This is a genomic window from Pseudomonas baltica (assembly GCF_014235765.1).
GTDB lineage: Bacteria > Pseudomonadota > Gammaproteobacteria > Pseudomonadales > Pseudomonadaceae > Aquipseudomonas > Aquipseudomonas baltica.
In genome coordinates, this window is record NZ_JACMYH010000001.1 from 1,884,198 (window position 1) to 1,941,241 (window position 57,044).

The 57,044-nt window shown below is 62.2% G+C and carries 53 protein-coding genes and 1 pseudogene (1 of these 54 only partly in view); 19 read left to right on the forward strand and 35 right to left on the reverse strand.

Translation table 11 applies throughout. The annotated features are described in order from the left end of the window. Together H7993_RS08440 and H7993_RS08445 are read right to left on the reverse strand one after the other, a co-directional pair. Nucleotides 1-736, reverse strand: partial view of a tryptophan--tRNA ligase gene (locus tag H7993_RS08440; RefSeq protein ID WP_185794039.1) — the 5' portion only. 614 nt of this gene lie to the left of the window's left edge; only the first 736 of its 1,350 coding nucleotides appear in the window; it begins with the start codon at nt 734-736; its stop codon lies beyond the left edge, outside the window. Between the two features lie 34 nt (nt 737-770). Further along, entirely contained in the window at nt 771-1,400 is a 630-nt protein-coding gene (locus tag H7993_RS08445; protein WP_122479486.1) for an alpha/beta hydrolase, read from the reverse strand. A 140-nt stretch (nt 1,401-1,540) separates the two neighbouring features. Here H7993_RS08445 and H7993_RS08450 point away from each other — a divergent pair, with 140 nt between their 5' ends. Continuing rightward, nucleotides 1,541-1,978: a Z-ring associated ZapG family protein gene (locus H7993_RS08450; protein ID WP_049860598.1), complete on the forward strand. Its 438-nt coding sequence runs from the start codon at nt 1,541-1,543 to the stop codon at nt 1,976-1,978. Nucleotides 1,979-2,057: 79 nt separating this feature from the next. On the opposite strand, the gene H7993_RS08455 is transcribed toward H7993_RS08450, so the two are convergent. The 4 genes from H7993_RS08455 to H7993_RS08470 form a co-directional block, all read right to left on the reverse strand. Further along, on the reverse strand, nt 2,058-6,680 hold the full coding sequence (locus H7993_RS08455) for a hypothetical protein (protein ID WP_185794040.1): 4,623 nt from the start codon (nt 6,678-6,680) through the stop codon (nt 2,058-2,060). A gap of 147 nt (nt 6,681-6,827) precedes the next feature. Continuing rightward, nucleotides 6,828-8,726 (reverse strand): sulfate adenylyltransferase subunit CysN, encoded by a 1,899-nt coding sequence (cysN, locus tag H7993_RS08460; protein ID WP_185794041.1) that lies wholly within the window; start codon nt 8,724-8,726, stop codon nt 6,828-6,830. A gap of 14 nt (nt 8,727-8,740) precedes the next feature. Next, nucleotides 8,741-9,658, reverse strand: coding sequence for a sulfate adenylyltransferase subunit CysD (cysD, locus tag H7993_RS08465; protein WP_122479489.1), 918 nt, complete (start codon nt 9,656-9,658; stop codon nt 8,741-8,743). 260 nt (nt 9,659-9,918) lie between these two features. After that, nucleotides 9,919-10,677: a Nif3-like dinuclear metal center hexameric protein gene (locus H7993_RS08470; protein ID WP_122479490.1), complete on the reverse strand. Its 759-nt coding sequence runs from the start codon at nt 10,675-10,677 to the stop codon at nt 9,919-9,921. A gap of 114 nt (nt 10,678-10,791) precedes the next feature. Between H7993_RS08470 and algW the strand changes: the two genes are divergently transcribed. Further along, the gene (algW, locus tag H7993_RS08475) at nt 10,792-11,955 is read left to right on the forward strand and encodes a Do family serine endopeptidase AlgW (RefSeq protein WP_122479491.1); all 1,164 of its coding nucleotides are present in this window, start codon (nt 10,792-10,794) and stop codon (nt 11,953-11,955) included. Nucleotides 11,956-12,388: 433 nt separating this feature from the next. On the opposite strand, the gene H7993_RS08480 is transcribed toward algW, so the two are convergent. Further along, on the reverse strand, nt 12,389-13,582 hold the full coding sequence (locus tag H7993_RS08480; RefSeq protein WP_206682971.1) for an MFS transporter: 1,194 nt from the start codon (nt 13,580-13,582) through the stop codon (nt 12,389-12,391). Between the two features lie 207 nt (nt 13,583-13,789). Continuing rightward, nucleotides 13,790-13,894 (reverse strand): annotated as a pseudogene (locus tag H7993_RS20920) (serine O-acetyltransferase); the annotation flags it as partial. Nucleotides 13,895-14,755: 861 nt separating this feature from the next. On the opposite strand from H7993_RS20920, the gene H7993_RS08485 reads away from it, so the two are divergent. Continuing rightward, nucleotides 14,756-15,580 (forward strand): hypothetical protein, encoded by an 825-nt coding sequence (locus H7993_RS08485; protein ID WP_185794042.1) that lies wholly within the window; start codon nt 14,756-14,758, stop codon nt 15,578-15,580. A gap of 158 nt (nt 15,581-15,738) precedes the next feature. On the opposite strand, the gene hisC is transcribed toward H7993_RS08485, so the two are convergent. From hisC to H7993_RS08535, 10 genes are all read right to left on the reverse strand, one after another. Continuing rightward, on the reverse strand, nt 15,739-16,782 hold the full coding sequence (hisC, locus tag H7993_RS08490; RefSeq protein WP_185794043.1) for a histidinol-phosphate transaminase: 1,044 nt from the start codon (nt 16,780-16,782) through the stop codon (nt 15,739-15,741). A gap of 2 nt (nt 16,783-16,784) precedes the next feature. Further along, a complete protein-coding gene (gene hisD, locus H7993_RS08495; protein ID WP_122479494.1) occupies nt 16,785-18,113 on the reverse strand; it encodes a histidinol dehydrogenase in 1,329 nt (442 codons plus the stop codon). Between the two features lie 125 nt (nt 18,114-18,238). Beyond that, nucleotides 18,239-18,874, reverse strand: a complete 636-nt coding sequence (hisG, locus tag H7993_RS08500; protein ID WP_185794044.1) for an ATP phosphoribosyltransferase — start codon at nt 18,872-18,874, stop codon at nt 18,239-18,241. A gap of 69 nt (nt 18,875-18,943) precedes the next feature. Next, entirely contained in the window at nt 18,944-20,209 is a 1,266-nt protein-coding gene (gene murA / locus H7993_RS08505; protein WP_122479496.1) for a UDP-N-acetylglucosamine 1-carboxyvinyltransferase, read from the reverse strand. A gap of 22 nt (nt 20,210-20,231) precedes the next feature. After that, complete coding sequence (locus tag H7993_RS08510; protein ID WP_043186744.1) at nt 20,232-20,471, reverse strand: BolA family protein; 240 nt, start codon at nt 20,469-20,471, stop codon at nt 20,232-20,234. 113 nt (nt 20,472-20,584) lie between these two features. Then, complete coding sequence (locus H7993_RS08515; protein ID WP_185794045.1) at nt 20,585-20,887, reverse strand: STAS domain-containing protein; 303 nt, start codon at nt 20,885-20,887, stop codon at nt 20,585-20,587. Continuing rightward, a complete protein-coding gene (locus H7993_RS08520) occupies nt 20,887-21,540 on the reverse strand; it encodes an MlaC/ttg2D family ABC transporter substrate-binding protein (protein ID WP_122479497.1) in 654 nt (217 codons plus the stop codon). The genes H7993_RS08515 and H7993_RS08520 overlap by 1 nt, the downstream gene beginning before the upstream one ends. Before the next feature lie 10 nt (nt 21,541-21,550). Next, the gene (gene mlaD, locus H7993_RS08525) at nt 21,551-22,018 is read right to left on the reverse strand and encodes an outer membrane lipid asymmetry maintenance protein MlaD (RefSeq protein WP_043186734.1); all 468 of its coding nucleotides are present in this window, start codon (nt 22,016-22,018) and stop codon (nt 21,551-21,553) included. Further along, nucleotides 22,018-22,815 carry a lipid asymmetry maintenance ABC transporter permease subunit MlaE gene (gene mlaE / locus H7993_RS08530; RefSeq protein WP_043186730.1) on the reverse strand — a complete coding sequence of 266 codons (798 nt, stop codon included), beginning with the start codon at nt 22,813-22,815 and terminating at the stop codon, nt 22,018-22,020. Before mlaE ends, mlaD begins: the two co-directional genes overlap by 1 nt. After that, nucleotides 22,815-23,624 (reverse strand): ATP-binding cassette domain-containing protein, encoded by an 810-nt coding sequence (locus H7993_RS08535; RefSeq protein WP_185794046.1) that lies wholly within the window; start codon nt 23,622-23,624, stop codon nt 22,815-22,817. Before H7993_RS08535 ends, mlaE begins: the two co-directional genes overlap by 1 nt. Nucleotides 23,625-23,858: 234 nt before the next feature. Between H7993_RS08535 and H7993_RS08540 the strand changes: the two genes are divergently transcribed. From H7993_RS08540 to H7993_RS08585, 10 genes are all read left to right on the forward strand, one after another. Further along, nucleotides 23,859-24,833, forward strand: coding sequence for a KpsF/GutQ family sugar-phosphate isomerase (locus H7993_RS08540; RefSeq protein WP_122479499.1), 975 nt, complete (start codon nt 23,859-23,861; stop codon nt 24,831-24,833). Nucleotides 24,834-24,850: 17 nt separating this feature from the next. Next, nucleotides 24,851-25,387 carry a KdsC family phosphatase gene (locus H7993_RS08545; protein ID WP_185794211.1) on the forward strand — a complete coding sequence of 179 codons (537 nt, stop codon included), beginning with the start codon at nt 24,851-24,853 and terminating at the stop codon, nt 25,385-25,387. Nucleotides 25,388-25,395: 8 nt separating this feature from the next. Continuing rightward, the gene (lptC, locus tag H7993_RS08550) at nt 25,396-25,968 is read left to right on the forward strand and encodes an LPS export ABC transporter periplasmic protein LptC (protein WP_185794047.1); all 573 of its coding nucleotides are present in this window, start codon (nt 25,396-25,398) and stop codon (nt 25,966-25,968) included. Continuing rightward, the gene (gene lptA, locus H7993_RS08555; RefSeq protein WP_043186718.1) at nt 25,955-26,500 is read left to right on the forward strand and encodes a lipopolysaccharide transport periplasmic protein LptA; all 546 of its coding nucleotides are present in this window, start codon (nt 25,955-25,957) and stop codon (nt 26,498-26,500) included. Before lptC ends, lptA begins: the two co-directional genes overlap by 14 nt. Then, a complete protein-coding gene (lptB, locus tag H7993_RS08560; protein ID WP_043186715.1) occupies nt 26,500-27,225 on the forward strand; it encodes an LPS export ABC transporter ATP-binding protein in 726 nt (241 codons plus the stop codon). Before lptA ends, lptB begins: the two co-directional genes overlap by 1 nt. A 163-nt stretch (nt 27,226-27,388) precedes the next feature. Then, entirely contained in the window at nt 27,389-28,882 is a 1,494-nt protein-coding gene (locus H7993_RS08565; RefSeq protein ID WP_185794048.1) for an RNA polymerase factor sigma-54, read from the forward strand. A gap of 78 nt (nt 28,883-28,960) precedes the next feature. After that, nucleotides 28,961-29,269 (forward strand): ribosome hibernation-promoting factor, HPF/YfiA family, encoded by a 309-nt coding sequence (hpf, locus tag H7993_RS08570; protein WP_049860579.1) that lies wholly within the window; start codon nt 28,961-28,963, stop codon nt 29,267-29,269. 12 nt (nt 29,270-29,281) lie between these two features. Then, nucleotides 29,282-29,746, forward strand: a complete 465-nt coding sequence (gene ptsN / locus H7993_RS08575; RefSeq protein WP_122479502.1) for a PTS IIA-like nitrogen regulatory protein PtsN — start codon at nt 29,282-29,284, stop codon at nt 29,744-29,746. Between the two features lie 2 nt (nt 29,747-29,748). Then, entirely contained in the window at nt 29,749-30,606 is an 858-nt protein-coding gene (rapZ, locus tag H7993_RS08580) for an RNase adapter RapZ (RefSeq protein ID WP_122479503.1), read from the forward strand. A gap of 16 nt (nt 30,607-30,622) precedes the next feature. Next, entirely contained in the window at nt 30,623-30,895 is a 273-nt protein-coding gene (locus tag H7993_RS08585) for an HPr family phosphocarrier protein (protein ID WP_122479504.1), read from the forward strand. Between the two features lie 91 nt (nt 30,896-30,986). Here the strand turns inward: H7993_RS08585 and H7993_RS08590 are convergent, their stop codons facing one another. From H7993_RS08590 to pmbA, 6 genes are all read right to left on the reverse strand, one after another. After that, a complete protein-coding gene (locus H7993_RS08590; RefSeq protein WP_185794049.1) occupies nt 30,987-31,880 on the reverse strand; it encodes a ZIP family metal transporter in 894 nt (297 codons plus the stop codon). 10 nt (nt 31,881-31,890) lie between these two features. Beyond that, nucleotides 31,891-32,502: a superoxide dismutase gene (locus H7993_RS08595; RefSeq protein ID WP_122713453.1), complete on the reverse strand. Its 612-nt coding sequence runs from the start codon at nt 32,500-32,502 to the stop codon at nt 31,891-31,893. 2 nt (nt 32,503-32,504) lie between these two features. Further along, nucleotides 32,505-32,957: a hypothetical protein gene (locus H7993_RS08600; RefSeq protein ID WP_185794050.1), complete on the reverse strand. Its 453-nt coding sequence runs from the start codon at nt 32,955-32,957 to the stop codon at nt 32,505-32,507. Between the two features lie 30 nt (nt 32,958-32,987). Next, nucleotides 32,988-34,364, reverse strand: a complete 1,377-nt coding sequence (locus H7993_RS08605) for a class II fumarate hydratase (protein WP_122796002.1) — start codon at nt 34,362-34,364, stop codon at nt 32,988-32,990. Next, the gene (locus H7993_RS08610) at nt 34,357-34,752 is read right to left on the reverse strand and encodes a FagA protein (RefSeq protein WP_185794051.1); all 396 of its coding nucleotides are present in this window, start codon (nt 34,750-34,752) and stop codon (nt 34,357-34,359) included. The genes H7993_RS08605 and H7993_RS08610 overlap by 8 nt, the downstream gene beginning before the upstream one ends. Before the next feature lie 105 nt (nt 34,753-34,857). Then, nucleotides 34,858-36,204 carry a metalloprotease PmbA gene (pmbA, locus tag H7993_RS08615; RefSeq protein ID WP_185794052.1) on the reverse strand — a complete coding sequence of 449 codons (1,347 nt, stop codon included), beginning with the start codon at nt 36,202-36,204 and terminating at the stop codon, nt 34,858-34,860. A gap of 107 nt (nt 36,205-36,311) precedes the next feature. Between pmbA and yjgA the strand changes: the two genes are divergently transcribed. Then, entirely contained in the window at nt 36,312-36,833 is a 522-nt protein-coding gene (yjgA, locus tag H7993_RS08620; protein WP_185794053.1) for a ribosome biogenesis factor YjgA, read from the forward strand. Nucleotides 36,834-36,874: 41 nt separating this feature from the next. Here the strand turns inward: yjgA and tldD are convergent, their stop codons facing one another. From tldD to mreB, 7 genes are all read right to left on the reverse strand, one after another. After that, the gene (gene tldD, locus H7993_RS08625) at nt 36,875-38,317 is read right to left on the reverse strand and encodes a metalloprotease TldD (protein ID WP_122479511.1); all 1,443 of its coding nucleotides are present in this window, start codon (nt 38,315-38,317) and stop codon (nt 36,875-36,877) included. Between the two features lie 287 nt (nt 38,318-38,604). Next, nucleotides 38,605-42,420: a YhdP family protein gene (locus H7993_RS08630; RefSeq protein WP_185794054.1), complete on the reverse strand. Its 3,816-nt coding sequence runs from the start codon at nt 42,418-42,420 to the stop codon at nt 38,605-38,607. Nucleotides 42,421-42,514: 94 nt separating this feature from the next. Continuing rightward, nucleotides 42,515-43,972, reverse strand: a complete 1,458-nt coding sequence (gene rng, locus H7993_RS08635) for a ribonuclease G (protein WP_122479513.1) — start codon at nt 43,970-43,972, stop codon at nt 42,515-42,517. Between the two features lie 61 nt (nt 43,973-44,033). After that, nucleotides 44,034-44,621 carry a Maf family protein gene (locus H7993_RS08640; protein WP_185794055.1) on the reverse strand — a complete coding sequence of 196 codons (588 nt, stop codon included), beginning with the start codon at nt 44,619-44,621 and terminating at the stop codon, nt 44,034-44,036. Between the two features lie 34 nt (nt 44,622-44,655). Continuing rightward, entirely contained in the window at nt 44,656-45,144 is a 489-nt protein-coding gene (mreD, locus tag H7993_RS08645) for a rod shape-determining protein MreD (RefSeq protein WP_122479515.1), read from the reverse strand. Beyond that, a complete protein-coding gene (mreC, locus tag H7993_RS08650) occupies nt 45,144-46,217 on the reverse strand; it encodes a rod shape-determining protein MreC (protein WP_206683013.1) in 1,074 nt (357 codons plus the stop codon). The genes mreD and mreC overlap by 1 nt, the downstream gene beginning before the upstream one ends. Before the next feature lie 166 nt (nt 46,218-46,383). Beyond that, on the reverse strand, nt 46,384-47,421 hold the full coding sequence (gene mreB / locus H7993_RS08655; RefSeq protein WP_008371426.1) for a rod shape-determining protein MreB: 1,038 nt from the start codon (nt 47,419-47,421) through the stop codon (nt 46,384-46,386). A gap of 205 nt (nt 47,422-47,626) precedes the next feature. Between mreB and gatC the strand changes: the two genes are divergently transcribed. The 5 genes from gatC (at nt 47,627) to H7993_RS08680 (ending at nt 52,437) form a co-directional block, all read left to right on the forward strand. After that, the gene (gatC, locus tag H7993_RS08660; RefSeq protein WP_122713462.1) at nt 47,627-47,914 is read left to right on the forward strand and encodes an Asp-tRNA(Asn)/Glu-tRNA(Gln) amidotransferase subunit GatC; all 288 of its coding nucleotides are present in this window, start codon (nt 47,627-47,629) and stop codon (nt 47,912-47,914) included. A gap of 16 nt (nt 47,915-47,930) precedes the next feature. After that, nucleotides 47,931-49,382: an Asp-tRNA(Asn)/Glu-tRNA(Gln) amidotransferase subunit GatA gene (gatA, locus tag H7993_RS08665; RefSeq protein WP_185794056.1), complete on the forward strand. Its 1,452-nt coding sequence runs from the start codon at nt 47,931-47,933 to the stop codon at nt 49,380-49,382. 11 nt (nt 49,383-49,393) lie between these two features. Beyond that, entirely contained in the window at nt 49,394-50,839 is a 1,446-nt protein-coding gene (gatB, locus tag H7993_RS08670; protein WP_185794057.1) for an Asp-tRNA(Asn)/Glu-tRNA(Gln) amidotransferase subunit GatB, read from the forward strand. A 149-nt stretch (nt 50,840-50,988) separates the two neighbouring features. Then, nucleotides 50,989-51,354, forward strand: coding sequence for a septal ring lytic transglycosylase RlpA family protein (locus tag H7993_RS08675; RefSeq protein ID WP_240998815.1), 366 nt, complete (start codon nt 50,989-50,991; stop codon nt 51,352-51,354). A 57-nt stretch (nt 51,355-51,411) separates the two neighbouring features. Then, entirely contained in the window at nt 51,412-52,437 is a 1,026-nt protein-coding gene (locus H7993_RS08680) for a calcium/sodium antiporter (protein ID WP_185794213.1), read from the forward strand. Between the two features lie 13 nt (nt 52,438-52,450). Here H7993_RS08680 and H7993_RS08685 read toward each other — a convergent pair whose 3' ends face one another. The 4 genes from H7993_RS08685 to H7993_RS08700 all read right to left on the reverse strand — a co-directional run bounded on the left by H7993_RS08685 (nt 52,451) and on the right by H7993_RS08700 (nt 56,909). Then, complete coding sequence (locus tag H7993_RS08685; RefSeq protein ID WP_185794059.1) at nt 52,451-53,806, reverse strand: amino acid permease; 1,356 nt, start codon at nt 53,804-53,806, stop codon at nt 52,451-52,453. A 45-nt stretch (nt 53,807-53,851) separates the two neighbouring features. Then, complete coding sequence (locus tag H7993_RS08690; RefSeq protein ID WP_185794060.1) at nt 53,852-54,793, reverse strand: AEC family transporter; 942 nt, start codon at nt 54,791-54,793, stop codon at nt 53,852-53,854. A gap of 208 nt (nt 54,794-55,001) precedes the next feature. Continuing rightward, nucleotides 55,002-55,913 (reverse strand): 5-dehydro-4-deoxyglucarate dehydratase, encoded by a 912-nt coding sequence (gene kdgD, locus H7993_RS08695; RefSeq protein WP_122479523.1) that lies wholly within the window; start codon nt 55,911-55,913, stop codon nt 55,002-55,004. A gap of 246 nt (nt 55,914-56,159) precedes the next feature. Next, nucleotides 56,160-56,909: a FadR/GntR family transcriptional regulator gene (locus H7993_RS08700; protein ID WP_185794061.1), complete on the reverse strand. Its 750-nt coding sequence runs from the start codon at nt 56,907-56,909 to the stop codon at nt 56,160-56,162. Between the last annotated feature and the right edge of the window lie 135 nt (nt 56,910-57,044).

Here is a 57,044-nt window from a genome sequence, read left to right on the forward strand (position 1 = left end):
GCGAGTTGTCCGGATCCTTCGCCTCGCCTGGGGCGCGCGAGTCGGTGACGATGCGCGAGATCGCATCCTTCATGTCCTTGGCGCTGGTGAACAACGGAATGGTGTTGTCGTAGCTCTTGGACATCTTGCGCCCGTCCAGGCCTGGCAAGGTAGCGACGCTTTCCTCGATCAAGGCCTGGGGCATGACGAAGAACTCGCGGCCCTTGCCGAACAAATGGTTGAAGCGCTGGCCGATGTCGCGGGCCATTTCCACGTGCTGGATCTGGTCGCGACCGACCGGCACCTTGTGCGCGTTGAACATCAGGATGTCGGCGGCCATCAGCACCGGATAGCTGTACAAACCCATGGAAATGCCGGCATCCGGGTCTTCCCCGGCGGCCACGTTGTGGTCGACCGAGGCCTTGTAGGCGTGGGCACGGTTGAGCAGGCCCTTGGCAGCAACGCAGGTCAACAACCAGGTCAGCTCGGGGATTTCCGGAATATCGGACTGCCGGTAGAAGGTCACTCGTTCCACGTCCAGGCCCGATGCCAGCCAGGTGGCGGCGATTTCCAGACGCGAGCGCTGAATGCGCAGCGGGTCATCGCATTTGATCAGGGCGTGGTAGTCGGCCAGGAAATAGAACGAGTCGGCGTCACTCTGCCGACTGGCGACGATCGCCGGGCGAATGGCCCCGGCGTAGTTGCCCAGGTGAGGCGTGCCAGTGGTGGTGATACCGGTCAGGATACGAGTGGTCATGGGTCGGTTCTTGTTCAGGGGCCGTGGACAGGCATCAGTTCGAAAGGCGCGGCAGCAGCAGATCCTTGAGGTCGGTCAGCTTGCCGTGGAAAAAGTGCCCGCATTCTGCCACTTTCAGCAGCTCATGGGGGCGATCGAGGTTGTCGGACCAGTCGTAGACCAGCTGCGGATCAACCACTTCGTCGGCGTCCGGCTGGATCACGGTCAACGTGGCCTGTTGCGGCAGGCTTTCAGTCATCCGCATCACCGCAGGAGCGACCATGAACAGATGCTTCACCGCCTCGCCCTGGGCTTCCAGACGACCTGCCAGGGTGGCTGCAACGAAACCGCCAAATGAAAAGCCCAGAATCGTCAGCGGCAGCTCGGGGTGTTTCGCTCGCAGCCAGGCAGCCACGGCCTGGGCATCGTCGACCTCCCCCGTGCCCATGTCATGGCTGCCTGCGCTGGCGCCCACGCCCCGGTAGTTGAAGCGCAGGGTCGACAGGCCGACGTCGCGCGCGGTGCGTTGCAAGGTGGACACCACCTTGTTGAGCATGGTCCCGCCCTGTACCGGATTGGGGTGGCAGATCAACGCGATGCCGGTGGCATCGGCGGTGTCGAGGTACAACGCTTCGAGTGAGCCCGAGGGGCCGTCGATGAAAACTGCGGTTTCGCGGATGAGCAAGTGATGAACTCCGTGACCTCAAGAAGGGTCGACTCGTCTAGCTGGAAAGATTGCGTCCTGCGAATTTGCGCAAGCGCGCGGTATACAGCGCAGGTCCGAGCCGTTAACGTAAAGCAAAGCCGTTTATAGAGGAAGGACTCGTGGAACTCTCGCTCTTAGTTTGGTTGTTGCCGACCCTGGCCCTGGTGGTCGGTGTGGTCATCGGTTTTGCCGTCGCACGCCTGGCGCCTCGCGCCGTACCCAATGGCACGCAGCGTCAGCTCGATGACATCCAGGAACGTTTCGACACCTATCAGAACGAAGTGGTCACCCACTTCAACAGCACCGCGATCCTGGTCAAGAAACTGACCCAGAGCTATCAGGAAGTGCAGGATCACCTGGCCGAAGGCGCCGACCGTCTGGCCCTGGACGAGCTGACCCGTCAGCGCCTGCTGGCCGCCCTGCACTCGGACGCCCCGCAGCCTCACCGCGAGCGCCTCACGCCACCACGCGACGCCGAGCCGCCTCGCGACTACGCACCCAAGGCAGCGAACTCGCCTGGCATGCTGGACGAGCAGTATGGGTTGAAGCGTAAGTAGGTTTCACTGGCGCCGATCAAGAAGCGGGCCCTGTTTTCAGGTCCCGCTTTTTTTATGCCCGCTGCAGGGCCTCATGCTCCTACAGGCTCAGGTACACCTCGTCGCAAGGCGCCTTGATCTCCCGACGCAGAATGCCGATCACCTCGCGTCCGGCAGCTTCATCGGCCTTCTGCCGTTCCACGCCATCGAAGCGCTGATCCACGGTTTTCAGATGCGCCGTGGTGTATTGATCGCGGGGCGAGCGAAGCTCTCGGTAGTGAAAATGCGCGTACCACAACGGCGTTCCCGTGGTGTCGGCAATCAGGTATTCCTCGAGGAAACCCGACGAGCGCTTGAGCTTGCTGCGCCCGCCCACGCGGCCGATGCGCACGGCCTGCTCGCGGTAGAGGTAGTCGACCCGCGCAGCCGTGGGCGCCTGGCGCTTGATCATGTGGATACGAATCAGCCTGCCGTCCTTGACGAGTTGCCCGGCCTTGTCGCGGAACAACTGGGCGCGGCCATGGGCCGACGCGTGCTGGCTGGTGGCCTGGTCTACCGCGTTGTGCCGGGTGAGCTGCTGTTCGACGGCGTCGGCGCTGTCGTCTAGCTGGCGAGCGTAGAGGGTGAGTTGATCTTCGACCTCGCCCGGCAGGTAGTCTTTTTCGGCCTGTTTCCAGGCTTGCTTAAGCGCACTGTCAGCGCCCTGCAGCAACCGGTTGCCGCGACGAACCGCGGCATTGACCGACGTCGCCACTGCACGTGGCCGGGGCGCAGGTGCCACATCAAGCTGACGCCAGTTGCCTTCGGCCAGATCCTTGCCGAAGGAGGCGACGACCTTTTTCTCGATTGGATCGATGACATCGATGATGTCGCTGTCCGAGGGTTTGAGCTTGGGCCGTCGCTGGCCGACCACCAAGCCTCGACGGTGGGTCATGTACAGGTTTTTGTGGCGCACCTGCTGGCGCTGCTTGCGGGTCATCCTGAGCTGCTCGCGAACCAGTGGCACCAGCGACGCCTGCGCATCGTCGCGCAGCTCGGCGATCAGCGCGGCCAGGCGGTCGAACGCCGGACGATGCAACTGCTCTCCCAGCAGCTCGCCATGCAGGGTCAGTGCCTGCTGGGCCGCTTCATACTGCAAGTCCAGGCTGTTGAGCACTTCGACGCGGTCATTGAGGTTGTAGCTGGCGCTCTCCTCGAGGGCTGCATGGGTTTGCGCGGCCAACCGCACGGGCCCGGCCACCGACTCCATGATCCGCTCGGCTTCCTGCAACGCGGGGATCTTGCGGATGCAGGTCAGTGCCAGACCGTCGACCAGCAGACCGATCCAGCGCTGTATCGACAACTCTTGTATCCAGTCCACCTTGAGCTTTTTCAGGGCGGCCTCGCCTTCGAGGGGCATACGCTGAAGCTGGCGTTTCCAATCGGCCAGCTCCTTGCTCAGCTGTATCTGTTTATCCATCACCTCGGTGCTGTCGGCCACGAAGTCGAAGAACGCGGCGGACTGTACGGTATCGAGATCCGAGGCGTCGAGTGTCGCCGGCAGCCGGTCGGCCTGGTCCCGATACGCGATGCTCTTGTAGCGCAGATTGACGATCTCCTCCTGGGCCAGTTCGCACAGTTGGAACAGCGCCCCGGCCTGCTCCTTCGAACGATCGGCATAGGGGTCCAGTTCACTGAGTTTCTTGCTGGCACGCAGCACCGTGCGCAAGGCCCCGAGGTAGCTTTCGGTGGCCTCGCTCAGGGCCTCGCGCAGACCGGTCAGACGTTCGCTGTCCCCGGCCTGCATGGCACGTCCAAGCTTGCCGAGCACCCGGTCGACACGTTGGTGCAAGCCTGCACGCTGCTGGTTGAAAGCCACGACTTCAGCGTTGTAGGACACCATCAGCGCCTGGTTGCTGGCACGCAAGGCCGCGATGCGACGCTTGGGCCCGCCGCCGCGCAAACGCAGGCGCAGGTCCAGGCGCCAGCGTCCCACTTCGTCTCGCGCCAGCCAGGGTCCCGGGCGCTGCGGGCGTTTGCCGTCGACTATGCGCAACTGGTCTTCGTCGGCAGCCACCTCATAGAAGTGGCCGTCCAGGGCCAGCAACCAACGCTCGCCGTCCAACTGCAGGCCTTGATAGCGACCGTGCGCCAATGGCGGCGTCATGCTTGGCCCCGGTGTGGTGCGATAGGCCGCCAGAGCCTTGATCTGATCAGTGCCGAGCCGATGTTGCGCACTCGTCCAGGAAAAGCTCAGCGTGCCTTCGGAGTGGGCGATGGCATCCCGCGGTGCCGCCCAGGTACTGCGGACCGGCGCAGTGTTCTGCCGGCCTGCCGCAGGCTGGCCGAAACCTCGACCGGTCGGCGTCTGCCCAGCGTCATGGGCCAGCAGGACCAAGGCGATGTTGAACAGCAGGTCGAACATCTGATCATCGACCGCGGCAGGATCCCCCGCAGCCTGCGCAATCAGCGTGACGTTCGTCGCGGCCATCGCCTGCACCAGCCAGCCTGCCGTGGCCAGCGGTCCGGGGAGGACCGGCAACAAGGCGTTGAACAGCGTCCAGCCGAGCGCCTGAAACCCGATCCAGCGACTTTCCTCGCTGGATACCGATCGACGGTCCGCGACGTTGATCAAGGCCTGTACGTTGCTGCGGTACAGGTGCTCGAGCAACGGTGGGGCGATGTCTGTGAGTTGCAGCGCTGCAGGGGCCGGCGTGCTGATCGGGGCGAAATCCGAACCCTGCGCGAAACGCAGCAGATGCGGCTCGCGAAAGCCGCCGCTGGCATAGCGCGCACGAGCGCCCTCGCCCAACCAGTCCAGTACGCTGCGCTGCAGATCGCCCGGTTCGCTGATCGCGGCCATGAGCGCGGCAGCGCTGGTGTATTGGCTCAAGCAAGGTTTGAACAAGGGTCGGTAGAGCACCTGCACCCCGCTGCCGTCCAATGCGCCGAATACATACATGTTGCACACGACATCGACGTTCATGCCCGGTGCCGGCAGGAAACCCAGGCTGCGAAGGCCGATACGATGCCCGTCGACATCCAGGTCACCCAAGCCATTCATGACCTGTTCGACATACAGCCATCCCCGTTCGGTAAAGCCGTGCTCACCGCGGATGGTGTTCTCCAACGCCAGCAACGGCAACTGATAGGCCAGTTGCCGGGTGAACAGCTCCTGGCGACGTAGGGCCTGCACGGGGTCTTCGAGCAGTTGCCGATTCAGCAGCTTCAGGTAACGCCCGCCTACATCGGCGCGGGTTACCAGGGCTTCGATGGCGGTGGTATCGACCCAGTCCGGCAGCAACGCACCCGCGCGAGGCTTGATCAGCAGGTGCCCGCGGGGGCGGCCCGACAGGTTGAACAGAGCCAGTTCGGCAAGGCTGATCTGTTGATCTTCCAGGGCCATGTCGCCGGCATTGACCAGACTCAATTGCGCATTGGGCACGGTGAGAATGTGCACTTGAACGTCGTCGAGGTCGGCCAGCGGCTGGCCGGGATGGTCGGCTTCTATCTGTTCGACCAGGGTCGTCCGGGCAAAGGATTCAAGCGTGGGTATGGCATCGAGGAACGATGCGCCTTTCTGCTCATCGCGCACCATCGCCAACGCCGCCAGGTACAGGGAGAACGCGCGACGCTGGGTCAGACTGGCAGCTCGGAGCCACTGCGGCAGTGCACTGTGAAGCGCCTGGAGCCGGGCGCGTTCCTGGGCTGTGTCGAGGTCGAACAGGCTGGTGATGCTTTCGCAGCCCTCCGTCAGCGCTCGAGTGCCCAGGCGTTGTTGCTGGCAATAGACGCCCAGGGTCTGCAAGGCATTGAGTTGCTGCTCGAGAATCGCCTGTGCCTGCGCTTCGAAGATATCGCCATCAGGTGTATACAGGGCCAATTCCAAAGCCGAGCCGGTGAATTCGCGGCCCATGTGACCCGCGAAGGCATCCGCCAGCGCCTGCAGGTTGGCAAAGCCCTCCAAGCCGTTGACGGGGGTGTAGAGCAGCACGACCTCGCGCCCCTGCAAACCGAGGCGACGGCGGATGACCAGCGCGTGGGTCAGCTCGGCTTCCCGCTGCAGGCCTGCACCCGTCGCATGCACGCGGATCAGGCTGGCCTGGATCGGGTCACTTTCATGCCTGGCGCGCAGGCTGGCGGTGGGCATCGCCGCCAGCAACGAGGCCGCCGCCAGTTGCTCGCTGTCCAGGCGTCCGGCAGCTTTGTCCCGCTCGATACTGGCCTTCAGACGCGACTGCAGCGCCAAGGCCAGCCAGTGCCAGCGATCGCTGCCGTCTGCCTGGACCTGGTCCCAGTAATCGCACAGTGCCTGGCTGTAGGCGGTAATGATCTGCGGGCCCCACTCGTTGACGATGCCCTGCACCTGCACCAACGCCACCGGCAGGGCCGACGGAGGCGAGCCCAGCGGCTCATGTGCGAGCAGGTGATAGCCTTGAATCAGCCGGAGCTGCTCGGTATGGATGTAACGGTCGATCAGCACATCGATCAGCGCCAGCCGACGGTAGCGCTGGGCCTCATGCACAGCCGGGGCATCGGGCCTGGCCTGGGTGGCCAGCGGTTCGAGCAGCTGCAGGCGGTCGACGTCCAGTGCCAGGTCGGGGTATCGCGCCGACAGCTCGCTGGCGAGGATATTGCTGGCGACCTGGCGCAGGGTCGGCCGAGAGCAGAAATGTTTGCTCACGCTGCTGGCCAGTGGCGCAGCCTTGGCCACTTCGCCACTCAGGGAAAGGAGTTCAAGCATGGGTCGGTCCTTCGAGACAAATGAGCGCCTAGCAGGCGCTACCCTTGGCCTCGAAGGGTGGTAGACAGATAAGGCAGGCTGAAAAGACCGGAACCCGGATGCAGGAGCGGACGCTGTCCGCTCCTGCGGTTCCAGAAGGCCGAGGGCTTAGATCGCGCCGCGGCTGCGCAGCAGATCGAGCACCTGCTTGACGCCTTCATCGACCGACGAGGCCTGGGTGTCGATCACCAGATCGGCATTCAGCGGCACGTCATACGGGAAGGACTCGCCGGGGATGTTGTCCTGGTCGGCGGCGTACAGGCCCTGTGGATCGCGTTCGCGGCAGACCAGAGGCGAGGCCTGGACGTAGACGGTCACCAGCCGATCGGCACCGATCAGGTCGCGTGCCTGCTCGCGGCCGGCGGCGTCCGGCGCAACGAAGGCGGCCAGAGTCACCAGGCCCGCTTCGTTGAACTGCCGCGCCACGTGAGCGGCACGGCGCCAGTTCTCGGTGCGCCCGGCGCGGTCCTGTGGCAGACCCTTGTTCAGGTCATGTCGCAGGTTCTGCCCATCGAGCACGAATACCGCACGGCCCATGTCGAACAGTCTGCGTTCCACGGCGTAGGCCAAGGTGCTCTTGCCCGCACCCGAAAGACCGCTGAACAGCACGGTCGCCGGTTGCTGGCCGAAGCGCTGGGCGCGCTCGTCGGTGGTCACATGGGCGGAGCGACCATGAACCTTGCCACCCTGGCTGACGGCGGCCGGCGCGATGATCATGCCGGCGCCGACGGTGCCGTTGGTGAGACGGTCGATGATGATGAACGCACCGGTGGTGCGGTTGCTGTCGTAACCGTCCAGAGCGATGGCGCTGTCCAGCGACACCTTCACCTTGCCGATCTCGTTGAGCTGCAGCGCACTGCCCGGCCCTTCGGCCAGGGTGTTCACGTCGACCTTGTGGACGATGCTGGCGATCGAGCCCGGCACGTAGCTGGTGGCCCGCTTGATGTCGTATTTCTTGCCGGGCAGCATCGGCTCTTCGGCCATCCACACCAGCATGGCCTCGAAGCTGTCGGAGACGGTCGGCACATTGGCGGCATGCACCAGCAGATCGCCGCGAGAGATGTCGATCTCGTCTTCCATGGTCAGGGTGACCGCCTGGCCAGGGCCGGCGTGTTCCAGCTCACCTTCGAAGGTGACGATGGACTTCACCCGGCTGCTTTTGCCCGACGGCAGGACGACCACTTCATCGCCCTTGTGCACGATACCGCTGGCCAGGGTACCGGCGAAGCCGCGGAAGTTCAGGTTCGGCCGGTTGACGTACTGCACCGGGAAGCGCAGGTCGTCGAAGTTGCGATCGGCCGCGACTTCCACGGTTTCGAGGATTTCCATCAGGGTCTGGCCGGTGTACCACGGCGACTGCTCGCTGCGGTTGACCACGTTGTCGCCCTTGAGCGCCGACATCGGCACGAAGGCCAATGTGGTTGGCTGCAGGCTGATGGCCTCGGCGAACTTCAGGTAGTCGGCCTTGATCTGCTCGAACACGCCCTCATCGAAGCCCTTGAGGTCCATCTTGTTGATGGCCACGACGATGTGCTTGATGCCCAGCAAGGACGCGATGTAGCTGTGTCGACGGGTCTGGGTCTGCACACCGTAACGGGCATCGACCAGGATGATCGCCAGGTCGCAGGTGGACGCGCCGGTGGCCATGTTGCGCGTGTACTGCTCGTGGCCCGGGGTGTCGGCAATGATGAACTTACGCTTGGCCGTGGAAAAGTAACGGTAGGCGACATCGATGGTGATGCCCTGCTCGCGCTCGGCCTGCAGGCCGTCGACCAGCAACGCCAGGTCGACTTCTTCACCCGTGGTGCCGGATTTCTTCGAATCGCGGGTGATGGCTTCCAGATGATCTTCGTAGATCATCTTGGAGTCGTGCAGCAGGCGCCCGATCAGGGTGCTCTTGCCGTCGTCGACGTTGCCGCAGGTGAGGAAGCGCAGCAGTTCCTTGCGTTCGTGCTGAGCAAGGTAGGCGAGGATGTCCTCGCTGATCAATTCGGATTGGTGCGACATGTTCTGACCCTGCTCTAGAAATAGCCCTGACGTTTCTTGTCTTCCATGGAACCGGCGCCATCATGATCGATGACTCGGCCCTGGCGCTCGGACGTTCGCGTCAGGAGCATTTCCTGAATGATGTCGGTGAGGCTCTGCGCCTCGGACTCCACCGCGCCCGTCAACGGGTAGCAGCCAAGGGTACGGAAACGCACTTTCTTCTTGACGATGCTGGCCTTCTCTTCCTCGCTGAGGTGCTCGAGAATGCGCTCGTCGTCGATCATGATCAGCGTGCCGTTCTTCTCGATCACTTCGCGTTCGGCGGCGAAGTACAGCGGCACGATCGGGATGCCTTCCAGGTAGATGTACTGCCAGATGTCGAGCTCGGTCCAGTTCGACAAGGGGAATACGCGGATCGATTCGCCCTTGTTGACCTTGCCGTTGTAGACGTTCCACAACTCCGGACGCTGGTTCTTCGGGTCCCAGCGATGCTTGCTGTCACGGAACGAGTAGACCCGCTCCTTGGCCCGCGACTTCTCTTCGTCACGGCGCGCACCGCCGAAAGCGGCGTCGAAGCCATACTTGTCCAGCGCCTGCTTGAGGCCCTGGGTCTTCATGATGTCGGTGTGCTTGGAACTGCCGTGGGTGAAGGGGTTGATGCCCTGCGCCACACCTTCGGGATTGACGTGTACCAGCAGGTCCAGGCCCAGCTCCTCGACCATGCGGTCGCGGAACTTGTACATCTCCTGGAACTTCCACTGGGTGTCGACGTGCATCACCGGGAACGGCAGCTTGCCGGGGAAGAAGGCCTTGCGCGCCAGATGCAGCATCACGGCCGAGTCCTTGCCGATGGAATACAACATCACCGGGTTATCGAACTCAGCGGCCACCTCACGAATGATGTGGATGCTTTCCGCCTCCAGCTGTTTCAGATGCGTCAGTTTGTCGACCATGGCTACTCACGGAATACAGTCTTTATGGACGGCCTGCGGGCCGTGTTCGAGCCGGGCACTTTAACACGGCGTCCGGTTTGGTCATCGGGGGTGGTTAGATCGAAGGGGTATATCAATATACCTCGTGGTTTGGAGGGTTTCGTGTTTGGCGGGCAGAGGCTTGCCAGCCGACCCGATCCCACCGGCCCAGCTCCCATGAGATCACTAGGAGCACTGTGGGAGCGGGCTCTGCCCGCGAATCAGGCACCACCGTCCACCGATCAGACAGGATTGGGGCAGTCGATGAACACATGCTCGAGCGCGAAGCGCCGCGCCAGGTACTCACCCAGCGCCTGCACACCGTAGCGTTCGGTGGCGTGATGGCCGGCGGCGATGAAGCTGATGTCGTTCTCGCGGGCACTGTGAACGGTCTGTTCGGAAGCCTCGCCGCTGATGAACAGGTCCACACCGGCCGCGATCGCCCGGTCGATGTAACCCTGGCCGCCGCCGGTGCACCAGCCGACGCGGCGAATCTTTTCGCTGCCTTCGATCAGCAACGGTTCGCGGCCCAGCACTTCCTGCACGCGACGGGCGAAGTCGCGCGGATGCATGGGCTCGGGCAATGAACCGATCAGCCCCACGACCCGGCTGTCCGCCGGATCCAGCGGCCCTTCCACGGTGATTTCCAACTGCCGCGCCAGCTGCACGTTGTTGCCCACTTCGGCGTGCAGATCCAGCGGCAGGTGGTAGGCCAGCAAGCTGATATCGTGTTTGAGCAAGGTCTTCAGCCGCCGCTGTTTCATGCCGACCACGCAGGGGTTTTCGCCCTTCCAGAAATAACCATGGTGCACCAGCACCAGATCGGCCCTGGCATCCACCGCGGCATCGAGCAACGCCTGGCTAGCCGTCACGCCACTGACGATGCGCATGACCTGCGGGCGACCTTCCACCTGCAAACCATTGGGGCAGTAATCCTGGATCTTCGTGCTGCTCAGGTAACGGTCGGCTTCTTCGACCAACGTGTTCAGTGCCACAGCCATGAAAGTCTCCACAAAGGCAGTTCAGCGCGGCGCGAGCGCCCGTATAATGCCGGCCATTATGGCGCCCCTGCGCGCCGAAGAAACAGCCCCCCGCTACCCTTCAGGATCGTTCCCATGTTCAAGGCCTTGCGCTTCTTCGGTTGGCCACTGTTGACCGGCATATTGATCGCCCTGCTGGTGATCCTGCGCTTTCCGCAATGGGTCGGCCTGCCCAGCCAGGACGTCAACCTGCAGCAGGCGCCGCAAAGCGCCAGCGTCATCCAGGGCCCGGTGTCCTACGCCGACGCCGTAGCCATTGCAGCGCCCGCCGTGGCCAACCTGTACACCACCAAGGCGGTCAACAAAGGTGCCCACCCGCTGTTCGAAGATCCACAGTTCCGGCGGTTCTTCGGCGACAACCTGCCCAAGCAGCGTCGCTGGGAGTCGAGCCTGGGCTCGGCAGTGATCATGAGCCCCGAAGGCTACCTGCTCACCAACAACCATGTGACCGCCGGCGCCGACCAGATCGTGGTGGCCCTGAAAGACGGCCGGGAGACCCTGGCCCGGGTAATCGGCAGCGATCCGGAAACCGATCTGGCGGTGCTCAAGATCGATCTGAAGAACGTTCCGGCAATCACCATCGGCCGCTCCGACGGCATCCGTATCGGCGACGTCGCGCTGGCCATCGGTAACCCGTTCGGCGTCGGCCAGACCGTGACCATGGGCATCATCAGTGCCACCGGCCGCAACCAGCTGGGCCTCAATACCTACGAAGACTTCATCCAGACCGATGCGGCGATCAACCCCGGCAACTCCGGCGGCGCGCTGGTGGATGCCAACGGCAACCTGACCGGTATCAACACGGCCATCTTCTCCAAGTCCGGCGGTTCGCAAGGCATCGGCTTCGCAATCCCGACCAAGCTGGCGCTGGAGGTGATGAAGTCGATCATCGAACATGGCCAGGTGATCCGCGGCTGGTTGGGCATCGAAGTACAACCGATGACCGAGGAGCTGGCGGAGTCGTTCGGCATCAAGGATCGGCCAGGCATCGTCGTCGCCGGAGTGTTTCAGGGCGGCCCGGCCCACAAGGCCGGCCTGCAGTTGGGCGATGTCATCCTCAGCATCAATGGCGAGCCGGCCGGCGATGGTCGCCGCTCGATGAACCAGGTCGCCCGCACCAAGCCCGGCGACCGGATCGCCATCCAGGTGATGCGCAAGGGCAAGGAACTCACCCTCAACGCCGAAGTGGGCCTGCGCCCCCCACCAGCGCCGGCGGCGGTGAAGAAGGAGGAGAAGTAAGGTTGTGGGGTGAGGTAAAGAACCGTGTTTACTTGGCCCCTACCTCCAACCCTCTCTCTGAAAGACCGGGTTGAAGGACGAGACCCGTTCAATACGGATCTTCGCCTGCCGAAGGGAAAGTCGAACCAGCAGCGGCTTTCCTATTTGATACATGAAACAGACACTGCTTGGGGCAGCATGAGGTCTAGCAATGAAAGCTTATAAATCTCTACATTGGCAGACTGCAAAATTTGGCTGTTATATCTGAATACCAATAGCCACCGTCATACGCGATGCAAGCAACGAGAGTGCCCCTAAGGTCAATCTTGCAGTGCAAGCGCCGAGCTGTTACCGATGTGAATCCCTCGCTTGGCATATTTGTGGCTCCCTCCCAGATTATTCATCTCCAGCTTCATGAGAAGCCCTGGACACATCTTCAAACTTTGGCTGAGCGTCATTTTATCACCTGCATCTTGGCCGCGGCTCGACGTATGGCAGTAATGAAATAAGTGATCAGGGCCAATGTTAGAATCGCTACGCCAGCGTTGGTACCGCTCCACCCTACACTTACGAGCAACATGCCAGGAAGAAACGCTCCAGCAGTCGCCATGATGGCGATAATCAGGTCATTGATACCTTGGACTTTGATAGCCTCTTTTTTGCCTTCAAGTCGAAGGGCGAGCATCGCGCCTCCTGCTACATAGGTAAAATTCCAACCCACACCTAAAACAACCAATGCGATCAATATGGAAGCTTGTGACAGGTAAAATAAATTAATCATAGCTGATGTTGACAGTAGCACTAGCCCTAGCAAAACCAACCGATTGACACCCATTCGGGCAATCAGATATCCAGTGATGAAGGAAGGCGCAAACATAGCAAACACGTGCCACTGAATAGCTACACCGATGAGCTGAAAATGCGTGTGCATAGCCGCCATCTGTAAAGAGGCTTGAATCATGAGCAGGTTCATGAACCCATACCCCACTGCCGCAACAGTGATAGGCAGCGCCAGATCCCAGTTAGAACTATTTCGAAGCGGCACGGGTATTGCGCTATTGGCTGAATCTGTCATTTCAGCTATTGGCGTCACCTGATTGACGGCGGCGGATATGACCGCCAGTAGCACAAAAAAACCGTAGCACAGGGCAAAGTCGCTGAAGTCACCCACCGAACGAAGCAATGTCGCCACCCATGGACCAATGAAGGCTGCAACAACCCCCCCGGCAACGACCAAGGAAATAGCCTTGGCCTTCAGTGCGGCACTGAGCCCGTCGGTTGCGGCAAATCGATTGAAGTTTGCGAAAGCAATGTAGCCCCCTAATGCAGCATGAGAAACCATGACCCCATAAAAGCTACCCATCTGCAGGGCATAAAAGCCAGTGATACCGGACACCGCCAGTGCCAAACTGCCTAAATGAAAACCGGCCCGCCGGCCATAGACGCTCATGAATTTTGATGCTGGATAGGTTGCTAACATCAAAGACAGGAACTGCATGCCGTAGGGTAAAGTTGACCACTCCGGCGATGGAGCGAGTTGAGCGCCTATCACGGCAGCCATCGTCACCGACATGACTGCGGCCGTTAGATTGACAGACTGGGCTATGAAATAAAGATATGTCTTTAGAGGAAGCCTATCAAAGATCATAAATTTTCCTTTTTATAATTTCACATATAGCTTTTCTGATTGTATCGCCGCCAACTCACGAGCGAGCACTGGGCCTTATCGACTTTACGACATTCTCGGTACCATTGAGGGTTGCACGATGTTGAGCTGGGACATCCTCAGAGATAAGGCAATGTGCTCCAATCATCGTATCATTCCCAACCGAACCTAAGACAGCTCATAAACTTAATTGGCCAATCGATAGTGCAACACTGCCGCATAAGAGGTGTAATTTTTCGCTACAAACTCAAGATCACGCTGAGAATCTGGATCTTTCGACGCGAACGCTTTTAAATTCTCATAGACTTCTTGTGTAACAGAATAAAAATCTTGCCTCCTGAATATCTCCACAGCATCTTCCTTAGCGATGCATTCAAGCACACCCGTCTTCAAAAGTTGCTCTACCGTGCATCGAGCAAACTTACACTGCTCAGCGGTGAATGTGAGACCCAGCGATTCTTGATGTTGTATATCGATTGGATGTGCTCCGCAAAGCGCTCAAGAAGTTGTGCAGCTTGCACAACACAGGCTCAAAGAGGAATTTTGAATTGTTTCCTGATGCGAACGTGCAGGTACCTTACCTGCGCATCACGGCTAGGGACAAGGAAGAGACATTCCGGTTTTGGGATTGGATGGAACTAGGTGTCAGATTAAAGCGGACCGCTGAGACCCGCGTTGCCGCCCCTATGTCCACTCCTTTTTTGAGGAGGTATAGGGGCAACGACAGCTAGCGCCGATCAGATCTTGGTGATCCCGATCCAGATGATGCGCAGGGCATGGAACTCACCCTCAACGCCGAAGTGGGCCTGCGCCCCCCGCCAGCGCCGGCGGCGGTGAAGAAGGAGGAGAAGTAGGGATGTAGTGAAAAACGGATGGCGGTTGGCTATCGCATGCAACCTCGGTCACGTCATTTCTATCGGATGTAACACACCTATACACGCTCGAAGTTTTTATTCGCACAGAAGTATCGACCGTCATACTCATGATTATTACGCTCACCTGATAATTATCTTGGCCGCCCGGCGTTTAGCGAAAAGCGCACTGCGGTCTGAAAATATAAGATCACCCCTGTTTTGCGTGTAAAAATATAGTTACCCAGGAACATGCAATCGTAGCTAGCCTGTTTTCTTGCCACACACACGGAGAAAATGGATCATGACTAACATAACGCCTACGACCACACCTCTGGCGCTGCCAGGGAATCTGTTCCAGAACGCAGAGTTCGAACAAGGTTTCACCCACTGGATCACGGACGACAAAGGGGACCCCGCCAACTGCACCTCTTCACCGCCTGGCGCGACTCTGGTCAATCAGGCCAGCATCAGGCAGGGAGTGACCATAGAAGCGAGAGCCAAACAGTACACGTTCAGAATGATCGCCTTGGGGTTCAATAGCTCATCAAAGGCTAACCATGCATTGGCTGAAGTCGGCCGTGTCGTCATCAAGGAAAATAATACAGAGGTAGCAAGTTTCTACCTGAAGACAGGCGCGTTCATATACGAGCTCGAACATGTAACCCAACCGGCGACGACTCATCTGGAAGTCGTAATCAGCTCTGAAGCAAGCACCCCTGTACAGTTCTGGAGTCCCAGCCTCGTCGATGACTTTCCCAATCCCGACGAACTCATCAAGGATAGCCAGTTCGAGCGTCCAAATACGGACTGGAGAGGAGGAGGCGAGTGGCAGCACGGCGGCGTGCAACTGGCCAACGGCCAACGCGTCAGCCAGTTGGTCACTCGCATCGAACCTGGCAGTCATTACGTGATTACCTATACGGTGATGCCCTTCATCAATCCTATAGGCGAGGAGGAAAACTTCGCCTTCGGCAGGATATCGGGCAGTGGTGGGGTCCCCTACACAGATATCACGTCCAGTGAGTCGATAGCGCCAATACCCTTCACGGCTACTCAGAACACCTTGTCAATCACACTTGACGGGCCTCGTATCCGTTTCGGGTCATTCTCCTTGAAAAAACGCTAGGCGATGAACACACTGCCGGCAGCACTCAGGTCTTGTGCGAAGCATTAGCCGGCTGACAACTTATCCTGCTGTCCCGCGCCCTATACCGGCAGCCTAACCGACCTGGGAAGTCTGCCGGTCAAGCGGCTTGTTCAACCCAGCCGCTTTTATCTTCTTGCTCACAGGGCATCCAGCAACGCCTGGTTCTGTTCCGGAGTACCGATGCTGATGCGCAGGAATTGCGCGATGCGTTCCTGCTTGAAATGGCGCACGATCACGCCCTTTTCGCGCAAGCGGGCGGCGATGGCTGCAGCGTCCTGATCGGGGTGGCGGGCGAAGATGAAGTTGGCTGCCGAGGGCAGTACCTCGAATCCATGTTCATTCAGCCCTTGCACCAGTTTTTCGCGACTGGCGATCACCTTGGCGCAGGTGTCTTCGAAGTAGGCCTTGTCGGCAAACGCTGCGGCGGCGCCGGCGACCGCCACTCGGTCGATCGGATAGGAGTTGAAGCTGTTCTTGATGCGCTCCAACGCTTCGATCAGGTCCGGGTGGCCGACCGCGAGCCCTACCCGCAGGCCGGCCAGCGAACGGGATTTGGAGACAGTCTGGGTGACGAGCAGGTTCGGATAACGATCGACCAGGGTGATCGCGGTTTCACCGCCGAAATCGACGTAGGCTTCATCCACCACCACCACCGAGTCCGGGCTGGCCTGAACAATCTGCTCGACCGCTTCGAGCGGTAACAGGCAGCCAGTGGGTGCGTTCGGGTTGGGGAAGATGATCCCGGCGTTGGGCCTGGCGTAGTCTTGTGGCCGGATCTGGAATTGCTCGTCCAGCGGCACGGCCTCGAAGGCAATACCGTACAAGCCGCAATAGACCGGATAGAAGCTGTAGCTGATGTCCGGGAACAACAGCGGCTGGTCATGCTGGAACAGGCCGTGGAAGATGTGCGCCAGCACTTCGTCCGAGCCGTTGCCCAGGAACACCTGGTTGGTTTGCACCCCGTAATAGTCCGCCACGGCTTGCTTGAGCAGGTCGCTGTTGGGATCCGGGTACAAACGCAGGGCGTCACACAGCTCGGCGCGCATGGCCTCGATCGCCTTGGGCGATGGGCCGTAGGGGTTCTCGTTGGTGTTGAGCTTGACCAGGTTGGCAACCTTGGGCTGCTCGCCGGGCACATAGGGCACCAGGTTCTTGACGAAGGGACTCCAGAATCTGCTCATGCTCATTCCCCTTTTGCCAGATCGGGTTGGATACGGTATTCGGCGCTGCGGGCGTGTGCGCTCAGGGACTCGCCGCGAGCCAGTACGGAAGCGGTCTTGCCCAGCTCGGAAGCGCCCTGCTCCGAGCAGAAGATGATCGACGAACGCTTCTGGAAATCGTAGACACCCAAGGGCGACGAAAAACGCGCGGTGCCCGAAGTCGGCAGCACGTGGTTGGGGCCGGCGCAGTAGTCGCCCAGCGCTTCGCTGGTGTGACGCCCCATGAAAATGGCACCCGCATGGCGGATCTGCGGCAGCCAGGCCTGCGGGTCTTCGACCGACAACTCCAGGTGTTCCGGGGCAATTCGGTTGGCCACCTCGATGGCCTGCTGCATGTCGCGGACCTTGATCAGCGCACCCCGGCCATTGATCGAGGTATTGATGATCTCGGCGCGTTCCATGGTCGGTAGCAACTTGTCGATACTGGCCGCGACCTTGTCGAGGAACTCGGCATCGGGGCTGACCAGAATGGCCTGGGCGTCTTCGTCATGTTCGGCCTGGGAGAACAGGTCCATGGCGATCCAGTCCGGATCGGTGCCACCGTCGCAGACCACCAGAATTTCCGAGGGGCCAGCGATCATGTCGATACCGACCTGGCCGAACACATGGCGCTTGGCAGTCGCCACGTAGATATTGCCGGGGCCCACGACCTTGTCCACGCGCGGCACGCTTTCGGTGCCATAGGCCAGGGCCGCAACGGCCTGGGCGCCGCCGATAGTGAACACTCGGTCGACGCCGGCAATGCAGGCCGCTGCCAACACCAGCTCGTTGACCTCGCCTCGGGGCGTGGGCACGACCATGACCACCTCGGTAACGCCCGCCACTTTTGCCGGAATGGCGTTCATCAATACCGATGACGGGTAGGAGGCCTTGCCGCCGGGCACGTACAGCCCGGCGCGGTCCAGTGGTGTGACCTTCTGGCCGAGCACCGTGCCGTCGGCTTCGGTGTAGCTCCAGGAATCCTGCTTCTGCTTCTCATGGTAGAGCCGCACCCGCTCGGCGGCGGTTTCCAGAGCGTTGCGCTGCACATCGGTAATGCGTGTGAGGGCCAGCTCGAGACGCTCGCGCGGCAGGATCAGGTCGGCCATCGAGGCGACCTGCAGGCCATCGAAGCGCTCGGTGAATTCGACCAGCGCGGCGTCGCCCCGCTCGCGCACGGCCTTGATGATGTCCAGCACGCGCTGATTGACCGAGTCATCTGACACACTTTCCCAGCTCAACAGATGGTCCAGATGGCGGGCGAAGTCCGGATCAGTGGCATCGAGTCGGCGAATAGCAGTGGAAACGGTCATGGCGGGCCTCAAATAATGGCAATTGCTCAAGCGCCGATAGATTACCAATCGATCCACATGGGCACTTGAGTTATTTGGCTATGATGCGGATAGACGGGCGCAGGTTGCAGACCTGCGCAGGTGCATCAGTCGCGGTGTCGCGACTCCACTGCCTTGCGCAGGGTGTCGATCAACGCCTGGATGCGGGCGTGCTGCATCTTCATGGAGGCTTTGTTCACCACCAGCCGGGAGCTGATGTGGGCGATCAGTTCCTGGGGCTCCAGGCCGTTGGCACGCAGGGTATTGCCGGTGTCGACCACGTCGATGATCTTGTCGGCCAGGCCCACCAGTGGCGCCAGTTCCATGGAACCGTAGAGCTTGATGATATCGACCTGGCGGCCCTGCTCGGCGTAGTAGCGCTTGGCAACGTTGACGAACTTGGTGGCCACACGCAGCCGACCGGTTGGCTCGGCCGCGCCGATGGCGCCGGCCGTCATGAGCTTGCACTGGGCGATCTGCAGATCGAGGGGCTCGTACAGGCCCTGGCCACTGTATTCGAGCAGGACGTCCTTGCCGGCGACACCCAGGTCGGCGGCACCATGCTCGACGTAGGTCGGCACGTCGGTGGCGCGCACGATCAGCAGGCGTACATCGTCCTGGGTCGTGGGAATGATCAGCTTGCGGCTCTTGTCCGGGTTCTCGGTGGGCACGATGCCCGCCTCGGCCAGGAGCGGCAATGTATCGTCAAGAATGCGGCCTTTGGACAGCGCAATGGTCAACATGGGAAACGTCAGTCCTTACAGGAAAGTTTCTGGCAACGACCGGGCGCATCCCTGCGCCCTGCACGCACATCAGCCCGGTACGCGACGGATCTTGGCGCCCAGCATCTGCAGTTTTTCTTCGATGCACTCGTAGCCACGGTCGATGTGGTAGATGCGGTCGATCAAGGTGTCGCCTTCGGCGGTAAGCGCCGAAATCACCAGGCTCGCCGACGCCCGCAGGTCGGTCGCCATGACCGGTGCGCCCTTGAGCTTCTCGGTGCCGGTGACGATGGCCGTGTTGCCCTCGACCTGGATCTGCGCGCCCATGCGATGCATCTCGTAGACGTGCATGAAACGGTTTTCGAAGATCGTCTCGATGACCGCGCCAGTGCCTTCGGCAATGGCATTGAGCGAAATGAACTGCGCCTGCATGTCGGTGGGGAACGCCGGGTACGGCGCGGTCCGCACGTTGACCGCCTTGGGCCGCTTGCCATGCATGTTCAGTTCGATCCAGTCGGCGCCGGTAGTGATCTCGGCGCCCGCCTCGCGAAGCTTTTCCAGCACGGCTTCGAGAATGGTCGGATCGGTGTCCTTGACCTTGACCCGGCCGCCTGTGCAGGCGGCAGCCACCAGGTAGGTACCGGTCTCGATGCGATCGGGCATGACCTTGTAGGTCGCCGAGTGCAGGCGCTTCACACCATCGATGGTGATGGTGTCGGTGCCGGCGCCCTGGACGTTGCCGCCCATGGCATTGATGAAGTTGGCCAGATCGACCACTTCCGGCTCGCGCGCGGCGTTCTGCAGGACGCTGCGGCCGTTGGCCAAGGCTGCGGCCATCATGATGTTCTCGGTACCGGTCACACTGACCGTGTCGAAGAAGAAGTTGGCGCCGCGCAGGCCACCTTCAGGCGCCTTGGCCTTGATGTAGCCGGCTTCCACGTCGATGACCGCACCCATGGCTTCGAGGCCGCGGATGTGCAGGTCGACCGGACGCGAGCCGATCGCGCAACCACCGGGCAGCGCCACTTCCGCTTCGCCGAAGCGAGCGACCATCGGGCCCAGCACCAGGATCGAGGCGCGCATGGTCTTGACCAGCTCGTACGGTGCAACCAGTGTCTTGATGGTGCGCGGATCGATCTCGACCGCCAGCTTCTCGTCGATCACCGGCTCGATGCCCATGCGACCGAACAGCTCGATCATGGTGGTGATGTCGTGCAGGTGCGGCAGGTTGGCAACCGTTACCGGCCCATCGGCCAGCAGGGTGGCAGCCAGAATCGGCAGAGCGGAGTTCTTCGCTCCGGAAATGCGAATTTCGCCATCAAGGCGAACGCCGCCAGTAATAATCAGTTTGTCCATTGGAGTCTCGACGCGGAATGGCTCAGGAACGCTCAGCCCAGGCTGCGCTGCTGAAGAATTTCATGGTGATCGCATGGATGCTGCCATCGGCGATCCATGGGTTCAAATGAGCATAGATCTGTTGCTGGCGCTTGACCGGGCTAAGCGCGGTCAGCTCGTCACTGATCACGTTCAGCTGGAAATTGCAGCCTTCGCCTTCGACTTCCACCTGCACTCCCGGCAGCTTGGATTCAAGGAAACCCTTCACTTCTACAGCCTGCATGCTCAACCTCGATCGGCGCCCTGTGCGCGCGGGTCGGCCATCATACAAAAAAGCCCCCCGACTGCGAACCCCGTATCGACGGGATCAGGCCAGAGGACCTCGATGAGGGCCGCTCAAATCTGTGAAAAGAATTCGCTCATGCCGGTGACCTGAGCGATCTGACGCATATCGTGGGGCAGTGCCTGGACCCGCACGGTCTTGCCGGCCGCCTCGGCATCGCGCATGAAGCCCAGCAGCAGGGACAAGCCGACGCTGCTGGATTTCTCGACCGCAGTGCAGTCGATGACCAGCGCCGTGGCCGGGCTGGACTGGATCAATGCCTGCCCCTGCTTGCGCAGGGCGGCGCCGGAGCGGTAGTCCAGCACGCCGGCCAGGCGGAGCTGGTCGCCGGCCAGTTCGACGCGAGCCTGATCCATCACTGGGCGCTCGTCGGAGCAGCTTTGTCGGTGACTTCCTTGGCCTTGGCGACTTCGCCCGCCCAACCATCGATGGTCTTGTCCAGGTCGTTGCCGTTGCGCTGCATGCTGTCGGCGAACTGGTCGCGGAACAGCTTGCCGATGTTGATGCCATTGATGATGACGTTACGCACCTTCCACTCGTTGTTCAGGTTTTCCAGGGTGTAGGAAACCGGATACACCGCTCCGCCAGTGCCCTTGACCTGCATGTCGACGCTGGTACGGGTGCCACTTTCATCCTTGGCCGGGCCAACGGTGATGCCCTGGTTGTTGTATTCGAGCAACGCGTTGCCATAGAACTGCATCAGGCTGCGCTTGAAATTTTCCTGGAAACGCGTTTTCTGCGCCGGTGTTGCCCGGTTCGCGTACTTCACGGTCATGATGCTGCGCGATATGCCTTCGGCATCGACGACTGGACCGACGATGGAATTCAACGCGTCGTAGAAAGCCTGAGGGTTGCTGCGGTAGGTTTCACGGTTCTTTTCCAGATCCGACAGCAGCCGGTCGGTGACGCCCTGTACCACCTGATGTGCGGACACCGCAGGGGCTGCGTTGGCCCACATCGGTAGCAGAGCCACCAGAACCAGCAGGCTGCGTCGCATGATCGAAAACATGGATAACTCCTTATTTGGCATCTTTGCTGACTGTGTTGAGCAGGAACTTGCCGATCAGGTCTTCGAGCACCAGGGACGACTGGGTGTCGTGGATGGTACCGCCGTCGGTGAGCAAGGCTTCCTCGCCACCCACGCTGATACCAATGTACTTCTCGCCCAGCAGGCCCGCGGTCAGGATGGAAGCAGTGGAGTCAGTGGGCAGATTGTCCACTTTCTTGTCCAGCTGCAGGGTCACCCGGCCCGTGAAGGTGTCGCGATCCAGATCGATGGCCGTGACCTTGCCGATGGTCACACCGGCCATGGTCACCTTCGCTCTGACAGTCAAACCGGCGATATTGTCGAAATAGGCATAAAGTTTGTAGCTCTCGGTGTTCGCGCTGGTGGACAGACCACTGACACGCAAGGCCAACAGCAGCAAAGCCAGGATGCCGGCCAGAAGGAACAGGCCAACTCCGACTTCCATTGATCGGTTTTGCATCAGAAATCTCCAAACATCAGGGCGGTCAGAATAAAGTCCAGGCCCAGAACGGCCAGCGACGCGTAGACCACGGTCTTGGTGGTAGCGCGACTGATGCCCTCGGACGTGGGTTCACAGTCATAACCCTGGAACACGGCGATCCAGGTGACGACGAAAGCGAATACCAGGCTCTTGATCACACCGTTGAGCACGTCATCGGTGAAGCTCACGCTGTTCTGCATGTTGGCCCAGAACGATCCTTCATAGACGCCCAGCCAATCGACGGCGACCCAGGATCCACCCCAGATACCGACGACGCTGAAAATCATCGCCAGCAACGGCAGGGAAATGAAACCGGCCCACAGCCTTGGCGCAACGATGTACTTGAGCGGGTCGACGCCGATCATCTCCAGGCTCGACAACTGCTCGGTCGACTTCATGTTGCCGATCTCGGCCGTCAATGCAGAACCTGCACGACCGGCGAACAATAGAGCGGTGACCACAGGTCCGAGTTCACGCAGCAATGTCAGCGCGACCATTTGCCCGACCGCCTGCTCCGACCCGTACTTGGCCAGAATGCTGAAGCCCTGCAGCGCCAGCACCATGCCGATGAACACGCCGGACACGACGATGATCAGCAGGGACATGACGCCCACTGAATACAATTGCTTGATCAGCAGCTGGAAGCCGCCACCGATGCCGCCGCGGCCCACCAGCGCGTGGCCGAGGAACAGCCCGGAACGACCCAGGATGCCGACCATGTCGATGGCCGAGCGGCCAAACAGGCGCACGCGCTCCATGATTGATTTCTTGCGCATCAACGCTTCCCCAGCAGATCGGCGCGGTAGTCGGGCGCGGAAAAATGAAAAGGCACGGGGCCGTCGGGATCGCCCTTCATGAATTGGCGGACGCGCGGATTGTCCGACCCCATCAAGGCTTCTGGCGTGCCATGACCAAGCACCTGGCCATCACCCACGACATAGATGTAGTCGGCGATGCTCGCGGTTTCCGCCAGGTCGTGGGACACCACGATGCTGGTGATACCCAGGGCGTCGTTGAGCAGGCGGATCAGCCGCACCAGTACGCCCATGGCGATCGGGTCCTGACCGACGAACGGCTCGTCGTACATCAATATCTGCGGGTCCATGGCGATGGCGCGGGCCAGCGCGACCCGGCGCTTCATGCCGCCGGACAGTTCGTCCGGCATCAGTTCGATGGCACCGCGCAGGCCAACGGCCTGCAACTTCATCAGAACGATGTCGCGGATCATGTCTTCGGGCAGGTCGGTGTGCACGCGCAGCGGGAAGGCCACGTTTCCGAACACGTCCAGGTCGGTGAACAGCGCGCCGCTCTGGAACAGCACGCCCATGTGCTTGCGCGCATCGAACAGATCGCTGCGCGAGAGTTTGGGCAGGTTCTGGCCATTGACCCACACTTCGCCGCCGCTGGGCCGCAGTTGCGCGCCCATCAAACGCAGGAGCGTGGTCTTGCCGCTACCTGAAGGCCCCATGATACCGGTGACCTTGCCGCGAGGAATGCGGATATCGACGTCGTTGAAAATGCTCCGCGCACCGCGCTTGAAGGAAACCCCTTTCAGCTCGACCGCGTAGGCGCTATCGGCACTCATTTAAACTCCTTGCAGTGCAACCTTACCCTCGGACGCTCATCTTCTGACCGAAGACACTTGGCGCGGACAGGCCGAACAAGCGGCGAACTATAGCATTGCAGACACGTGCCGCCCAAGATTGATCCATTGGCGAAACGTACCATCGATTTACCGGGGCCGCGAAATAGGCAGGTGAGTCGCACGTCCATTCCCGCTATAATCGCCGCCTTTTCACCGGGCCTACCGATTTTCGCCATGAGCCAGACCAGCGACCTGATCCAATCCGCGCACCGCACCATACGTCTCGAAATCGAAGCGGTAGAGGGCCTGCTTGCCCACATCGACGCCGATTTCGTGCGCGCCTGCGAATTGATCCTCGAAAGCAACGGCCGCGTGATCGTGCTGGGCATGGGCAAGTCCGGCCATATCGGCAACAAGATCGCCGCGACCCTGGCCAGCACCGGCACCCCGGCGTTTTTCGTGCATCCTGCCGAGGCCAGCCATGGCGACATGGGCATGATCACCCGCCAGGACATCATCCTGGCCCTGTCCAACTCCGGTTCGACAGCGGAGATCGTCACTTTGCTGCCTTTGATAAAACGCATGGGCATTCCGCTGATCAGCATGACCGGCAACCCCGACTCACCCCTGGCCCAGGCTGCCGAGGTCAATCTCGACGCGCGCGTCGCCCAGGAGGCCTGCCCGCTGAACCTGGCGCCGACCTCCTCCACCACCGCTACCCTGGTGCTGGGCGATGCGCTGGCCATTGCCCTGCTCGAGGCGCGCGGCTTCACGGCCGAAGACTTCGCCTTCTCCCATCCCGGCGGAGCGCTGGGCCGACGCCTGCTGCTCAAGGTTGAGCACGTGATGCACACCGGCACTGCGCTGCCACAGGTGGCGCGCGGTACGCTGCTGCGCGATGCCCTGATGGAAATGACCCGCAAGGGCCTGGGCATGACCGCCATCCTGGAAGCCGATGGCCGCCTGGCCGGGATCTTCACCGACGGCGATCTGCGGCGCACATTGGATCGCACCATCGATGTCCACAGCACTCGAATCGAAGACGTCATGACTTCCCACGGCAAGACGGCTCGCGCCGACATGCTGGCTGCCGAGGCGCTGAAGATCATGGAAGACAACAAGATCAATTCACTGATCGTGGTTGACGATCAAGACTGTCCGGTAGGCGCCTTCAACCTTGGCGACCTGCTGCGCGCGGGAGTCATGTAATGACCGAGAATGGTGCAATGCCCGAGACTGGCAGCAACGACCTCCTGCAGCGAGGCAAGGCCATCAAGCTGGCCGTATTCGACGTTGACGGCGTACTGACCGATGGCCGCCTGTATTTCCTCGAAGACGGCAGCGAGTTCAAAAGCTTCAGCACGCTGGATGGTCAGGGCATCAAGATGCTCATCAACAGTGGCGTGACCACGGCCATCATCACCGGTCGCAAGAGCCCGGTGGTGGAGCGGCGTGCCAAAAACCTGGGCATCGCCCACCTCTTTCAGGGCCGTGAAGACAAACTCGTGGTGCTCGACGGACTGCTCGCCGAACTCGGCCTGAGCTATGAACACGTGGCTTACCTGGGCGACGACCTGCCTGACCTGCCGGTGATTCGCCGGGTGGGCCTGGGCATGGCAGTGGCCAATGCCAATGCCTTCGTGCGCCAGCATGCCGACGGTGTGACCCAGGCCAGTGGCGGCTTCGGGGCGGCACGCGAGTTCTGCGAGCTGATCCTCGATGCCCAGGGCAATCTCGAAGCGGCCCGCGCCGCCTACCTGTAGGGCCTGACATGCTGAACAAGAAAATCCGCAATATCGTCATCCTGGGTGTGCTGGGGCTGCTGTTCGCCGCCATCGGCTACTGGGACATCAGCCCGGAGCGCTTCCTCGACCAGCCCACGGCAGCCGTCGACGAAACCCAGATCGATTACTACGCTATCAACGCGAAGGCGCGGCAGTACCTGCCCGATGGCGGCGTGCAGTACGACATGACCGCCGACAAGGTCGAGCACGTGAAGACGTCGCAGGTCACCTTGCTGACCAAGCCCGACATGCAGCTGTACCGCGGAACCGTCTATCCATGGCACGTGACCAGCGACCGTGGCGAAGTCAATCCCGATGGCAGCGAAGTCGAGCTGATCGATTCGGTGCGCATCGCGCGTACCGATCAGAAAAGCCGCGCTACGCTGATCACCAGCTCGCGCATGACCGTTTTCCCACAGAAGCAATATGCGCAGACCGACCAAGACGTTAGAATCGACGGCGCCGGTGGCGTGTCGACGGCCAAGGGCATGAAAGCGTATCTGAATGACAGCAAGATCAACTTGCTGTCCAACGTAAGAGGACAGTATGAGGCTCGTTAAAACCCTCCCCTTTTTGCTCAGCCTGAGCGCAGCACTGGGAAGCGCGAGCGCCTGGGCACTGCCCACTGACCGCGATCAGCCCATTCATATCCAGTCCGACGATGCCCAGCTCGACGACAAACAGGGTGTGGCGACCTACAAGGGCAATGTGATCATTACCCAAGGGTCGATGAAGATCACCGGCAATACCGTGACCATCACCCGCAATGCCACGGGCGACGTGGACGTGTTCACTGCTGTCGGCAACCTGGCCTACTACGAGCAGAAACCCGCCGCCGACAAGCCCATCGTGCAGGCCTACGGCATGACCATCCAGTACTTCGCGGCGCAGAACCGCATCGTGCTGATCGACAAGGCCAAGGTCATCAACGACGGCAACACGTCCGAAGGCGAGAAGATCGTCTACGACACCGTGCGCCAGGTGGTCAACGCCGGCCGTGCCACGGGCAGCAAGGTCACCACGCCTCGTCCGCGCATCGACATGGTGATCCAGCCGAAGAAGAAATCCGACGCACCGCAGAAGGCCCAGTAATGGCAGTTCTGAAAGCGCAGCACCTGGCCAAGAGCTACAAGAGCCGGCAAGTCGTACGCGACGTCAGCCTGTCCATCGAAAGCGGGCAGATCGTCGGCCTGCTGGGCCCCAATGGGGCCGGCAAGACCACCTGTTTCTACATGATCGTCGGCCTGGTGCAGGCCGATCAGGGCCGCGTGCTCATCGACGACCTGGACGTCAGTCACCAGCCGATGCATGGCCGCGCCCGCTCCGGCATCGGTTACCTGCCGCAGGAGGCCTCGATCTTCCGCAAGCTGTCGGTGGCCGACAACATCATGGCCATTCTGGAAACCCGCAAGGAACTCGATGCCACGGCTCGGCTGGCAGAGCTCGAAGGCCTGCTGCAGGAATTTCACATCACGCACATCCGCGACAACCTGGGCATGAGTCTTTCGGGGGGTGAACGTCGCCGCGTGGAGATCGCCCGCGCCCTGGCCACCGCACCCAAGTTCATCCTGCTCGACGAACCCTTCGCCGGTGTCGATCCAATTTCGGTCGGCGACATCAAGCAGATCATCCACCACCTCAAGACCAAGGGCATCGGTGTATTGATCACCGACCACAACGTCCGCGAGACCCTGGATATCTGCGAAACGGCCTACATCGTCAACGACGGCCAGCTGATTGCCGAAGGCGATGCCCAGACCATTCTGGCCAACGATCTGGTGCGCGAAGTCTACTTGGGCCACGAGTTCCGCTTGTAAGGTCCGAGGGCGCCAGCGCCCTCCCACGGGCATTAATTTTCATGGCGCCCTAGGCAAACACTCAGGTTTCAGGCATATAATTTGCTTACGACATAAGCCGGGTGCTTCGGTACCCGTAGTAGAAGGCGCTTCGCGCCGGCGACCAAGGTGTTAAGTTCCTGCCATGAAACCATCGCTCGTCCTACGTATGGGCCAGCAACTGACGATGACACCGCAGTTGCAACAGGCCATCCGCCTTCTCCAGCTATCGACCCTGGACCTCCAACAGGAGATTCAGGAAGCGCTGGAATCCAATCCCATGCTCGAACGCCAGGAAGAAGGCGACGACTTCGACAACAGCGACCCGCTGGCCGACAAGGTCGAGCAGACACCCACCCAGGAAATCCAGGAGCCGAGCTTCCAGGAATCCGCGCCCACGGTCGACAACCTCGAGGAAGGCGACTGGAACGAGCGCATCCCCAGCGAACTGCCTGTGGACACCGCCTGGGAAGACATCTACCAGACCAGCGCCAGCAGCCTGCCGAGCAACGATGACGACGAGTGGGACTTCACCACGCGCACCTCGGTCGGCGAAAGCCTGCAGACGCATCTGTTGTGGCAGCTGAACCTGGCGCCCATGTCCGACACCGATCGGCTGATCGCCGTGACCATCATCGACTGCATCAACAACCAGGGTTACCTGGACGAGACGCTGCAGGAAATCTGCGAGTCTTTCGATCCTGAACTGGACATCGAGCTGGATGAGATCGAAGCGGTGCTGCACCGCATCCAGCAGTTCGAGCCCGCTGGCATTGGCGCCCGCAACCTGAGCGAATGCCTGATGCTGCAGCTGCGCCAGCTGCCGCCCAAGACCCGTTGGCTGGCCGAAGCCCAGCGCCTGGTCAGCGACTTCATCGACATGCTCGGCTCGCGCGACTACAGCCAGTTGATGCGCCGCATGAAGCTCAAGGAAGACGAGCTGCGCCAGGTCATCGAGCTGGTGCAGAGCCTCAATCCGCGGCCCGGCTCGCAGATCGAGTCCAGCGAGCCGGAATACGTCGTGCCCGATGTCATCGTGCGCAAGGACAGCGACCGCTGGCTGGTCGAGCTCAATCAGGAGTCAGTGCCACGCCTGCGGGTCAATCCGCAGTACGCGGGCTTCGTGCGGCGCGCCGACACCAGCGCCGACAACACCTTCATGCGCAACCAGCTGCAGGAAGCGCGCTGGTTCATCAAGAGCCTGCAGAGCCGCAACGAGACCCTGATGAAGGTGGCGACGCAGATCGTCGAGCACCAGCGCGGCTTCCTCGACTATGGCGACGAGGCCATGAAGCCTCTGGTGCTGCACGACATCGCCGAGGCGGTGGGCATGCACGAATCGACCATTTCACGGGTGACCACGCAGAAATACATGCATACACCCCGTGGCATATACGAGCTGAAATACTTTTTCTCGAGCCATGTCAGTACCTCGGAAGGTGGCGAATGCTCCTCCACGGCGATCCGCGCGATCATCAAGAAACTGGTCGCGGCCGAAAATCAGAAAAAGCCGTTGAGTGACAGCAAGATCGCTGGTTTACTGGAGGCACAAGGCATCCAGGTAGCCCGCCGAACGGTCGCCAAGTATCGCGAATCCCTCGGGATTGCGCCGTCCAGCGAACGCAAGCGGTTGATGTAGCCCTGCGATGTGCCACAGCGTTCCAGTGGCAGGCACCCAAGCCTGCTTCTTTATGCAATGGCAATAAGGAGAAGCGGTATGCAAGTCAACATCAGTGGACACCAACTGGATGTGACCGAACCCCTGCGAACCTACATCGGGGAAAAACTCGAGCGGCTCGAACGTCATTTCGACAAGATCACCAACGTTCAGGTGATCATGGAGGTCGAGAAGCTCAAACAGAAAATCGAAGCCACCCTGCGCATACCCGGTGGTGAGGTGGTTGCCAACGCCGAACATGACGACATGTACGCGGCCATCGACCTGCTTACCGACAAGCTGGATCGCCAACTCAAAAAGCATAAGGAAAAACAGCAAAGTCTGCTGCAAGGCGCGACTGCTCGCTGACACTCCCCACTCATGATCCGACTAGAAACCATCCTGACCCCCGGCCGTTCATGCGTGAACGTGCCGGGAGGCAGCAAGAAGAAAGCACTCGAAAACATCGCCGAGCTGATCGGTCGCGAAGTGCCTACGCTGGATACCCAAACGGTATTCGAAGCGCTCGTTGCCCGTGAAAAACTGGGCTCGACCGGATTCGGCAACGGCATTGCCATCCCGCATTGTCGCCTGAAGGGCTGCGATACACCCGTCAGCGCCCTTATCCACCTCAGCGCCCCGATCGACTACGACGCCATCGACGGCGCTCCCGTGGATCTGCTGTTCGTGCTTCTGGTACCCGAAGCGGCCACCGATGCCCACCTGGAGTTGCTCCGCCAGATCGCCAGCATGCTCGATCGCAAGGAAGTGCGTGAGAAACTGCGTTCGGCGCCCAGCAATCAAGCCTTGTACCAAGTGGTACTGGACGAACAGAGCGGTCATTAACCATGCGTTTGATCATCGTCAGTGGCCGCTCAGGCTCAGGCAAGAGCACTGCCCTGGATGTTCTCGAAGACAACGGTTTCTATTGCATCGACAACCTGCCGGCCGGGTTACTGCCCGAACTGGCCGAGCGTGCCCTGATCCATACCGAGCTGGCGCAGCCGCAGGTGGCGGTGTCGATCGATGCGCGCAACCTTCCCAGCCACTTGTCGCGTTTCCCCCAACTGCTGGCCGAAGTACGTGCCAAGCATATCAATTGCGATGTGCTGTATCTGGACGCCGACGAAGAAACACTGCTCAAGCGTTTTTCCGAAACACGTCGCCGGCATCCGCTGAGCAATGAAAGCCGCTCGCTGGCCGAGGCCATCCGCGTCGAGAGCGATCTGCTCGGGCCTATCGTCGATCTGGCCGATCTCAAAATCAACACGACCAACCTGAACCTTTACCAACTGCGCGATGCCATCAAGGTCCGGCTGCTGAACAAGCCTGAACCGGGTACAGCCTTTCTGGTGGAGTCATTCGGGTTCAAGCGCGGCATGCCGATAGACGCCGACCTGGTGTTCGACGTGCGCTGCCTGCCCAACCCCTACTGGAAGCCGGAACTGCGCGAGCAGTCCGGGCTCGACGCCCCGGTCGCCGAATACCTGGCGGCCCAGCCGGACGTCGAAGAGATGTATCAGGACATCTCCTCCTACCTGCTCAAATGGTTGCCGCGCTTCGCCGCCAGCAGTCGTGCCTATGTCACCATCGCCATCGGCTGTACAGGCGGGCATCATCGCTCGGTATACTTGACCGAGCGCCTGGGCCGATTGCTGCAGCAGTCGCTCAAGAACGTCCAGGTTCGCCATCGCGACCTCAGCTGAAAGGATCCCCCGCGCAATGCCCGCCCTCCAAGTAGAAATCATCAACAAGCTCGGCCTGCACGCCCGTGCCGCTGCGAAATTCGTCGGCGTGGCGGGACGCTTTCCCTGCCAGGTACGTGTTGGCCGTACGCCGGAAGCTTTGGTCGACGGCAAGAGCATTATGGGTGTAATGATGTTGGCAGCCGGAAAAGGCACCACCATCCACCTGCACACCGAAGGCGAGCAGGATCAGCAGGCGCTCGATGCCATCGTCAAACTGATCAACGACAAGTTCGACGAAGGCGAGTAAAGCCAGCCAACGGCCGAGAAGCAGAACCCGGTAGCGGCAGTCGAGTACTGCGCTACGTCAGGTTCTGAGCTCTGGGTTCAAGGGTCAAGGGTCAAGACAATGCAGTGTCCATGACCATCATCAGGCAGAACCCTACACACAGACCCAGGCTCGCCAACTTGTGATGACCATTGCTGCGTGATTCCGGAATGATCTCGTGAGTCACCACCAGCAGCATTGCACCGGCTGCAAAGGCCAGGCCCAGCGGTAGCAACAGCTCGCCCATACGCACCAGCCAGGCACAGAGCACTGCGAACACCGGCTCGACCAACCCGGATGCTGCGCCGATCAGGAAGGCCTTGTACCGGGCCATGCCCGCCCCTGCCAGAACCAGTGCGATCACCAGACCCTCGGGTACGTCCTGCAGGGCAATGCCCATCGCCAGGCTGTCGGCGTCGTGCATGCCGCCGCCCGCCGACACGCCGATGGCCATGCCCTCCGGGATGTTGTGAGCGATGATGGCGATTACGAAGATCCAGATACGTGCAGGAATCACAGGCTGCTGCGTGCTGCCCACCAGATAGTCGGGTGTGACCCCGGAAACCCTCCGGTCCACCAGATACAGGCAGAACGCTCCGGACATGATGCCAAGGCTCATCAGGCCACCAGCACCCCAGCGTGAGAAACCGATGACCGCTGCCGCATCCAGGCCGGGAATGATCAGCGAGAACGCAGTGGCCGCCAGCATCACTCCCGCGCCGAAGCCCAGCAATGTGTCGGCCACGGCGACCGGCATGCTGCGGATGACCAATACGGGAACCGCGCCCAGAGCCGTGCCCAAGGCGCAGATGGCACCGCCTTCGAGCGCGCGCAGGATGCGTGGCTCGAGGTCGAGCCAGGCCAGCAGCTCGCCCACCAGCAAGGCCGCCCCTGCCAGCAGCAGCACTGTGCCCAGCGCCAGGCGAAAGCGGCGGACACTGACCAGCGCGAAGGTCTGCGATCCCATGGCGCGAGGCTCAGTTCACGGCGGCTTGGTAGCGCTTCTCGACGTTGGCCCAATCGACCACGTTGTAGAACGCGTTGATGTATTCAGGCCGACGGTTCTGGTACTTGAGGTAGTACGCGTGCTCCCAGACGTCGAGGCCCAGAATCGGCGTGTTGCCAGTCATCAAGGGGCTGTCCTGGTTGCCGCTGCTTTCGACCACCAGCTTCTTTTCCGGCGTGACGCTGAGCCAGGCCCAGCCACTGCCGAAACGACTCAGCGCGGCTTTGGTGAATGCTTCCTTGAACGCCTCGAACCCGCCAAGCTCGGTTTCGATGGCCTGGGCAACGCTGCCCTGTGGCTGGCCGCCACCATTGGGCGACATGACCTCCCAGAACAGGCTGTGGTTGGCATGGCCACCACCGTGGTTGGTGACGGCACCGCGCAGGTTTTCCGGCAGCTGCTTGACCGAGGCGACCAGCTTTTCAACGGGCCATTCGGCGTATTCGGTGCCTTCAATGGCAGCGTTGACGTTGGTGATGTAGGTCTGGTGGTGCTTGGTATGGTGGATCTCCATGGTCGCGGCATCGATATGCGGCTCCAAGGCATCGTAGGCATAGGACAAGGCAGGCAGGGTATAGGGCATTTTCAGTGAACTCCGTAAGGAAGGTTATCGGGTTGCGTGACGACTGGCGCAACGTCGGTATCGGCGGCGCTACACAGCAACCGGTGGGTACGGGGGTATTCGCCATGCTGGCGAGTGAAGCCGAGCAACTCGGCGTAGGTCTTGCTGGCGTGGCGCAGGGCCGCTTCGCGCAGTGCAGACGGCAGCCGAGGATCCTCGGCCGCACGCAGCAAGCGTTCATGAATGGCGCACAGGTACTCGGCGCTTTCTTCGGGTTGATGCAACTGCAGGTGCAGGTCGGCCAGGTTGTGGTGGGAGATGACACAGGCGGCCACCGCTTCGTCGACATCCGGCCAACGCTCGAGCAGCACCTGAGCCCACGCCAGGGCCTGCAGGTAATGCTCGCGCGCATCGATCAGCTCGCCCCGGACAAAGCAGGCGTTGGCCGTCTCCGTGATACGTTTCCAGTGCTGCATGGCGGATGTCTCCCAGCGATTGCCAAGCGGTCAGATACCGCCGGCAGTGAGCTTTTCGGGGTCGAGCAGGTCGTTGAGCCGTTCGCGACTCAAGTCTGTGTGTTCCAGTGCCACATCGATGATTGGCCGACCTTCCTTGTAGGCTAGCTTGGCAATCTGGGCAGCCTGCTGATATCCGATGATCGGGTTGAGTGCCGTCACCAGAATCGGATTGCGCGCCAACGCTTCCTTGAGCTTGGCTTCGTTGACCTTGAACGTTGCGATCGCCCTGTCAGCCAGTAGACGGCTGGCATTGGCCATCAGTTCGATGCTTGAAAGAAGGTTGTTGGCGATGATCGGCAGCATCACATTGAGCTCGAAATTGCCCGATTGACCGGCTATCACGATGGCTGCGTCATTGCCGATGACTTGCGCGGCCACCATGGCAGTCGCCTCGGGAATCACCGGATTGACCTTACCCGGCATGATCGATGAGCCAGGTTGCAGGGCTTCAAGCTCGATTTCGCCCAAGCCTGCCAAAGGCCCTGAGTTCATCCAGCGCAAGTCGTTGGCGATTTTCATCAACGTGACGGCCGTGCCCTTGAGTTGGCCGGACAGCGCCACAGCGGTGTCTTGCGAACCGATCAGAGCAAACAGGTTGTCACCGGGCCTGAAGGCGACGCCGGTAAGTTCGCCCAAATGCTCGCTGAACCGCTGGGCGAACTGGGGATGGGCGTTGATTCCGGTACCCACGGCGGTGCCGCCTTGTGCCAGGGCCTGCAAGGCCGGTTGCAGAGCCTGCAGGTGGCCGATATTGGCCTGGACCTGGGCCGCCCAGCCATTGAGGACCTGACTCATGCGCACCGGCATGGCGTCCATCAGATGTGTCCGGCCAGTCTTGACGAACCCATGGACCTGCTCGGCCTTGGCCTGGATCGCCTGCACCAGGTGCTGCAGCGCAGGCAGCAGGTGCTCATGCAAAGCCAGCGCTGCGCTTACGTGAATGCTGGTGGGGATGATGTCGTTGCTGCTCTGACCACAATTGACATGATCGTTGGGATTGATCGGCTCGTTCAGGATCCGACTGGCCAGGGTTGCGATGACCTCGTTGGCATTCATGTTGGAACTGGTGCCCGAGCCGGTCTGGTAGATGTCGACCGGGAAGTGCTGCATGAAGTCGCTCGCCAGCAGCTGTTCGCAGGCACGCACGATGGCATCGCCCTGGGCCGCGCTCAACTGTTCTAGTTCGACGTTGGCCTTGGCCGCCGCTGCCTTGGCCAGAACCAATGCGCGGATGAACTGGGTCGGCATGCGTTGGTGGCTGATGGGAAAGTTGTCGACGGCACGTTGGGTCTGGGCGCCATACAGGGCGGCCTCCGGCACTTGCAGCTCGCCCATGCTGTCACGCTCGATACGGGTGTTACTCATCGCAATATCCTTGCAGCAGATCAGTGAGTGGGATCGAAGGCAGCAACTCGCAGCACGCCAGTTGATGGGCGCAGTCCTGCCATTGGCGGATGTGGGCAGGGTGTGCCGCGCAGTTACGCAAGTCGCGCAGGGGGCGCCACGCCTGATCCAGGCAAAGGCTGCGCCAGTGCCAGGGCAACGCCTGATCGAGGGCGGTCTCTAGCAACAGGCGAAAGGTGCCGTGTGCCACGGAGTTCGGGGAGGTGGGGGTGAAACGCGCCAGATAGCGCCCTTCGGCCAGGTAGTGATCGATGAGTCGCGGCTCGTTGGGCAACAGCGCGCAGCGAATCTGCAGGCCCAGCCAAAGCCAGTTCTCGAGATTGGCGGATTCGTGTACAGCGGAACTCATCGGCGCACCCATTAGCCGGAATGAGTTTCATTATTGATTGATATCGAGAATCAACACAAGCATCACCGCTGAGATTGCCCGGCCTCGAGGGGCCGGGCATCGGCATCAGCTTCCAGCGACCGTCATGCGCTCGATCAGCACCGAGCCGGTGCGGATGTTGCTGCGCAGTTCCAGATCGTTGCCCACGGCGACGATCTGCTTGAACATGTCACGCATGTTGCCGGCGATGGTCACTTCCTGGACCGGAAACTGGATCTCGCCATTCTCGACCCAGAACCCGGCCGCACCGCGCGAGTAGTCGCCGGTCACCATGTTCAGGCCATGGCCCATCAGTTCGGTCACCAGCAAGCCGCGGCCCATGCGGCGCAGCAGCGCTTTCTGGTCTTCGTCGCCATGGGTTACGAACAGGTTGTGCACGCCGCCGGAGTTGGCCGTACTGGGCAAGCCGAGTTTGCGGCCCGAATAGGTACTCAACACATAGGACACCAGCTCGCCATTCTCTACGAACGGCTTGGCGTAGGTTGCCAGGCCGTCGCCGTCGAATGCCGCGCTGCCCATGGCGCGCATCAGGTGCGGACGCTCGTCCAGGGTCAGCCACTCGGGGAACAGCCGCTGGCCCATCGCCCCTTCCAGGAACGAGGATTTGCGGTACAGGTTGCCACCGGAGATCGCCGCGAGGAAATTTCCGAACAGCCCCCCGGCCAGTTCCGCCGAAAACAATACCGGCACCTCGCAGGTCGGTACCGGCCGTGCGCCCAGGCGGGCGGCAGCGCGTTGTGCAGCACGCTGACCGATGGAGGCGGCATCGGCCAGCAACTCGCCCTGGCGACTTACGTCGTACCAGTAATCGCGCTGCATCTGCCCATTGGCCTCGGCAATCATCACGCAGCTCAAGCTGTGTCGCGTCGATGCATAGCCACCGATGAAGCCGTGGCTGTTGCCATACACGCGGCAGCCCTGGTGAGTGTTGAGCGTGGTGCCGTCGGCGTTCTTGATCAAGGGCTCGGCATCGAAGGCTGCGGCTTCGCAGGCCAGGGCCTTCTCGATGGCCTGCTCGGGCGTGATGTCCCAGGCATGATACAGGTCGAAATCGGGCTGCTCGCGGGCCATCAAGGCAGCGTCGGCCAAGCCCGAGCTTTCATCCTCGGAGGTGTGCTTGGCGATCGCCAGGGCTGCAGCGACGGTTTCGCGAATGGCCTGGGGGCCGCTCGCCGAGGTACTGGCCGAACCCTTGCGCTGACCGACGTACAAGGTGATGCCGAAACCCTGGTCGCGGTTGAATTCGACGGTCTCGACTTCGCGCTGGCGCACCGATGTGGACAAGCCCTGCTCCAGCGACACGGCCACCTCACAGGCGCTGGCCCCCTGACGCTTGGCTTCATCGATGATCTGCTGCACTTGCTCCTGCAGGACTGGCAATGCCTGCGGGCCGACGCTCTGGGGTGCGTTCATGGTGTTCTCCAATCAAATTCGGGTTCGGGGCGGGCCGATCTACGGCCGGGCCAGACAAGCGGCCCCCGACTGGTTATCATGGCGGCGTTTATTTGCGGACTGCCCCCATGGTTGATTCTTACGACGACTCCCTCGATGAGGGAAAAAGCAAAACTCAGGTCAAGCGCGAGCTGCATGCGCTGACCGATCTGGGCGAGCGGCTTATCACGCTCAAGCCGGACATGCTCGATCGCCTGCCCTTGACCGATGGCCTGCGCCGGGCGTTGGCCGATGCTTCCAAGCACACTGCCAACATCGCGCGCAAACGCCACATCCAGTTCATCGGCAAACTGATGCGCGATCAGGACATCGACGCCATTCTGGTGCTGCTCGACCAGGTGGACGCTTCCACCCGGCAATACAACGAGCGCTTCCACAACCTGGAGCGCTGGCGTGATCGGCTGGTAGCCGGCCCGGACCAGGTGCTGGAAGCGTTTTTCGCCGAGTACCCGGAAACCGATCGTCAGCATCTGCGCAACCTGGTTCGCCAGGCCCAGCACGAGACGGCGCACAACAAACCGCCTGCCACCACGCGCAAGATCTTCAAGTACATCCGCGAGCTGGACGAAACTCAACGCGGCTTGCGCTGATACGCCTGAAGGCAGGCCGCCCGGCCTGCCTGTCATCCGCTTCAGGCGCCGGTACCGCCCACGGTGATCGCATCGATCTTCAAGGTCGGCTGGCCTACGCCCACGGGCAGCGACTGCCCATCCTTGCCGCAGGTACCTACGCCACTGTCGAGCGACAGGTCGTTGCCGACCATGGAAACCCTGCTCATTGCCTCCGGGCCATTGCCGATCAGCGTGGCGCCCTTGACCGGCGTGGTGATCTTGCCGTCTTCGATAAGGTAGGCTTCGCTGGTCGAGAAGACGAACTTGCCGCTGGTGATATCCACCTGCCCGCCACCCAGGTTGGCGCAATAGATGCCCTTCTTCACCGAGGCGATGATTTCGGCCGGGTCGCTTTCACCCGCCAGCATGTAGGTATTGGTCATCCGCGGCATGGGCAGGTGCGCATAGGATTCGCGGCGACCGTTGCCTGTGGCGGCCACGCCCATCAGACGCGCATTGAGCTTGTCCTGCATGTAGCCCTTGAGCACGCCGTTTTCGATCAGGGTGGTGCACTGCGTAGGCGTGCCTTCGTCATCGACGCTCAGTGAACCGCGACGCCCGGCCAGGGTGCCATCGTCGACGATGGTGCACAGGCTGGAGGCGACCTTCTCGCCCACGCGGCCGCTGTAGGCCGAGCTGCCCTTGCGGTTGAAATCGCCTTCCAGGCCGTGCCCGACCGCTTCGTGCAGGAGCACGCCGGACCAGCCCGCGCCCATCACCACGGGCATGGTACCGGCCGGCGCCGCCACCGCCTCGACGTTGACCAGCGCTTGGCGCAGCGCTTCGCGGGCGTAGCCCATGGCGCGGTCTTCGGCCAGGAAGTAACGGTAATCGGTGCGGCCACCGCCACCGTGGCCGCCGCGCTCGCGACGCCCATTGTGCTCGACGATGACACTGACGTTGAAGCGCACCAGTGGACGCACGTCGGCGGCCAGGCTGCCGTCGGCTGCAGCGACGAGAATTCTTTCCCAGACACCGGCCATGCTGACGGTGACTTGCTGGATACGCGGGTCCAGCGCGCGGGTGGCGGCGTCGACACGCTTGAGCAGGTCGACTTTCTCGGCGCGGGTCAGGACCTCCAGTGGGTTGTCGGGACCGTACAACTGGCTTACCACAGGACTGCTGAACGCCTGCACGCGGCCGTTCTGGCCGGCGCGGGAAATCGAGCGGGCCGCACGCGCGGCCTGCACCAGGGCGTCCTGAGTAATGGCGTTGCTGTAGGCGAACCCGGTCTTCTCACCGGACTGGGCGCGCACGCCCACGCCCTGATCGAGGTTGAAGCTGCCTTCCTTGACGATGCCGTCTTCCAGCGCCCAGGACTCGGAAATCTGACCTTGGAAATACAGGTCGGCGGCGTCTATACCGGGGCCGGCCAACTCGCCCAACACCGACTGCAGGCTGTCCAGCGTGAGGCCGCCGGGTGCCAGCAGGTGTTCGCTGACGGTGGATAACATCTGGCTCATATTTACTCCGCGCTGTTCGCAGGACGCTTGACGTACTGCGTAGAAAAAGCTCGCAGGACGCTTCGCGTACTGCGTGGGAAAGTGCTCGCAGGACGCTTGACGTACTGCGTGGAAAAAGCTCGCAGGACGCGTGGCGTCCTGCGCAAATGACTGCGCGCGGGTGGCCGGAAGCGGCCCGCGCAATTCGGGTGTGGGTGACGGATGCTCAATACATGCGTCCGCCCGGACACTTTTTCAATACCGGAGCCCGGCCGACAGTCCGATACCGGGCGACGGCCACCGCGCCCTCAGCCGCCGAAGGGCTTGACCAGGGTCATCTGCGGATCCTTCCAGGAACCCTCGATGCGGTACTGCACACTGGCGAAGCGCGCCACGCGGTCGCCCAGCAGCTTGTTCACCACGAACAAGGCGCCGCCCACCACCGGCGCGCCGACCAGCACCGCCGCCAGCGGCAGGCTGTTGGTGATCGGCAGGGCAACCTGCACCTTGGCGTTGACGCCGTCGCGGACCATGTCCAGGGTACCGTCCAGATCGATGTCGGTGGTGGGACCGCGCAGGGTGATCGGGGTACGCGTCACATAGACCCCTTCGCTGGCCACCAGCAGGCCTTTGACTCGATCGTAGCTCAAACCCTTGCCCAGCACATCGGAGAAATCCAGGCGCAGGCGACGGCCGATGGCATTGAAGTTGAGCAGGCCGAACACGCGCAGAGCCTGGGCGCCGCCCTCGACCTCGACGAACTGGCCATCACGCAAAGTAGCGTCCAGGTTGCCGGAAAAACGCTTGAGCCCGACCCAGGCCGGCGACCCCGGCCAGCGACCATCGGCGTCGAGGTGGAACGACTCACTGGTCACGGTCGGGGCAAATTTCCACGCCTGCAGCACATCGGCCAGGTTCTTGCCTTGCAAGCGCCCGCGGAACCACGTGCTGGAGGCTCCCGGCGCGCCTTCCCATGTGCCCGCGCCGTGCAGCATCAAGCCCTTGAGACCCAGGTCGAGATCGTTGAGGGCGACACCCTTGGAAGTTGGGCGCAGCTTCAACGACCAGCTGCCGATCAACTCTTCGCCCTGCAACAGCTGGCGGATCCTGACATTGACCGCGGGTATCTTGCGTGGGTCGACATTGGCCAAAGGGTCTGGTGCTTCCACCGGGTTGTCGGCCTTGACCGCGTTCGGATCGACCGGCGGCAGGCGCACGGTATCGAGGTCGACGTTGATCGGGATCGCCTTGCCATCGGGCACATCGACCTTACCGGTGATCTGTTGGCTGGCCAGGGCAAGGTGCCAGGCGCTGGGGCTGCGGTTGAGTTGCAAGTGCGCCTGGTCGAGTTGCTGACCGAAGCCCTTGAGCGTGCCGACCTGCAGGTCGACCGCATTGATCAACTGGCTGGCAGTGCCACCCGGATCGCCACCGGTGTATTGCTCGGCCTGCTGCTGCCAGGGCTCCAGATCCAGGGTCGGCAACGCGCCACGGACTCGCAGCCCCTGGGTTGTGGGCATCTGCGGCGTACCAGAGCCGACCAGCAACTCGCCCCGACCATTGGCCAGGTCGGCGGGCGCAGCTACATAGGCAAAACTGGCCAGATCGGCATAGGTGACGTCGAAGCGGCGTTCCCGGCCCTGCAGGTTCATCACGAATACGGTCGGGCGCGCCACAGGGCGTGTTTTGCCAAAGGGCGCCGGCAGGTCGATGTCGACACCCTTGAGGTCGGAGTCGACGCGAAGCTGGCTGTCGGCACCCAGCATGAGCTGCAGCTGGTAGGCAATATCACCGGAGGCCGGCACGGCCTGCTTGACCTGCAACCAGTCGGCCAGGCGCTTCACCGGGATCTGGCTGTGGGCGACGATGCGGGTCAACGGCGCGCCTGGCTTGCCTTCGGCAGAAATCTGCGCCTTCACCGGCTGATCGAACGCCTGGGCAGTGATGCCCTCGCCGCTCAACCCCTTGTCGAAGTCGAAACGAAACGCCCCGCCCAGCTGGCTGAGCGCGAGCTCCGGAGACTTGATCTTCAGGCGGGCCGCGTGGGTGCTGAAATCCACCACGACTTTGGGCTCATGGCCCTTGACCAGCGGAATGTCGAGGTCGAGCCTGCCCTTGAGCGGGCCTTCACCCTGCCAGCCGGCAAAAATGTCGGCGGTGCCGATGGGCGCGGTCTGCAGAATTTTCAAACCGTCGGCCAGGCCCCCGTCGAAGCTGCCTTTGACATACAGGTGGCTTTCCTCGCCAAGGGGTACATGGGGCACAGTGACGGAAACGTCGCTGACCTTGGTGTCGAGGATCTGCCCGCGGTCGGCCAGGATGCGCACGTCACCGTCCTGGATATAGACATTGCCGGCGACCTTGCGCGCCTCCGGCCAACCGGGCTGGAACGCCAGGGTCACGTCGTGGACCTTGAAGAACAGCGTGATACTGCGCGAATGCGCCTCGGCCGCGCTGGCCAGCGAACCCTGGTACTGGAAGTAACCTTGGTCGACCGCGCCGCGCTTGATCGCCGTACGCAGCCACTGGTCGACCGCTGGGCTGAGTACCTTGGGCAGATATTTGCTGGTGTAGGCGCCATCACCATCGACCAGGCCGACGCGCAGGTCCATGTAGGGCTCGGCCTCATGGTGCAATGGCAGACGAATGAGAAAGTCCGCTGCAATTTTGCCTTCTTCGCCCAGCACCTTGATGGCCGGTGCGATCAGGGTGAACGCGTGTTCATCGAGCTTGAAATTCAGGCGAGCGTTGGCCTTGAGGTAATACCAGGGCTTTTCGAAGATCGGGCTCAGGTGCAGCATGAACTTTTCACTGTCCAGGCGCAGCTCGCCCTGGCCGATATCGCCGATCAGGCTACCGCTGACATTGTCCGCCGCCGGGGCGCCGGAATAGGCGTCGAAGCCGACGTTCTCGAGGTTGGCCGCGTAGCTCAGGCGCTCGGCCCCGGTGGCCTTGGGGCGGATGTCGAGCGAGACGTTGCGCAGCACACCGGTGAGGTTCAGGCCGTTGGCGATGGCTGCCACCTGCTTGGGCAGGGGCACCAGCGCGTCCAGCAACGGCGTGATCGGTGTCAGGTCGAGACGATCGGCCTGGATGCGCCACTGCTCCTCGGCCGCGGACGTCGCGGCGCGCTGCTGCAGAGCCACGTGGGTCTGCCAGGGCTTGCCATCCAGGGTCATGGCCAAGGTGCCCAGGTTCAGGTCGAAGCCTTCGGCGCTGCGTTGCGCCCAGGCCTGCAGCTTGAGATCGGCGATGGCGTAGGGCTTGTGCTCGGCGCGGGCACCTTTGAACGTCGGCACATCGAGCTTGACCACGGCTCGCTGGACGTTGGCATCCGCCCAGTCCAGCCAGAACTCGCCGCCCGCCTTGAACTGTTCGAGTTTCCAGGCCTGGGTGTAGCGGCTCGGCAACCATTGCGCCCAGTCGCTTTGCGGCAGGTTCAGATAGACCTGGGCACGGCCCTGGCGCCACCGTTCGGCACGCACCTGTGCCTCCACGTTCAGCGCCAGCGGCTGGCCATCAGGCAAATGCAGGCGCAGATCCAGGCGCTGGCGCTCTTCGCTGGTGCGCAGGCTCAGACCCACATAGGTCAAGGTCAGCGGGTCGTGCTCGAACGGTTGCAGGGTCAGTTGGCTGTCAAGCACCGACAGCCGCTCGACCTGTTGCATCTGCTGCAGCGTGCGCTGCATGTCGAAGGCCTGGTCCTGCTGCTGCGGCAGCCCCTTGAGCGACCACTTGCCGGCAGCATCCTCGACGGCGCTGAGCTGTACGCCGCCCAGTTCGAGATGGGCAATGCGCACCGACCGCGCCAACAGGCTGCCCCACAGGTCCGGCACCACCCTGACTCGATCCAGACGCAGCGCATTGCTGCCCTCGCCCACTTGCACATCGTGAACCAGCAGTATCGGTGCCAGACGGCTCCAGCGCCCTTCCAGGCTGCCGATGCGCACCGGCATGCCCAGCGCTTCGCTGGCACGTGCCTCGATCTGCGCGTCGTATTCGGCCACCAGGGGCACCAGCTGCCGGCCCAGGCTGACGTACAGCGCCAGCAACACCAGCAGCACCGCACACAGCGTCAGCGCCCAACGCGTCAGGCCAGCGAGCACGGCATTCAAGCGGACCATGCAGGCATGCTCCCGCCACAGGCCGCGTCAGCCTGAAAGCCCGAAGCTTGAAGACTGGAAGCCTGAAGACTGGAAAATCGTTTCACTGGCCGTTTCAGAGCAGCACCACATCATATTGTTCCTGGGAATACATGGACTCGACCTGGAAGCGAATGGTTCGTCCGATGAAGGCTTCCAGTTCGGCCACGTTGCCGGATTCTTCGTCGAGCAGCCGGTCGACCACTTTTTGATTGGCCAGCACGCGGTAGCCCACGGCCTGATAGGCCCGCGCCTCGCGCAGGATCTCGCGGAAGATCTCGTAGCACACCGTTTCCGGGGTTTTCAGCTTGCCGCGGCCCTGGCAACAGATGCAGGGCTCGCACAGGACCTGTTCAAGGCTTTCGCGAGTGCGCTTGCGGGTCATCTGCACCAGGCCCAGCTCGGTGATGCCGATGATGTTGGTCTTGGCGTGATCGCGTTCGAGCTGCTTCTCCAGGGTGCGCAGAACCTGGCGCTGGTGTTCTTCATCTTCCATGTCGATGAAGTCGATGATGATGATTCCGCCGATGTTGCGCAGACGCAGCTGCCGGGCAATGGCGGTGGCCGCTTCCAGGTTGGTCTTGAAGATGGTCTCTTCGAGGTTGCGGTGGCCGACGAAGGCCCCGGTGTTGACGTCGATGGTGGTCATCGCCTCGGCCGGATCGACCACCAGATAGCCGCCGGACTTGAGTGGCACCTTGCGGTCCAGCGCCCGCTGGATCTCGTCTTCCACACCGTACAGATCGAAAATGGGCCGCTCGCCCGGGTAGTGCTCGAGACGGTCGGCGATTTCGGGCATCAATTCGGCCACGAACTGCGTGGTCTTCTGGAAGGTCTCCCGCGAGTCGATGCGGATCTTCTCGATCTTCGGGTTGACCAGATCGCGCAGGGTCCGCAGCGCCAGGTCCAGGTCCTCGTAGATCTCGGTCGGCGCCCCGACGGTCTGGATCTGCGCGTTGATCTGGTCCCACAGCCGGCGCAGGTAGCGGATGTCCATGAGGATTTCCTCGGCGCCCGCCCCCTCGGCGGCGGTGCGCAGGATGAACCCGCCAACCTCCTGGATACCCTCTTTCTCGACGCAGTCTGCCACCACCTTCTTCAAGCGTTCACGCTCGCCTTCATCCTCGATCTTCAGGGAAATGCCGACGTGCCGGGTGCGTGGCATGTACACCAGGTAGCGTGAGGGAATCGACAGCTGGGTGGTCAGGCGCGCGCCTTTGGAGCCGATCGGGTCCTTGGTGACCTGTACCACCAGGCTCTGCCCCTCATGGACCAGGGCGCTGATGGTTTCCAGGGTCGAGCCTTCGCGCAGGGAGATTTCCGAAGCGTGGATGAACGCGGCGCGGTCCAGGCCGATGTCGATGAAGGCGGCCTGCATGCCGGGCAGCACGCGCACCACCTTGCCTTTATAGATATTGCCGACGATCCCGCGCCGCTGGGTGCGCTCGACGTGGACCTCTTGCAGGACACCGTTTTCCACCACGGCCACGCGCGATTCCATCGGCGTGATGTTGATCAGAATCTCTTCGCTCATGGCTGGGTCTCGTTCCTGGTGTCTTTATTGTAATGGCGATGGCGCTCCCGGCCGGCCCTCTTCAGGACACTTGCCAGCAGGCGATGCCATTGCGTTGCAGCAGCGCCGCGGTTTCGTACAAACCCAGGCCGACGACGGCAGAATAACTGCCTTCGAGCTTTTCTACGAATATTGCGCCCAGACCCTGGATGCCGTAGCCCCCTGCCTTGTCCACCGGTTCGCCGCTGGCCCAGTAGGCACGGGCTTCGGCTTCGTCTATCGGGCGAAACGTGACCCGCGCCGAGGCCGTGCCGATGTCCATCTGCGTGCCATCGAACAGCGCCGCGGCGGTGAGCACTTCATGGGTGCTGCCGGATAACAGGGCCAGCATTGCCAGAGCATCGGCTTCGTCGCGCGGCTTGCCGAGAATGCGTCCTTGCGCGATCACTGCAGTGTCCGCGCCCAGCACGTGGGCGGCTCCCGGCTGCGACCGCGACTGCCAGCCGGCGCGGGCCTTTTCTTCGGCCATGCGCTGCACGTATGCATGGCTTTCTTCGCCGGGCCTGGGTGTTTCGTCGATGGCGGCGTTGATCACGGTGAAGGGTACGCCGATCTGCGTCAGCAGTTCACGACGCCTGGGCGAGCTGGAAGCCAGGTACAGGGTAGGCATGCAAGGCGTCTCCGCGTCGGGCCGCGCGGGCCCGTCAGTTGATGCCCAGGCGCTTGCGCAAGCCACGCAGCAGGTAGCTGACCCACGGCCAGAGCAAGGCGCTCATCAAGGCAGGCAACAGCAGGGCCAGGGTAGGTTGGCGGTTGCCGGTCAGCGCGCTCAGCCACAGCTGTACCAGCTGCGCCAGACCGAAGACCACGAGGATGACCAGGCTCTGCTGCCACATTGGAAAGATGCGCATGCGCTGGGCCAGGGACAGGATCAGAAAGGTGATGAGGCTGAGGATGAGTGCGTTCTGCCCAAGCAGGGTGCCGAACAGCACGTCTTGCGCCAGGCCGAGGATCCAGGCGGTGGTCATGCCCACCTTGTGCGGCACCGAGAGCGTCCAGTAGGCCAGCAGCAGGGCCAGCCACAGCGGCCGCAACACTTCCATGAACTGCGGCATGGGCGACACGCACAGCAGCAGACCGACGACGAAGGTCAGCCAGATGACCCAGCCATTGCGCGAGCGCGTACCAACCATTATTGCCTCTCCCGTGTGGTGGCCGGCGCAGAGCGCGAAGGTGTCGCCGGCGGGGTTCGCTCAGGGGTGGCGGCCGGGGCCGAGCTGGCACGCGCCGGGGTGGTGGCTGCCGGCGTCGTGGTGTGGGCAGGCGCTGTCGGTGCCGCAGCGGGCGCAGCAGTGGCTGGCGCGGAGGTTGCTGCAGGGACCGGCGTCGCCGGGGTGCCGTCCTGTGGCGCGGCACCCTGGCGGTCGGCCGCCTCTTGCGCCTGCGCAGCTTCGGTAGCCCGCTGCTCCGGCGAGCGACTGTCGCTGAACACCAGCAGCAGATAGCGGCTGCGGTTCAGGGCGGCGGTCGGCACGGCGCGGACGATGGCGAAGGGTTGACCGGAGTCGTGGATGACTTCCTTGACCGTGGCCACCGGGTAACCCGCCGGGAATCGCTGGCCCAGGCCAGAGCTGACCAACAGGTCGCCTTCCTTGATGTCGGCAGTGTCGGCCACGTGGCGCAGCTCGAGCCGCTCGGGATTGCCCGTGCCGCTGGCGATGGCGCGCAGCCCGTTGCGGTTGACCTGCACTGGAATGCTGTGGGTGGTGTCGGTGAGCAGCAGCACACGCGAGGTGTAGGGCATCAATTCGACCACCTGCCCCATAAGGCCACGCGCGTCGAGCACCGGCTGGCCGAGTACCACGCCATCGCGCTCGCCCTTGTTGATCAGGATGCGATGGGTGAACGGGTTCGGGTCCATGCCGATCAGCTCGGCAACCTCGACCTTTTCGTTCACCAGCGCCGAAGAATTGAGCAACTCGCGCAGGCGCACGTTCTGCTCGGTCAGCGCCGCCAGCTTCTGCAGGCGCCCCTGCAGCAACAGGCCTTCGGTCTTGAGTTTCTCGTTTTCGGCCAGCAGCTCGGTGCGGCTGCCGAACTGGCTGGCAACGCCTTCGTACAGGCGCTGCGGCAGGTCGGTGACCCAATAGGCACGCATCAGCACCAGCGACATTTCGCTGCGCACGGGTTTGAGCAGGGTGAAGCGCGCGTCGACGACCATCAGCGCGACCGACAGCACGACCAGCACCAACAGGCGCACGCCCAGTGAGGGGCCCTTGGTGAAAAGCGGTTTAATAGGCCGCTCCTCCCAGGCAAATGTTCATGTGGTCATTCATGTGACGGCAAACCGGCCCGGATCGAAAGTACAGGACGCATACAGGTAGCATCGAAGACGCTACCTGTAAACGACCCCAGGAATCTTTCCCGCGAAGTTATTCGCTGGAGAGCAGATCCATGGTGTGCTTGTCCATCATTTCCAGGGCGCGACCGCCACCCCGAGCCACGCACGTCAGCGGGTCTTCGGCGACGATGACCGGCAGGCCGGTTTCCTGGGCCAGCAGCTTGTCGAGATCGCGCAGCAACGCGCCACCGCCAGTCAGCACCAGGCCGCGCTCGGCGATGTCCGACGCCAGCTCGGGAGGCGACTGTTCCAGCGCGCTCTTGACGGCCTGCACGATAGTCGCGAGCGACTCCTGCAGGGCTTCGAGCACTTCGTTGGAGTTCAGCGTGAAGGCACGTGGAACGCCTTCGGCGAGGTTGCGCCCACGCACGTCGACTTCACGCACTTCGCCGCCTGGGTAGGCGGTGCCGATTTCCTGCTTGATGCGTTCGGCGGTGGATTCGCCGATCAGGCTGCCGTAGTTGCGACGCACGTAGGTGACGATGGCTTCGTCGAAGCGGTCGCCGCCCACACGCACGGATTCGGCATAGACCACGCCATTGAGCGAGATCAGGGCGATTTCGGTGGTACCACCGCCGATGTCGACGACCATCGAACCGCGGGCTTCCTCGACCGGCAGGCCGGCGCCGATGGCGGCCGCCATGGGCTCTTCGATCAGGAACACTTCGCGGGCACCGGCGCCCAGCGCCGATTCACGGATGGCACGGCGTTCCACCTGGGTGGATTTGCAAGGCACGCAGATCAGCACGCGCGGGCTGGGCTGCAGGAAGCTGTTCTCGTGCACCTTGTTGATGAAATATTGCAGCATCTTTTCGCAGACGCTGAAGTCGGCGATCACGCCGTCCTTCATCGGGCGAATGGCGGCGATGTTGCCGGGAGTACGGCCGAGCATGCGCTTGGCTTCGGTACCGACCGCAACGACACTTTTCTGATTACCGTGGGTCCGAATGGCCACAACTGATGGCTCATTCAGGACAATACCGCGCTCACGCACGTAAATAAGGGTGTTGGCAGTGCCCAGGTCAATGGAAAGATCGCTGGAAAACATGCCACGCAGTTTCTTGAACATGGGAAAAGGACCCTAGGCAACGCGTGGGTAAAAAAGTGCGGCAAACTCTAACAACGGCGGGGATTTTGGGCAAGGCGCCAATATGTTAAATTGGCTGTTTTTCCGGGCACGCCTGCACTCGATCGCGGCCATATGACCACAGAAGTGCGATAGTGTTCCCCAAAACCACGGCTTTGCCGTATTTCATTTTCCACTGGAGATCCCCATGGCGCTTGAACGCTGCGACGTGGAAAAAATCGCTCACCTGGCCCGCCTGGGCCTGAATGAAGCCGATATGCCACGCACCATCGAAGCACTGAACAGCATTCTGGGCCTTGTCGACCAGATGCAAGCGGTCGACACCAGCGGCATCGAACCCCTGGCCCACCCACTGGAAGCCAGCCAGCGGCTGCGCGCCGACCAGGTGACCGAGCGCAACCAGCGTGACGCCTACCAGGCCATCGCACCGGCGGTCGAGAACGGCCTGTATCTGGTTCCGAAAGTCATCGAGTAAAGGGAAAGAGCCTGCCATGCATCAACTGACACTGGCCGAGATCGCCCGCGGACTCGCCGACAAGAAATTTTCTGCCGAAGAACTGACCCGGACCCTGCTGGCGCGTATCGCCGAGCTGGACCCGCAGCTCAACAGCTTCATCACCGTCACCCCCGAGCACGCCATCGCCCAGGCGCAGGCCGCCGATGCGCGCCGAGCCAATGGCGAGGGCGGCGCCCTGCTGGGCGCGCCGCTGGCCCACAAGGACCTGTTCTGCACCCAGGGCATCCGCACCAGTTGCGGGTCGAGGATGCTCGACAACTTCCAGGCGCCCTATGACGCCACCGTGGTGGCCAGGCTCAATGCAGCGGGCGCGGTGACCCTGGGCAAGCTGAACATGGACGAATTCGCCATGGGTTCGGCCAACGAGAACAGCCACTACGGCCCGGTGAAGAATCCCTGGAACCTGGCCCACGTGCCCGGCGGCTCCTCGGGTGGCTCGGCGGCAGCCGTGGCGGCGCGCTTGTTGCCGGTGGCAACGGGCACCGACACCGGCGGTTCGATCCGTCAACCGGCGGCCTTCACCAACCTCACCGGTATCAAGCCGACCTACGGCCGCGTGTCTCGCTGGGGCATGATCGCCTACGCTTCCAGCCTCGACCAGGCCGGCGTGCTGGCACGCAACGCCGAGGATTGCGCCCTGTTGCTGCAAGGCATGGCAGGCTTCGACCCGCAGGACTCCACCAGCATCGATGAGCCCGTGCCCGACTACAGCGCCACCCTGGGCGGCTCGCTGCAAGGCCTGCGCATCGGCGTACCGAAGGAATACTTCGGTGCCGGCCTCGATCCGCGCATCGCCGACCTGATTCACGCCAGCATCGAGCAACTGCAGAAGCTGGGCGCAACCATCAAGGACATCAGCCTGCCGAACATGCAGCAGGCAATTGCCGCCTACTATGTGATCGCGCCGGCCGAGGCCTCTTCGAACCTGTCGCGCTTCGACGGCGTACGCTTCGGCTATCGCTGCGAACACCCCAAGGATCTCACCGACCTGTACAAGCGTTCGCGCGCCGAAGGCTTCGGCCCGGAAGTACAGCGCCGCATCATGGTCGGGGCCTATGCACTTTCGGCGGGCTACTACGACGCCTATTACCTGCAGGCGCAGAAGATCCGCCGCTTGATCAAGAACGATTTCATGGCCGCCTTCGAAGACGTCGACATGATCCTCAGCCCGACCACGCCAAACCCGGCCTGGAAGCTGGGCGCCAAGAATGCCGACCCGGTTGCCGCCTACCTCGAAGACATCTACACGATCACCGCCAACCTGGCCGGCCTGCCGGGCCTGTCGATGCCGGCCGGTTTCGTCGATGGCCTGCCGGTCGGCGTGCAGCTGCTGGCCCCCTATTTCCAGGAAGGCCGCCTGCTCAATGCGGCGCACCAGTACCAGCAAGTCACCGACTGGCACACTCGCGCGCCTGAAGGCTTCTAAGGAGAAACATCATGCAATGGGAAGTCGTGATCGGGCTGGAGATTCATACCCAGCTCGCCACCCAGTCGAAGATTTTCTCCGGCAGCTCCACCACCTTCGGCTCCGAGCCGAACACCCAGGCCAGCCTGGTCGACCTGGGCATGCCCGGCGTACTCCCGGTGCTGAACCAGGAAGCCGTGCGCATGGCCGTGATGTTCGGCCTGGCAATCGACGCCGAAATCGGCCAGCACAACGTGTTCGCGCGCAAGAACTACTTCTATCCCGACCTGCCCAAGGGCTACCAGATCAGCCAGATGGAGCTGCCGATCGTCGGCAAGGGCCACCTGGACATCACCCTGGAAGACGGCACGGTCAAGCGTATCGGCGTGACACGCGCGCACCTGGAAGAAGACGCCGGCAAGAGCCTGCACGAGGACTTCAGCGGCAGCACCGGCATCGACCTCAACCGTGCCGGCACACCGCTGCTGGAAATCGTTTCCGAGCCCGACATGCGCAGTGCCAAGGAAGCCGTGGCCTACGTCAAGGCCATGCATTCGCTGGTCCGTTACCTGGGCATCTGTGACGGCAACATGGCCGAAGGCTCGTTGCGCTGTGACTGCAACGTGTCGATCCGGCCCAAGGGCCAGGTCGAGTTCGGCACCCGCTGCGAGATCAAGAACGTCAACTCGTTCCGCTTCATCGAGCGCGCCATCAACAGCGAGATCGCGCGCCAGATCGAACTGATCGAAGACGGCGGCAAGGTCATCCAGCAGACCCGCCTGTACGACCCGAACAAGGACGAGACACGCGCCATGCGCAGCAAGGAGGAAGCCAACGACTACCGTTACTTCCCCGACCCCGATCTGCTGCCGGTGGTGATCGAGGATTCGTTCCTGGAAACCACCCGGGCCACCCTGCCCGAGTTGCCGCCCGCCAAGCGCGAGCGCTTCAAGAACGAGTTCGGCCTGTCTGCCTACGATGCCAGCGTCCTCGCGTCGAGCCGTGAGCAGGCGGACTTCTTCGAGCAGGTGGTGGCCAGCTGCGCCGATGCCAAGCTTGCCGCCAACTGGGTCATGGTCGAGCTGGGCAGCCTGTTGAACAAGCAGGGTGTGGAAATCGAGGATTCGCCGGTCAGCGCCGCACAACTGGGTGGCATGCTGCAGCGCATCAAGGACAACACCATCTCCGGCAAGATCGCCAAGATGGTTTTCGAAGCCATGGCCAACGGTGAAGGCGATGCAGACCAGATCATCGAGGCGCGGGGCCTGAAACAGGTCACCGACAGCGGGGCAATCGAGAAGGTGCTCGACGAAGTGCTGGCTGCCAATGCCGAGCAGGTCGAACAGTACCGCGCGGCAGACGAAGCCAAGCGCGGCAAGATGTTCGGCTTCTTCGTCGGCCAGGCAATGAAAGCCTCGAAGGGCAAGGCCAATCCGCAGCAGGTCAACGAGCTGCTCAAGAGCAAGCTGGCCGGTTGATGCGCCGACGCCTTTTCTGTAGCAGCGGCGCGAGCCGCGTCCGGCGCAGTTGTAGCAGCGGCGCGAGCCGCGTCCGGCTTCAACGCGGTGAAGCAAACGGACCGCGTATACCGCCGACGCGGTTTGCGCCGCTGCTACAGGCGCTGCGTGTGTGCTGTGTCGGTGCAATTGCCGTGCTGGCGGGCTGCGCCGGCCAGAACGACCTCATCGACCCGCGCGGCTACAACCGCGAGGGGGTCGCTTCCTACTACGGCGCACGCCATCATGGTGCTCGCACCGCCAGTGGCGAACGCTTCGATCAATACGGTCTCACCGCTGCCCACCGCCAGCTTCCATTCGGTACCCGGGTAGTGGTGACCAATTTGTCCAACAAGCGCAATGTAGTGGTGCGGATCAACGATCGCGGCCCACACTCGCGCGGGCGCCTGATCGATGTGTCGAAAGGCGCTGCCGAAGAATTGGGCATGCTGCGCAGCGGCACGGCCAGAGTGCGCGTGCAGACCTTGCAAGACTGACCTGGAGCCACCGTTATCCCCGATCTTGCCACCCTGCCCGGCCCGACCTTGCTGCAATTGTTCGCAGGGCTGCTGCTGCTGATTGCCGGCGCCGAGTGCCTGGTGCGCGGCGCCGTGCGCCTGGCGGCCGCGCTCAAGATCAGGCCGCTGGTAGTGGGCCTGGGCGTGGTTGCGCTGGGCAGCAGTGTGCCGCAGCTGGCCGTCAGCCTGCAGGCGACGTTCGTCGGTACGCCGGACATCGCCGTCGGCAGCCTGGTGGGCAGCAATATCTTCAGTTTGCTGGTGACCCTGGGGCTGTCCGCGCTGATCATTCCGCTACGGGTTTCGCGGCAACTGCTGCGGCTCGATATTCCTCTGTTGATCGCAGCCAGTGCGCTGGTGTTCGGGCTGGCCCTGAACGAGCAGTTGGGGCGCCTGGAAGGCGGCGTCCTGCTTCTGGCCCTGGTCGGCTATCTAGGCGTGCTGTGGCGCCAGTCTCGGCATCCGGGCCGGGTGGCGACAGCCCAGGGCACAGCGCCCTGGCTCAAGTGCCTGGGCATGATGCTCGGCGGCTTGCTGCTGCTGGGCGCGGGCAGCCACTGGCTGCTGGAAGCGGCGCTGGAGCTGGCCACCGATTTCGGCTTGTCGGACCGGGTTATCGGGTTGACCATCGTGGCCGTCGGCACCTCACTGCCGGAACTGGCGACGTCGTTGGTCGCCGCCTTTCGCGGTCACCGCGAGATCGCAGTGGGCAACGTCATCGGCAGCAACCTGTTCAACCTGCTCGGTGTGCTCGGCCTGACCGCACTGCTGGCACCCGCGCCCCTGAGCGTGTCACCCAATGCGCTGGACTTCGACCTGCCGGTGATGCTCGGCGTCACCCTGTTGTGCCTGCCGCTGTTCTATTCCGGATACCGGGTCACGCGGATCGAAGGGCTGGTGCTGCTGGGGTTGTACGTGGCGTATGGCCTGCACGTGGTGGCGTTCACCACGGGCATGCCATTGGCGGCCAGGCTGGAAGAGCTGATGCTGTTCTACGTGCTGCCGTTGCTGGCGGCGGTGGTGCTGTGGGGCACCCTGCGCGCCTGGCGCCGACAGCACTGAGCCAGGCGGCCTCCTACCTTGCCCGACGCTTCTTGACCATCCAGGCCACGGCCAGCACCCCAAGCCACAAGGGAATCAACAGCACCGAAATGCGGATTCCCGGCGTCATGTACATGATCACCAGAATGCCCGCCAGGAACAGCAGGCATACCCAGTTGGTGATCGGGTAGCCCCAGCTGGGGAAGAACGTCGCCTGACCGTTGGCGCGCATGGCCTTGCGAAACTTCAGGTGAGTGATGCTGATGATGCCCCAGTTGATGACCAGTGCGGACACGGCCAACGCCATCAACAAGCCGAAGGCCTCGCCCGGCATCAGGTAGTTGATGACCACGCTCAACCCGGTCGCCATGGCGGAAATACCCAGCGCTTTCATGGGCACGCCACGGCGGTTGACCTTGAGAAGGGTCTTGGGCGCATCGCCCTGCACCGCCAGGCCGAACAGCATGCGGCTGTTGCAATAGACGCAGCTGTTGTACACCGACAGCGCCGCGGTCAGCACTACCACGTTGAGCACGGTTGCCACTACGTTGCTGTCCAGCGCATGGAAGATCATCACGAACGGGCTGCCACCTTCGACCACTTTCTGCCACGGATACAGCGACAACAAGATGGTCAAGGCGCCCACGTAGAACAGCAGGATCCGGTAGATCACCTGGTTGGTGGCCTTGGGGATGCTGCGCTTGGGATCATCGGCTTCGGCGGCGGTGATGCCGACCAGCTCCAGGCCACCGAAGGAAAACATGATGACCGCCATGGCCAGGGTCAATCCACCGATGCCGTTGGGGAAGAAGCCGCCGTATTGCCACAGGTTGGCGATGCTGGCGTCCGGCCCACCGCTGCCGGTGGCCAGCATCCAAGCGCCGAAGCCGATCATGCTGACGATGGCGGCGACCTTGATCAGCGAAAACCAGAATTCCATCTCGCCATAGATCTTCACCTGGAACATGTTGATCGCGTTGATCAGCACGAAGAACACCGCGGCCGAGGCCCAGGTCGGCACGTCCGGCCACCAGTACTTGATGTAGATGCCCACGGCGGTCAACTCGGCCATGCCTACCAGCACATACAGCACCCAATAGTTCCAACCGGACATGAAGCCGGCCAGGCCGCTCCAGTAGCGGTTGGCGAAATGGCTGAAGGTACCGGTGACCGGCTCTTCAACGACCATTTCGCCCAGCTGGCGCATGATGAAGAAGGCGATCAGGCCGCCGATCGCGTAACCCAGGATGACCGACGGGCCGGCCATGCCGATGGTCTGGGCGATGCCCAGGAACAGGCCGGTGCCGATCGCCCCGCCCAGGGCAATGAGCTGGATATGCCTGTTTTTCAGACCCCGATGCAGACCTTCGGGGGTGGATTGATCATCCATTGCGGTTCCTTAGCGGGTGAATGCTTGCGGGTGTGCAAGCAGCGTCTAGATCCAGCCGCCCCACTGCAACAGGAATATTCCGATATTGGTGGTGATGGCTGCCGCCAGGGTGGTGATGACGATGATGGCGGCGGCGAGCGAATAGTTGCCGCCGCTGGCCCGCACCATGACATAACCGACCGAGGCCGAAGGAGCGCCAATATACAGGAACAGAATGCCCAGTTCCGCCCCGCGAAAGCCCAACAGCCAGGCACCGAAGGTACCGACGATCGGCAGCAGGATCATTTTCACCGCGCTGGCACTCAGCGCCACCGAACCACTGCTGCGCAATGCGGCCAGCGACAGGGTCCCGCCGATGCAGATCAGCGCCAGCGGCAGGCTCATTTGCGCGACGTAGTCAGCGGAGGTCAGGATCCAGTTGGGAATGGGCACCTGCAACCAGGCGAAGGGCACGGCCAATACCACGCTGATGATCAACGGGTTGACCAGGATGCTCTTGCAGATGCTGAGCGGATCGGACTTGATGTTCGGGCTGTAGATCGCCAGCACCACCACCGACAGCGAGTTGTAGAGCACGATCACCAAACCGGCGAGGATCGAGCCCAGGGAGATGCCGTAGTCGCCATACATGCTGCCCGCCAGGGCCAGGCCGATGACACCGTTGTTGCCGCGAAAGGCGCCCTGGGTGAACACCCCACGGTCGACTTGCGGGCATCGCTTGGTGGCGATCCACCAGGCGATGGCGAAGCTGCCCACCGTGGCCACCACGAAATACACGAGCAGGCCCGGCTTGAGTGCAGAGCGCAGGTCGGCATGGTAGATGCCCAGAAACAGCAGCGACGGCATGCAGACGTTGAACACCAGGGCCGAGGCGGTCTTGATGAAGTTGTCGTTGATCCACTCGATCCGCTTCAGCCCGTAGCCGAGAAACAGCATGGCGAACACCGGAGCGGTCACGTTCAGGGTCTGCAGAAATAGGGCGAGCATGCCGGGGAACCTGTTGCCTGGGGTCAGGCGACAATGATAGCGAGGATGTGGGGGGCAGGCGGGGAAATTCTGGAAAGGTATGGCAGGCAGGGCCGCTTCGCGGGCAGAGGGCTGGCCCCCCGCCCCGCTCCCACAGAGATCCTCGGTGTATGCAGGATTTCCGTAGGAGCGGTCAGCGGCCGCGAAAGCCGCACTGCAGTTTCGAGACTTACTGCGGACCCATCTTGTCCATCAGGGCGGCGAGCATTTCGTACTCTTCGCCGGTCAGGTCGGTCAGCGGGGTGCGCACCGGGCCTGCGTCGTAGCCGGCAATCTTCGCGCCTGCCTTGACGATGCTGACTGCGTAGCCGGATTTACGATTGCGAATGTCCAGGTAAGGCAGGAAGAAGTCGTCGATCAACTTGCCCACGGTGACATGATCTTCAGCGGCGATTGCGCGGTAGAAGTCCATGGCGGTCTTCGGGATGAAGTTGAACACGGCGGACGAATACACCGGCACACCCAGAGCCTTGTAGGCCGCTGCATAGACTTCGGCGGTCGGCAGGCCACCCAGGTAGCTGAAGCGATCGCCCAGACGACGGCGGATCGACACCATCAGTTCGATGTCGCCCAGGCCGTCCTTGTAGCCGATCAGGTTCGGGCAGCTTTCGGCCAGGCGTTCCAGCAATGGCGCGTTCAAACGGCAGACATTGCGGTTGTAGACGATGACGCCGATGTTGACCGATTTGCACACGGCCTCGACGTGGGCGGCTACGCCGTCCTGGCTCGCTTCGGTCAGGTAGTGCGGCAGCAGCAGCAGACCCTTCGCACCCAGGCGCTCGGCTTCCTGTGCATACTCGATGGCCTGGCGGGTGGAACCACCGACGCCGGCGAGGATAGGCACGCTGGTGGCGCAGGTGTCGACGGCAGTCTTGATCACTTGCGAGTATTCGCTGGCAGCCAGGGAGAAGAACTCACCGGTGCCGCCGGCGGCGAACAGGGCGCTGGCGCCGTAGGGGGCAAGCCATTCCAGGCGCTTGATGTAGCCTTCGCGATGGAAGTCGCCCTGAGCAGTGAAGTCGGTTACTGGAAAAGACAGCAGGCCGTGATTGAGGATGGACTTTAGTTCTTGTGGATTCATTGTTTGAACACCCTGAGTCGCATGGAAAATTGAACAACCAAGCAGCCATGGCTGGCTGATGTCGTACGTCATCGTACAACTACTTATGCAGTTCCTCAATAGGTTGAACGAAGTATTTTCAGATTGTCCCTGATGGGCTTCACCGAACGCCGAGACGACACACGGGATCCCTGTAGCAGCGGCGCAAGCCGCGTCCGGCCGCACCGCGTTCTGCCAGGTACACCGCGCCAACCGCCGACGCGGCGTTCAGCCTCTGCCCGCTTCGGCTTCCTGGTGCGCCTGGCGCAAACGCTCGCGGCTGTTGGTCAGGTGCAGGCGCATGGCTGCGCGTGCGGCATCGGCATCCTGGCGGGCGATGGCGTCGTAGATTTCCTCGTGCTCGCGACTGAGCCGAGTCATGTAGTGCTGCTGGTCGTCATGTGCCAGACGTGCCGAATTCAGGCGGGTACGGGGAATGATGCTGGTGCCCAGGTGCGTCATGATGTCGGTGAAATAGCGGTTGCCGGTGGACAAGGCAATCTGCAGATGGAACTGGAAATCGGACGCCACTGCATCGCTGGCATGGGCCGCGCTTTCGTTCAGCGCATCGAGGGCCGCGCGCATCGCCGCCAGTTGCTCGGGCGAGCGACGGCTGGCGGCCAGCCCGGCGGACTCCACTTCCAGGCTGATACGCAGCTCGAGCACGGCCAGCACATCGCGCAAGGTCACGATGGTCGCCGGATCGATGCGAAAACCACTCGGGCTGGGCGTATCCAGCACGAAGGTGCCGATGCCATGGCGGGTTTCGACCTGACCTGCCGCCTGCAGCCGGGAAATGGCTTCACGCACCACGGTCCGGCTGACGCCCTGCTCTTCCATGATGGCCGACTCGGTAGGCAGCTTGTCGCCACGCTTGAGGTCACCATCGAGGATGCGCTGGGTCAGCACGGCCACCAGTTCCTGGGCCAGGCTGCGCGGTTTGCGACGGGCGCGTGGGGCGGCGCTCTGAGTATCCATAGTGAAAGTCATTCTCGAAACGGTCGGTGATTGGAGCAATCATAGCCTAAAGCGGGTTGTACGATCATGGCATGAGCTGCCGCAGGGCCCGGCGGGCGGGCGAATGCCGCCTGCCCAGGCGCGCAGGGCGCCAGC

Excerpts from the sequence above, each read along its gene's own strand:
- murA (WP_122479496.1), bottom strand. The coding sequence starts at position 20,209 with ATGGACAAACTGATTATTACTGGCGGCGTTCGCCTTGATGGCGAAATT.
- H7993_RS08595 (WP_122713453.1), bottom strand. The coding sequence starts at position 32,502 with ATGCCCTATACCCTGCCTGCCTTGTCCTATGCCTACGATGCCTTGGAG.
- rng (WP_122479513.1), bottom strand. The coding sequence starts at position 43,972 with ATGAGCGAAGAGATTCTGATCAACATCACGCCGATGGAATCGCGCGTG.
- lptB (WP_043186715.1), top strand. The coding sequence starts at position 26,500 with ATGGCAGTTCTGAAAGCGCAGCACCTGGCCAAGAGCTACAAGAGCCGG.
- mreB (WP_008371426.1), bottom strand. The coding sequence starts at position 47,421 with ATGTTCAAGAAACTGCGTGGCATGTTTTCCAGCGATCTTTCCATTGAC.
- H7993_RS08690 (WP_185794060.1), bottom strand. The coding sequence starts at position 54,793 with ATGCTCGCCCTATTTCTGCAGACCCTGAACGTGACCGCTCCGGTGTTC.
- gatC (WP_122713462.1), top strand. The coding sequence starts at position 47,627 with ATGGCGCTTGAACGCTGCGACGTGGAAAAAATCGCTCACCTGGCCCGC.
- yjgA (WP_185794053.1), top strand. The coding sequence starts at position 36,312 with ATGGTTGATTCTTACGACGACTCCCTCGATGAGGGAAAAAGCAAAACT.
- H7993_RS08545 (WP_185794211.1), top strand. The coding sequence starts at position 24,851 with ATGCCCGAGACTGGCAGCAACGACCTCCTGCAGCGAGGCAAGGCCATC.
- lptC (WP_185794047.1), top strand. The coding sequence starts at position 25,396 with ATGCTGAACAAGAAAATCCGCAATATCGTCATCCTGGGTGTGCTGGGG.
- H7993_RS08600 (WP_185794050.1), bottom strand. The coding sequence starts at position 32,957 with ATGCAGCACTGGAAACGTATCACGGAGACGGCCAACGCCTGCTTTGTC.
- kdgD (WP_122479523.1), bottom strand. The coding sequence starts at position 55,913 with ATGAATCCACAAGAACTAAAGTCCATCCTCAATCACGGCCTGCTGTCT.
- H7993_RS08585 (WP_122479504.1), top strand. The coding sequence starts at position 30,623 with ATGCCCGCCCTCCAAGTAGAAATCATCAACAAGCTCGGCCTGCACGCC.
- hisG (WP_185794044.1), bottom strand. The coding sequence starts at position 18,874 with ATGTTGACCATTGCGCTGTCCAAAGGCCGCATTCTTGACGATACATTG.
- pmbA (WP_185794052.1), bottom strand. The coding sequence starts at position 36,204 with ATGAACGCACCCCAGAGCGTCGGCCCGCAGGCATTGCCAGTCCTGCAG.
- H7993_RS08565 (WP_185794048.1), top strand. The coding sequence starts at position 27,389 with ATGAAACCATCGCTCGTCCTACGTATGGGCCAGCAACTGACGATGACA.
- H7993_RS08485 (WP_185794042.1), top strand. The coding sequence starts at position 14,756 with ATGACTAACATAACGCCTACGACCACACCTCTGGCGCTGCCAGGGAAT.
- H7993_RS08605 (WP_122796002.1), bottom strand. The coding sequence starts at position 34,364 with ATGAGTAACACCCGTATCGAGCGTGACAGCATGGGCGAGCTGCAAGTG.
- hisC (WP_185794043.1), bottom strand. The coding sequence starts at position 16,782 with ATGAGCAGATTCTGGAGTCCCTTCGTCAAGAACCTGGTGCCCTATGTG.
- mlaE (WP_043186730.1), bottom strand. The coding sequence starts at position 22,815 with ATGCGCAAGAAATCAATCATGGAGCGCGTGCGCCTGTTTGGCCGCTCG.
- H7993_RS08455 (WP_185794040.1), bottom strand. The coding sequence starts at position 6,680 with ATGCTTGAACTCCTTTCCCTGAGTGGCGAAGTGGCCAAGGCTGCGCCA.
- H7993_RS08470 (WP_122479490.1), bottom strand. The coding sequence starts at position 10,677 with ATGGCTGTGGCACTGAACACGTTGGTCGAAGAAGCCGACCGTTACCTG.
- hpf (WP_049860579.1), top strand. The coding sequence starts at position 28,961 with ATGCAAGTCAACATCAGTGGACACCAACTGGATGTGACCGAACCCCTG.
- mlaD (WP_043186734.1), bottom strand. The coding sequence starts at position 22,018 with ATGCAAAACCGATCAATGGAAGTCGGAGTTGGCCTGTTCCTTCTGGCC.
- cysD (WP_122479489.1), bottom strand. The coding sequence starts at position 9,658 with ATGGTCGACAAACTGACGCATCTGAAACAGCTGGAGGCGGAAAGCATC.
- tldD (WP_122479511.1), bottom strand. The coding sequence starts at position 38,317 with ATGAGCCAGATGTTATCCACCGTCAGCGAACACCTGCTGGCACCCGGC.
- H7993_RS08540 (WP_122479499.1), top strand. The coding sequence starts at position 23,859 with ATGAGCCAGACCAGCGACCTGATCCAATCCGCGCACCGCACCATACGT.
- lptA (WP_043186718.1), top strand. The coding sequence starts at position 25,955 with ATGAGGCTCGTTAAAACCCTCCCCTTTTTGCTCAGCCTGAGCGCAGCA.
- ptsN (WP_122479502.1), top strand. The coding sequence starts at position 29,282 with ATGATCCGACTAGAAACCATCCTGACCCCCGGCCGTTCATGCGTGAAC.
- H7993_RS08685 (WP_185794059.1), bottom strand. The coding sequence starts at position 53,806 with ATGGATGATCAATCCACCCCCGAAGGTCTGCATCGGGGTCTGAAAAAC.
- H7993_RS08700 (WP_185794061.1), bottom strand. The coding sequence starts at position 56,909 with ATGGATACTCAGAGCGCCGCCCCACGCGCCCGTCGCAAACCGCGCAGC.
- rapZ (WP_122479503.1), top strand. The coding sequence starts at position 29,749 with ATGCGTTTGATCATCGTCAGTGGCCGCTCAGGCTCAGGCAAGAGCACT.
- H7993_RS08510 (WP_043186744.1), bottom strand. The coding sequence starts at position 20,471 with ATGCAGGCTGTAGAAGTGAAGGGTTTCCTTGAATCCAAGCTGCCGGGA.
- mreD (WP_122479515.1), bottom strand. The coding sequence starts at position 45,144 with ATGGTTGGTACGCGCTCGCGCAATGGCTGGGTCATCTGGCTGACCTTC.
- algW (WP_122479491.1), top strand. The coding sequence starts at position 10,792 with ATGTTCAAGGCCTTGCGCTTCTTCGGTTGGCCACTGTTGACCGGCATA.
- H7993_RS08640 (WP_185794055.1), bottom strand. The coding sequence starts at position 44,621 with ATGCCTACCCTGTACCTGGCTTCCAGCTCGCCCAGGCGTCGTGAACTG.
- gatA (WP_185794056.1), top strand. The coding sequence starts at position 47,931 with ATGCATCAACTGACACTGGCCGAGATCGCCCGCGGACTCGCCGACAAG.
- H7993_RS08610 (WP_185794051.1), bottom strand. The coding sequence starts at position 34,752 with ATGAGTTCCGCTGTACACGAATCCGCCAATCTCGAGAACTGGCTTTGG.
- H7993_RS08520 (WP_122479497.1), bottom strand. The coding sequence starts at position 21,540 with ATGTTTTCGATCATGCGACGCAGCCTGCTGGTTCTGGTGGCTCTGCTA.
- H7993_RS08630 (WP_185794054.1), bottom strand. The coding sequence starts at position 42,420 with ATGGTCCGCTTGAATGCCGTGCTCGCTGGCCTGACGCGTTGGGCGCTG.
- H7993_RS08515 (WP_185794045.1), bottom strand. The coding sequence starts at position 20,887 with ATGGATCAGGCTCGCGTCGAACTGGCCGGCGACCAGCTCCGCCTGGCC.
- H7993_RS08480 (WP_206682971.1), bottom strand. The coding sequence starts at position 13,582 with ATGATCTTTGATAGGCTTCCTCTAAAGACATATCTTTATTTCATAGCC.
- H7993_RS08535 (WP_185794046.1), bottom strand. The coding sequence starts at position 23,624 with ATGAGTGCCGATAGCGCCTACGCGGTCGAGCTGAAAGGGGTTTCCTTC.
- hisD (WP_122479494.1), bottom strand. The coding sequence starts at position 18,113 with ATGACCGTTTCCACTGCTATTCGCCGACTCGATGCCACTGATCCGGAC.
- H7993_RS08590 (WP_185794049.1), bottom strand. The coding sequence starts at position 31,880 with ATGGGATCGCAGACCTTCGCGCTGGTCAGTGTCCGCCGCTTTCGCCTG.
- gatB (WP_185794057.1), top strand. The coding sequence starts at position 49,394 with ATGCAATGGGAAGTCGTGATCGGGCTGGAGATTCATACCCAGCTCGCC.
- cysN (WP_185794041.1), bottom strand. The coding sequence starts at position 8,726 with ATGTCGCACCAATCCGAATTGATCAGCGAGGACATCCTCGCCTACCTT.